Below are 57671 nucleotides of genomic sequence, written 5' to 3'. Positions count from 1 at the left end.
GAAGTTCGCCTCGACCTCGCGGAAGTCCGCGAGCAGGTCTGCGGCCGTGCCCGTGAGCTGCTGATAGCGGTCGCGCTGGGCGGCCGCGTCGAGCAGCGAGAGCTGGCCCGCTCGCACGCGCTCGATCTCCTCGTCGATCCGCGCCCGACGCGCCTCGAGCTCGCGCAGGCGCGCGTCGGCGTCGGACTCGGTGCCGACCGTGAGCTGGCGCAGCAGCTCGAAGACCGTGTTGAGGCGCGACTCGGTGCCCACGAAGCTGCGCTCGCGCAGCACCGAGACCCACCCGACGGCCTTCTCGACGGCCGGGGTCGCGTCGTAGTGCGCCTCCTCCGAGCCCGTCGGGTAGAACTTCCGCAGCCAGCCCTGCTCGGGCGCCGACCAGTGGTCGAGGTAGGCCTTGGGCGAGCGTGGGTAGCGGCGGGCCTCGGCCGGGTGGTCCCCGGGCACCCCGGGTGCGTGGGCATCGCGGACGTGGGCATCGTCCGGCCCGACGGCGTCGCTCGCCGCGGCCGGCTCGTCGCCCTCCGCGACGGGTCGAGGCTGCGCGCGGGCGGGCCGGTCCGGTCCGTCGATCGCGTAGAGCGCGTCGTCGAGGAGCGAGACCAGCTCGGCCTCCCCGATCGAGCGGACGTTCTGCTCGACGAAGACCGTGCCGAGGAAGCTCAGGGCGAGCGGTGCGTTGTCCGAGCGCAGGAGGCGCCAGGCCGGGGTGCGCCGCAAGGCGTCGATGTCGTCGTGCTGCACTCAGGCCCTCTCGCGTGTCTGTGGTTCGTGCTGCGTGCTCGGTCGTGCTGCGGTCGTGCTGTGATAGACCGGCGCCGGTCAGACCCCGTCCGAGCGGTTACCCCCGCGGTCCCGCCGCACGCTCGGCACGTGCCGTGCACCCCACCTGCCGCACCGAGCATCCTAGGCGCCGGGTCCCACGTTCCCGGGATCGGCACGGCCACCCAGCGCCCCCGGTGCTCACCGGCCCCGTCCCTCCCTCGAACGATGTACGCGCGGCGAGCGAAGATCGGCGACGTGGGCGACGCCGTCGGGCAGCGTCCCGACCAGCATGGACACCATGCCCACCCCCCTGGAGACCCCGCTCGTCCTGCTGATCCTCGCGTGCGAGATCGGCTTCTGGGTCGTGCTCGCCGCGGGTCTGATCGCCCGGTACGTGCTGCACCACCGTCGGCTCAGCACGATCCTGCTGGTCAGCGTGCCCCTGATCGACCTGCTGCTCGTGAGCGTGTCGATCGCGGACGTCGCGGGTGGGTCGCCGCCCGAGGCCGTGCACGGGCTCGCAGCCGTCTACCTGGGGTTCACGGTGGCGTTCGGGCACTCGATCGTCCGGTGGGCAGACGCTCGCGCCGCGTACCACCTCGGTGGGGGACCAAAGCCCGTCAAGCCGCCGAAGGACGGCCTCGCCGGGCTCCTCCACGAGACGAAGGAGCTCGGCAAGGCAGCGGTCGCCGCGGCGATCGCGCTCGGCGTGATCGCGACCATGTCGACCGTCGCCGGGACCGGGCTCATGGCTCCCGCCCAGTGGCCGAGCGACCCGCTGTGGGTGTGGGCGCTGCGCGTCGCGGTCGTGCTCGGCGCATGGGTCGTGTTCGGGCCCGTCTGGGTGCTGCTGGGGTTCGGAGGCGGGTCGCGCGAGACGCAGGACGCGCGGCCCGAGCACGACGACCGGGTGGCTCCGGCGGACCCTCCCGTCGGGTCGGCTGCTCCGACGGCTCCCTGGGGCCGCTAGCCGTCGGAGGGTACGAACGGCGCGAACGGCGGGCGCTCGCCGAACCGGTCGAACGCGCCGAGGTAGCGCGACCCCCACGAGACACGGGTGATCTCGCCGAGCCCGAACCACCTCGGAGCCGCCTCCCAGCGCCCGGCCGTGTCGATGAACCGCAGCCCCAGGCCCTCGTCCGTCAGGATCCCCACGGCTCCAGGAAAGTACTCGCCGGGAGACTCTGCCTCGGCGTGCACGGCGAGCAGGCGGCTCGTGCGGGCGACCGACCGCACGACGTCCTCGACGGACGTGAGGTCGACGGCGAGGTCCGGGCGCGGGAGCGGCCAGGACCCGAGCCCCGCGGCAGCGCGCTCGACGAAGCGCTGGTTCGCGCGTCGCAACCGGCGGACCTTCGTGACGTCCTCGGTCCGGATCACCTCGTAGCCGTCGGCGTGAGCCCAGTCCGCCAGCGACCCGACGAGCGTCCACACCCCCGTCGCGAGCACCACGCCGTCCAGCAGGTCGGTGTGGGGGCCCAGACCGCGGCGGTGGATCGTGACGACGGCGCCGGTCGTGCGGGCCTCGTCGAGCGAGAGGGTGCGGGACATGGCGGGAGCGTAACGCCCGAGGACTCCGATCCAGGACCGGATTTCCGTCCTGGTCGTCGAGAGCGGGACGGCTGCGCGATGTGGTCGAGGCGACGCTGGTCGAGCATGCGGTTGACGTCTGCCGAGCATGCGGTTGAGGTCCCTTCCGAGCGGGATCCTGACGACAACCGCATGCTCGGCCGAGAGCCTCGAGCCCGGCGTCAACCGTCCAACCAGTCCTTCGCAGCCGCCAGCAGCTCCGCGTCGTCGAGCGAGGCGTCGAGCCGCAGCCGGGGGCCGGACCAGTCCGCGAGCGCCCGGGCGCGCGCGGCGAGCGAGTCCCAGCCTGGCTCGGGCAGCGCCGGGTAGCGCGAGCCTCGGGCCACGAGGCGCTCGCGGTGCAGCCGCTCGTCCGCGAGGTAGACCTCGACGAACCAGAGACGGGACGCGGTCCGCGCGGCGAGGTCGATCCACTGCTGCCGGGCTGCGGGGTGGTCGTTGACCGCGTCGACGATGACCGCGTTGCCCAGGAGCAGGTTCTCCTGGGCGACCGACTCGACGGCGAGGTACGCACCCAGGCCCGTGACGTCGTCGTGCACCGCCCCTGCGCGCAGGAACGCATCCTCGACGGGGTCGACGCTGAGCATCACCGCGCCCAGGTCGCGCGCGAGCAGGCGCGCAAGTCGGCTCTTACCGGTTCCGGGCAGTCCAGCCATGGCGATCAGCACGATCGTGAGGATAGGCCCGTCATGTTTCGGGACGGGGTCGAACATGCGGTCGCCTCTTGTCGGCCACGCAGCGGTCATCTGTGGGCCTTGCGGACGTCCACCGCCGGCCATGTGGTCCTCCGTCGTCAGCCGGATCCTGACGACGACTGCACGCTCGGCACCGAGCCACGGTCGAGCACGAGGTTCCGCCCGGTCGAGCACGAGGTTGTGGTCGCTGTCACCGGGACAACGACCGCAACCTCGTGCTCGGCGCTGCCAGGTGGCACACCCGCGACGGACCGCGAGGTCTCAGCCGCCCTGGGCCGCGACCTCGGCGTCGCTGCGCAGGATGCAGAACTCGTTGCCCTCGGGGTCGGCGAGCGTGAACCATCCCGAGCCGTCGGGGCGTCGGTGGTCGGCGAGCTGCGTGGCCCCCAGGCCGAGGAGCCTCGTGGTCTCCTCCTCGCGGGTCCCGTCGACGGGGCGGAGGTCGAGGTGGAGCCGGTTCTTGAGCTCCTTTCCCTCGGGGACCTCGATGAAGAGCAGCCGCCCACGGCTCTCCGCGGGGGTGTCCGAGCCCGCCGGCGGGAAGATCATGCACTCCTCGTGGCCGGGCAGGTTCGGGTCGTCGGGGTCCTCGACGTAGCCGAGGACCCCGCACCACCAGACGGACTGGGCGTAGGCGTCGCGGGCGTCGAACGTCGTGTGCTGGATGCGAGAGGTCATGGCCTCAACCTAGGGACGTCGCGTCCCGATCGCAGCAGGTTTTCCGGAGCGCCGTCGCCGAGCACGAGGTTGCGCGCGGTCGACCACGGGGTTGCGATCACCAAGGTCCGGATAACGACCGCAACCTCGTGCTCGGCACCCCACGCCCCCACGGCACCGGGACGGCACCGACCACGCCCCGGACCTCACGGCACCAGGAAGCCGTCCCGCACGAGTCCCCGCACCGCAGGCAGCAGCTCGCCCGCGAGCTCCCCTGCCGGCACCTCGAAAAGCGACGCGATCGCCCCGATCAGCTGCCCCACGGTCAGCTCGCCGTCGCTCGCTCCCACGAGCGCCGCCAGCCCGGTCGACGCCTGGATCCCGCGGCCCAAGCCGTCGCCCTGCCGGACGATCACGACGTTCGGGTCCTCGGCGCCGGGCGTCAGGTAGCGCTCCTCGGTCACGTCGGGCGCCACGGACAGCCGCGACGACGCGAGCGTGGCGTCGTCGTGCGCCTCGAGCCAGTCGTGGGCCGCGAGCGAGGCCGCGAGGTGCCCGCCGAGCGGCTGGCGCACCGACCCCGTGTGCTCCTCGAGGCGGCGCAGGCTCACGCCGTGGCCCGCGGCGGGCTTGCGGAGCGTCACGATCCCGAACCCCACGGCCTCGACGTCGCGCGTCGCGAAGTCGTCGAGCCACGCCTCGTACGACGCGGCCCAGGCCCCGGGCTCGCGCTCGGGGGTCGTGCCGCCGTCGCGGATCCACGTCTCGGCGTACTCGGCCGGGTCGAGGACCTCGCGCTGGATGATCCAGCCGTCGAGCCCGGCCTCCTCGAGCCAGGCCCCGACGCGCTCGGTCCACGGCTCGCCCCGCCGGTGCTCCCAGTTGCCGAGCATCTGCGCGACGCCGCCCGGTGCGAGCACGTCCCCGACGCCCACGATCAGGTCGCGCACCAGGTCGTCGCCCGCGCGGCCGCCGTCGCGGTACTCGTACTCAGGAATGGTGCTGCTCGTCCCGCCCGGCACACCGCGGGGCGTGATGACGAACGGCGGGTTGGAGACCACGAGGTCGAACCCCTCACCCGCGACGGGGTCGAGCATCGAGCCCTCGCGCAGGTCCAGGCGCACGCCGTCGAGGGCCGCGTTGAACTCGGCGAACCGCAGCGCACGCCGGGAGATGTCGGTCGCGACGACCGACTGCGCGTGCCGCGAGGCATGCAGCGCCTGGATGCCGCAGCCCGTCCCGAGGTCGAGCACCCGTCCCACGGGCGTGCGCATGGTCACCTGCGCGAGCGTGATCGAGGCCCCGCCCGCGCCGAGCACGTGGTCGCCCGCGAGGCGTCGCCCGGTCGCGAGCTCGCCCAGGTCCGAGGCCAGCCACCACGTGACCGGGCCCGCCGCGTCGGCCGCGGCGTAGGGGCGCAGGTCCGCCAGGGCGCGCACACCGTCGTCGGGCCCGTTGCCGGCCGCGGCCACGAGGCCGAGGCGAGCGGCGCCGTCGGTCCCCACCCCGGGCAGGGCCGCGTCGAGGTCCGCGCGGCGGACCTCGAGGCCCAGCAGGAAGAGCGCGGCGAGCACGGCCCGCGGGTCCTTCCGGCCCGATGACGTCGCCCCCGTCGCGTGGTCGAGCGCGGCCCGGGCGACACGCAGCGCGGGCACGGCCTGCTCGCGGTGCAGGGCCGCCGCAGCGAGCGGACCGAGGAAGTCCTCGACGCCGTCGACCGTGTAGCCGGCCGCCTCGAGGTCGGTGCGCAGGAGCGGCAGGAGGCGTGGGTCGATAGTGGGTTCACCGAGGGACATGCGCCTATCCTCCCCCGGTGAACCGGCGCGGCGCGCGACCGCACGGGAGGACGACGAAGGGGCGGTCCCGCAGCGCGAGCTGCGGGACCGCCCCTCCGGGACAGCCGGACGTCAGGCCGTGCAGTTCTCGGTCGTCCACTTCTGGACGTTGTCGGCGGCCGCCTGGAAGTCGGTCGACTGGAGCGAGTCGGAGAGCTCGGTGGCCTTCTCCATGTAGTCGTCGGCCGTGGGGTCGAGCTCGGAGAGCTCCGTGAGCGTGTCCCCCATCTTCTCGAAGCCCTCGGTCAGCGTGGTCCAGTCGGCCGCGATGGCCTCGGGGGCCTTGGCGGCCTTGAGCTCGGTGACGAGCTTGTCGAACGCCTCGCCCGCGGCCGCGGGGTCGCTCGCGTCGACGTCGTTCATCGAGTCCTCGAAGCCCTCGCCCGTCTCGCAGAAGGCCTTGACGTCGGCGTCGCCGCTGCAGGCCGCGAGGGAGAAGGTCAGCAGGACGGCGGTCGCAAGGCCGCCGACGGTCTTGGTCACGTTCTTTCGGTTGGTCATGCACACCATCCTGGAGCATTCCTGTGAGGATTGCCGACGAGATGGCGCCTCGCGGGGACTTCTCCCCATCGGATTCACCCGGTGCAGGTCGTGTCCAGGTACGTCGTCACACGTCCCGAGGCCGCCGTCATGGCGTCCGTGTCGAGGTCCTTGCCCGCGTCGTCGAGCGCGCCGACGATGGACTTCGCGGAGTCGATGTCGGCCTTGGACAGCGCCTCGGCCGCGGTCGCGACATAGGACGTGACGGTCTTCCAGTCGCCCGCGATCTCTGCCGGCGGCTCGACGCTCGTGAGCGCGACGCGCGCGTTCTCGAAGCCGGTCACCAGGGTGCGCGGGTGCTCGACGCTCATCGACACCTGGGCCGTGTTGGCGGCGGCCCAGGCCGCCTCGGTCGCGGCGCAGAACGACGTGTCGACGGCCGGGTCCGCCTCTCCGCCCGCGGCTGCGCCGGCCTCCGCGTCGGCGTCTGCTGCCGAGGCGGCATCGGTCGCTGCGTCGACGGCCGCGCTGTCCTCGGCCGCCGAGGACTCGGTCGCAGCGGGCTTCGGCGACTGCTCGGCCGGGTCGGCGTCGCCGCCCCCCGAGCACGCCCCCAGGGCGAGGAGCGCGACGACGGCGAGCGCCGCCGTCGGGCGCAGGAACGAGTTGCTCATGCGTCCATCATCCTTGCTCGGGGCCGTCCTCCGAAACTCCCTGGTCACAGCGGCGACGCCCACGACACGGGTCCCGAGGGCGCGGGCCCGGCGCGGACCCGGCCCCCGAGCGGACGCCCCGTCACCGCGCGCACGGCGCCGCCGCGCCGGAATGTGCCTTTTCTCCCTAGGATGGGCCGGTGAGTGCGACACAGCGAGGACCGGTCGACCGGCCCGACGACGGTCGAGGCAGCGAGGGCCACCCTTCGGGTGCCCCCACGCCCCCGCCCGCCCCCGTGCCACCGCTACGACGGCGCACCGAGGCGCGCACGCCCGTCCAGGACCGGAGCAACCTTCGCCAGCGGGCCATGGTCGAGGCCGCGGCCCGCCTGCTCATCGCCGAGGGGTTCCCCGCGGTGACCCACCGCCGCGTCGCGAAGGCCGCCGGGGTGCCGCAGGGTTCGGCCTCCTACTACTTCCCGTCGAGCTCGTCGCTCGTGACCGCCGCGGTCGCGGCCGCCGAGGAGCTCCGAGGCACCGCGGCCGCCGAGCGGGCCGAGGCCCTCCCCCGGCGCGAACGCTCGACGACCCGCACGGCTCGCCTGCTCATCGAGACGTTCTACGCGCCCTCGGTCGACGACTCGGTCGTCGACGTCCGGCTCGACCCCATGCTGACCGCGATGCGCGACCCCGCGCTCCGACCCATCATGCGCGCCTCGCGCCCGCGCCTCCTGGCCGCCCTGCGGACCGTCCTCGACGCGAGCGGGTACGAGCACGTGACCGACGTGGACCTCCTGGGCCACTTCGTCGACGCGTCGCTCATGTCCGCGGCCTCCGACGGGACCGAGCAGGTCCTGGACCGGGCCACCGCGACCACGGCGAGGCTGCTCGAGCACTGGCGCTGAGGTCGGTCGGGGGCCGGGACCGCTCCCCGGCGGTCCGGCGGTCCGGCGGCCCGGCCGCCCGACCCGAGCCTCAGCTCGTCACAGCCCGCGCAGCAGCGCCCGGTAGAACACGACCCCGCGCCCGAGCGCGTCGATCGTCACGTGCTCGTCGACGCCGTGGATCGACTCGCGCTGCTCGCGCGTCATCGCGAACGGGCTGAACCGGTAGACGTGCTCGGAGATCTCGCAGAAGTGCCGCGAGTCGGAGGCGCCGAGCATGACGTAGGGCGTCACGACCGCGCCCGGGTACGCGGCGCCGATCGACCCGCGGACCAGCGCGAACTGCTCGCCGTCGGTCGGGGACACGGGCGAGGGGTCCTCGCCCGAGACCACGCGCAGCTCGACCGTGGGGTCGTCGATCACGCGGCGGAGGCGCTCGACGACCGACGCGACCGTCTCGCCCGTCGCGATCCGGACGTTCGCGTTGGCCCTCGCGGACGCCGCGAGCACGTTGGCACCGGGGCTGCCCTGGAGCTGGGTGATCGCGACCGTCGTGCGGACCATGGCGTTGGTCTCGGGGCTCACGGTCCCCAGGACCCGCGCGAGCGCGGGGCGGAGCTGGCGGGCGCTCGCGAACAGCAGCCGGAGCCCGAACGGCGAGTGGCGCCCGAGCGTGTCGATCATCTCGAGCGTCGGCTCGGGCAGGTGCGGGGGGAACGGGTGGGCGTCGATGCGCGTGATCGCGCGTGCGAGCCGGGCCGTGGCGCCGCCCCGCACGGGCGTCGAGGCGTGCCCACCGAGCGACTGCGTGCTGATCTCGAGGTCGAGGATGCCCTTCTCCGCGACGCCGACGACGGCCGTGGGCGCGGTCACGCCCGGGAACGCCCCCTCGACCACGGCCCCGCCCTCGTCGACCACGAGCCACGGGCTGATCTTGCGCTCTCGCAGCACGGCCACGGCCGCGCGCGCCGCGTCCCCGGCGGTCTCCTCGTTGTGCCCGAACGACAGGTAGACGTCGCGGTCGGGCGTGAAGCGCTGGCCCAGCAGCGACTCGACCGCCTCCAGGAGCACCACGAGCGACCCCTTGTCGTCGAGCGTGCCGCGCCCCCACACCGCGCCGTCGCGGATCGCGCCGGAGAACGGGTCGCCCGACCAGTCCTCGGCCTCGACGGGCACGACGTCGTAGTGCGCCATGAGCACCGCGGGGGCAGCCGGGGCCGCGCCCTGCCGGCCGCGCCACCTGAAGAGCAGGCCGTGGCCCGCGACGCGCTCGAGCGTGAGCCGCTCGTGCACGCGCGGGTAGAGCTCGGCGAGCCGTTCGACGAACGCCTCGAAGACCGCGGGGTCCTCGTCGCCGGGCACGCGCGAGGACACGGTCGGGATGCGCACGAGCGCGCTCAGGCGCTCCGCCGTCCCGACGGCGTAGCTCGCCGGGTCGTCGCGCGCCCCCTCGTCCTGGGGTCGGGTCGCGCGGGCACCGCTGCCCGCGAACCGGCCCGTGCGCTCGTCCTGGCCTTGCGGGGTGAACCGCGCGGCCCGGGCGACCCCGGCGCCGACCAGGGCGACCACCCCGACGGTGAGGGCGCCCGCGACGGCGCGTGCCGCCGTCGGGCCCTGTCCTGTGCTCCTGCTGCTCACTGCTGCGCCTCCTGGACGACGACGGGTGCTTGCTGGGGGGTGAGGGGCTGGGTGGGGTCGACGGGCTGGGCCTCGGCGTCCGCGAACGCGAGCCGTGGGACGAACGCGAGCACCACGGCCGCCACGACCGCCGTGACCCCGCAGATCGTCCAGACGATCATGTAGCCGCTGAGCGAACCGGCCGTGGCCTCGGACCCGTCGAGGGTCGCGTGCGTGCCCGAGATCAGGGCGAGCGCGAACACGCACGACGCGAACGTGCCGCCGATGGTCTTGGTCGTGTTCGTCAGGCCCGTCGCGACGGCCGTGCGCCCCACCGGGGCCGCGGCCGCGGCAGCCGCCGGCAGGGCCGCCACGAGCGCCCCCGAGCCCAGCCCCGCGACGACCATGTTCGTCAGCAGGTTCGCGGTGGTCTCGTGGAACGGCAGGAAGAGCAGGTAGCCGACCGCGACGAGCGACGCCGCGAGGATCAGCGTGCGCCGGGGCGTGAGCAGACGGGTGATGCGTGAGAACGCGAGCGCCCCCAGCAGGCACGAGACCACGTACCCGCCCGCGAGCAGCGAGACCGTCATGGACGACGCGCCCAGACCGTAGCCGTAGACCGCCGGGTCGGTGCGCGCGAACGTCGACAGCGGGCCCTGAGCACCCAGGATGCTGACGCCGAACAGGGCCGCGGTGACCATGATGGGCCACATGGTCGGGCGGCGCAGGACCCGCAGGTCGACGAGCGGGTCGGCCTGGCGCAGCTCGTAGCGGCCCAGGGGCCACAGCGACGCGACCCCCACCACGACGAGCGCCCACGCCCACCAGGTGCCCAGGCCGTTGGTGCGCATGAACGTGAGCCCCGCGCTGACGAGCAGCAGGGTCAGGCTCAGCAGGACCACGCCGCCGCGGTCGAGCGTGCCCTCGCCCTTCTCGGGCGACTCGGGGATGCGGAACCACACCACGAAGAACACGGCCGTCACGGCCATGGCGGGGAAGCTCAGGGCCAGCCAGAGCCGGTCCTGGGCGAGCGCGCCCGCCTGCCCGCCGGCCAGCGCCCCGACGATCGCGCCCGCCTGGAGCGCGGCCACGATCACGCCGGTCGCCCGGCGGGTCAGCGACGGGCCGTCCGCACGGCCGCGCGAGCGCGCGTAGATGAGCGCGACCTGGAGCGGCAGCCACACGACGTAGAACCCCTGGAGGGACCACGCCACGAGGAACACCCAGAAGGTCGGGGAGAACGCCACGGCCCACGACGCCGCGGCCGTCAGGGCCGTCGTGACGAGCAGCATCCGGCGGTAGCCGTGGATGTCGCCGAGCTTGGCGAAGACCGGCACGACCATGGCCGAGAGCAGGAGCTGGGCCGCCTCGAACCAGTTGACGTCGGCGTCGTGGATGTTCAGGTGGCGGGCGATGTCCGTCAGGAGCGGGGTGTAGAAGCCCTGGAGGATGCCGCTCGTGAACTCGACGAAGAACAGGTAGCCGACGATCCCGCCCGCGATCCCGCCGACCTTGAGCGCCGTGCCGTTGACGGCCCTGTCCACGCGTCCTGGAACGCCTCGCACCATGTTCGCCTCCGCAGGGCCGGGTGGGACCGGCCTGTACCTGGCCCGCCGTTGGACCGCTCGGCAGGATACTAGGTACTTCACGTTTCACGTAGATGTCGAGGTCGGGGCCCCGGCCGGCCGTCCGCTAACCTGGCGAGCCACGTCCGAACCACGTTCACCAAGGGGCCCTCGTGCGACGACCACCTCGACGGGCAGGCGCCCTCGTCACGACCCTGTGCCTCGCGCTCGTCGCCGGCGGCTGCGCGGTCAACGCGGGCAGCGCCAAGGCCGACGCCTTCGAGCGCCACTTCGAGGACGTCCCCGACGTCGCGGCGGCCTCCGCGGGCGGCACCAACGACCTCCCGTTCGTGGGCAGCGCGACGGCCACGGTCGAGATCGCGCCCGGGACCTCGCGCGAGCGCGTCGCCGAGATCGTGCACCTGGTCGGCGAGTACCAGCACGACCACTCGGGCGTCGTGTCGACCGTCGAGTTCGACGGCTCGTCGATCGCCGTGGCGGACAAGGCCGCGACCAACGACGCGGACCTCGCCCTCGTCCACACGCTCGTCGACACACCCGAGGTCGGGACCGTCCGGCTCCTGGCCCGCGAGACCGTGGTCACCGCGGCGCCCGGCGTCTCGTTCACGACGCTCCTCGAGGACCTCCTGCGTGCCGACGGCCCGTACCCGGCGCTGCCGGACGTCGAGCTGTCGATCCTGGACAGCTCCGGCACGCTCGAGGTCGTCTCGGAGGACGGGACGGTCCCCGTCGAGTCCCTCGCCGCGTTCCACGCGATCGCGGCCACGTTCCCTCCGGTCGGAGCCGAGATCTCGGCCGACCGGCTGCGCGTGCGCGTCGCCCACGACGCCGACCGCCTCGCGGCACGCGACCTCGCCCTGGCCGCGGCGCCGTCGGTCGCAGAGGGGCTCCGGGTCGACGGCGGGAACGTCGAGCGGTTCGGTGCGTCCGAGGAGACGGACGCGACGGCCGACCTGATCGTCCTCGCGCTCGACGGCCGACCCGGCATCGAGTGGATCAAGGCCTACGGGGACGAGGTCGTCGTGACCGTCGACTCGCTCGAGACCGCGCAGAGCGTCGCCGGAGGGCTCACCGCGCTCGCGGGGGGCACCACGGTGCGCATCGTCTCGCCCGGCACCTGGGCCGACGAGGGCGGCGAGTCCGGGTACACCGGTCCCTCGTTCGACGTCATGGCCCACCAGGGCGAACCCACGCTCCTCTCGGTCGACCAGGTCGCCACGCTGTTCTCCGAGCACCCCCTGCTGGACGAGGTCGAGTCAGGTGCCGCCCGACTGGTCCTCGACATCGACGAGGCGACCACGAGGGACCGCGCAGCTCTCGCGACCGCCGTCGCCCCCCTCGTCGCGCCCGGTACCGACGTCTCCGTGAGGTCGGGCTCGCTGTGGTTCAGCTTCGTCGCAGGTCAGCCGCTCGCCGACGAGCACCTCGACGACCGCGGTGAACGGCGCGCGGCACAGGACTTCGTCGACGCCTGGGACGCCGCGGCCCGCTGAGTCGCGCGGGCGACGCCTGCCGCCCGGACACGCGCGAGGCCCGGGTGAGGTGCCCCCGGCGGTGCGCGCCGCCGTCGGGCACCTCACGCCAGCGGCGGCCCGACCGTCGACCCGCGCACCACGAGGCGCGGCGCGAGCACCTCGTGCCGGTCCTCGACGCGACCGCCCAGCCGTTCGAGCAGCAGCTCGACCGCGAGCCCCCCCATGCGCCCGCGCGGCTGGTGGACGCTCGTGAGGCGGGGGCGGGCGCGCCGGGCGAGCGCCGAGTCGTCGTACCCGACGACCGCGAGCTCCTCGGGCACGCGCAGGCCCTGGTCGTGCGCGCGGTCCAGGAGGTCGAACGCCTCGACGTCGTTGCGCGCGAACACGCCCCCGTAGCCGTCCGCGACGAGTTCGGCGACCGCCACGTCGGGGCCGACGACGCGGATCTCCTCGGCCAGGCCGTGACGGCGCATGGCCGCCTCGTACCCGACCCGGCGCGCGAGGCCCGCCGGGCGGGCGCTCCCGCTCACGTGCGCGATCCGCGAGCGTCCGAGGCCCACGAGGTGGTCGACCGCGAGCGCCGCGCCCCGGGCGTCGTCGTTGGTCACGGTGTCGACGCCGTCGACCGCGCCGAGCGGGCGTCCGACCATGACGACGGGCGCGCGGCGGGCCGCGGCACGCAGGTGCTCCTCCTCGAGCCAGGAGCTGATGACGACGAGCCCGTCGACGTTGAGGCCCAGCAGGGTGTCGAGGTGGCGCGCGAGGTGCCCGCGGTCGCGCGACCCGTGGACGAGCAGCACCGAGAAGCCCGCGGTGCCGGCAGCCTCCTCGACCCCTGTCACGATCTCGGTGTGGTACGGGTTGTCGAGGCTCGACAGGACGGCCCCGATGAGCATGGTCCGCCCCTGCTTGAGGCTGCGCGCGAGGGCGTTGGAGCGGTAGCCGAGGTCGTCGGCCGCGCGCCGGATGCGTTCGCGCGTGCGTTCGCTGACGCCCGGGTCACCGCGCAGGGCGAGCGAGACGAGCGACTTGGAGACGCCTGCGTGGGCGGCGACGTCGAGGAGGGTCGGGCGGGGGTTCACGGGTCCATTCTCCCCTCTCGCCGCCCGGAACTGGAACGTTCCAGAAGTTCGGGCGTGGTTCGCCTCCCGGACACCGGACGGACGCCGGGCCGTCGCTTCCCGTACCTACCGTCCCACTGTGACCACGACCGACCTCACCCGCCCCGCGCCGCTCCCCGGCGCCACCTCCCGCCTCACGCCGCCCGGCCTGGGCGTGCGCCCCGACGCGCTGCTCCTCGACTTCGGCGGCGTGATCTTCCAGACGGCCAAGCGCCCCGAGGGCTACGGCGAGCTCGCGACCCACCTCAGCGAGGTGCTCGGGCGCGCGGGCCACCGCTTCTCCCCCGAGACGCTCGAACCCGTGCTGCGCGGCGGCGTCAAGGCGCTCAAGGACTGGAAGAACGCGTCGAGCCGACGCCTCGCGCCGCTCGAGCTGGACCACCGGACCATCTGGCACGACTTCCTCGCCTCGCCCTTGCCCCTGGCCGCGCGCGAGGTCCTCGCGGGCAGCGCGGGCACGCTCCTGGCCCGCCTGACCGCGACCCTGAGCGAGCACACCGTGCGCCCCGGAATCCCCGAGCTGCTCGCGACCGCGGACGAGCTCGGCGTCCCGGTCGGGATCGTGTCCAACGCGCACTCGGGCCGCGCGCACCGCTCGCTCCTGGCCGCGCACGGCCTCGACGAGGCGTTCGGCGTGCAGGTCTACTCGGACGAGGTCGGCCTCCGCAAGCCCCACCCCGGCATCATCGCGATGGCGGCCCGCGCGCTCCGCACGACGCCCGAGCGGACCTGGTACGTGGGCGACACGCTCGACCGCGACGTGGTCGCCGGTCGCCGCGCCGGCGTCGGGGCCGTGATCCTCACGCGCCACCACAGCGACGTCCCGCCCTACCCCGTGACCGACACGGCGGACGCCGTGCTCGACACCCCCGAGGGCATCGGGGACCTTCTGCGCGCCGCGGACCGTCCTGCGACGCCTCTCGCAGTCTCCGCGTCAGCGGTGCTCGAGGGCCCCGAGGCGCCCGTGAGCGCGGGACGCCCGTCGGCCCTCCTGCTGGACCACGGGGGCGTCGTCGTGACCTCGGTGCCCGACGACGCAGCGCGCCTCGCGTTCGCCCGTCACCTCTCGCAGCGGCTCGCGGTCGCGGGACACGACCTCTCGCCCGAGGAGGCCGCGGGCGCCGTGGCCGGTGCCCGCGTGCGGCACCGCGCCTGGAAGGACCGGCACGAGGGGGCGCCCGCCGGTCGTGCGGCCAGGCTCGTCGAGGACGTCGAGGAGATCGACGCGACGACGTTCTGGGTCGACCTGGTCGGCCCGGCCCTGGCCCACCTCGGGGACGGGATCGAGGACTGGCTGCGCGCCGAGGCCCACGCGCTCGTGCTCGAGTACGCGCGCTCCAAGAGCGTGGCGACCCTGCGCCCAGGGGTGCGCGAGGTGCTCGAGGCCGCCCGAGCGGGCGGCGTCCCCGTCGCGATCGTGTCCAACACGGTCTGCGGGCGCGCGGTCCGCGAGGAGCTCGAGGCGTTCGGGATCGACCACCTCGTGGGCGTGCACGTCTACTCGGACGAGCTCGGCTACCGCAAGCCCGACCCGGTCACGGCCCGCACGGCCCTGACCGCGCTCGACGCCGACCCCCGGGCCGCCTGGTTCGTCGGGGACAAGCCTCACCGCGACGTCCTGGCCGCGCGCGGCGCGGGCGTCGGGACCGTCGTGCTCGTGCGGGGCGGGTCGAGCAACGACGCGACCCTCGACTCGGCCGACGGCGCCCTCACGCCCGACCACGTGATCGACGAGGTCGGGGACCTCCTGGCTCTCTGGGCACCCGCTTCTCCCGTGGCGCCTGCAGCGCACCTGCCGCACGACCGCTGACCGCCGCACCCCGCGCTCTCTTCTCCCACCGCCACCCGCTCCTCACCACCGACCGCCCCAGGAAGGCACACCATGAACGGCTCCGCGAGCTCGACCGCCCCGGCCCGTCAGTCACCGCCCACCTCGTCCCCCCGGAAGCCGACCACGCCCGTGAGCGCGCTGCGCCGCCGCCTGCACGACCCGGACGGCATCAGCAGCTCCCAGAAGCTCATGATCCTCGTGCTCTCGATGACGCTGTTCGGGGTCTCCGACATCGTCACCGGGATCGTGCCGAGCATCGAGGTCGGCCCGTTCGAGCTCGAGGTCGCGTACTTCGCGTTCATCCCCGTGGTCCTCGCCGCGCTGTTCTGCCCCTTGTGGGTCGCGATCGGTGCACCGCTCGGCGAGATGGTCTTCTCCGACATGCTCCTGGGCGACTTCGGCGGGCTCGGCGAGCTCGAGGGCTTCCTCCAGCTCCTGCTGGGCATCTACGTCGCGGGCTGCATCGTGCGCGACCCGCGCAACCGCCGCCAGCTCTTCGCCGCGGCGCTCGCCCTGGTCTCGATCGACAAGGTCTCCTCGGGCCTCATCGACCTCGCCAAGGTCGGGATCGGGATCGACCCGGAGACGCTCGAGGAGTCGGACGGGCTCTTCCAGGCCGTGCTGGTGTCCGAGTCGATCGAGCTCGTCATGGCGCTGCTCATCACGGGTGTCCTGTTCGGCGCCCTGCCAGCCATGTGGCTCGCGCCGCGCCTGTACGGGAAGATCGAGCCGCTCATGGGCCTGCGTCCGCGCGACCCCCAGAACCCGCCGCGGCTCGTCGGTCCGCGCGGCACCCCGTTCTGGCTCATCGGAGTCCTGGCCCTGCTCGGGGCCGTGGCGATCGGCGTGGTCTCCCAGTGGGAGGAGTTCGTGGGCCGCGAGGGCGGCATCATGACGCTCGGCGCCTTCCAGCCCGACTTCGTCGACGAGTACGGCACCGCCTACCTCTGGGTGGCCCTCACGGTGGCCGCCCTGGCGGTCGCCGGGGCGTGCGTGCTGGTCGCGGTCCTGCGTGCCCGACGGCGCCGCGACGCAGGTGCGCCGCTCACCTCGTCCTCGCAGCAGCAGACGGCGGACCGGGGCGACGCCTGATGCCCGCGCCGGCCATGGCGATCGAGGTCCGCGGGCTCACGTTCCGCTACCCGGGCGCCGACGTGGACACGCTGCGCGGGGTCGACCTGCGGATCGAGGCGGGCGACTTCGTCGCCGTGGTCGGCGGCAACGGGTCTGGCAAGACGACGCTGTGCAAGACGTTCAACGGCCTGGTGCCGCACTTCTGGTCCGGAGACCTCACGGGCTCGGTCCACGTCCTGGGCCAGGACACGGCCGAGGTCGGGGTCGCCGAGCTCTCGCACAGCGTCGGGTACGTCTTCCAGGACTTCGGGAACCAGCTCGTGCGCCCCACGGTGCGCGACGACGTCTCGTTCGCGCCCGTGAACTTCGGTCTGACCGACTGGGAGGAACGCACCACGACCGCGCTCGAGACCCTCGACATCACGTCGCTGGCCGACCGGTTCACCTGGCAGCTCTCGGGTGGCCAGCAGCACCTCACGGCCATCGCGGGGGCGATCGCCCTGACCCCCTCGGTGCTCGTGGTCGACGAGCCCGTGGCCGAGGTCGACCCCCACCGCGCCCAGGAGATCTACGAGCACCTGTCGCGCCTCAACCGGGAGCTCGGCATCACGATCGTCGTGGTCGAGCACCACGCCGAGTTCGTGGCCCGCTACGCCCGGTCCGTGGTCCTCATGGCCGACGGGCTCCCCCGCTGGCACCTGCCCGTGGCCGACGCCCTGGCCCGGACCGAGGACCTCGAGGCCGCGAACATCCCCGTGCCCCAGGTCACCGCGGTCGCGCGGGCCTTCGAGCCGCACGGCCCCGTGCCGTCCACGGTCCCCGCGGCGATCGGATGGCTGCGGGAGCGACGGCTCGCCGAGCCGGCTCCGGGGTCGACCGCCGGATCGGCCGCGGCCCGGGGCGGGACGGCGGACGGCCAGGTCTCCGACGGGACCGCGACCGCTGTTCCGGGCCCGGCCGCCGACATGAGGGCTCCCGCCCTGCCCGGCTCCCGTCGCGGCTCGGTCATCGCCCGCGTCGAGCGGGTCACCCGGGCGTACCGCACGCTCGCCGGACCCCGGTCGGTCGTGATCGACGGGCTCGACCTCGATCTGCACGAGGGCGAGCGCGTAGCCCTGGTCGGATCGAACGGTGCCGGGAAGTCGACCCTCCTCAAGCTCCTGTCGGGGCTGGACGTCCCGGACGCCGGCAGCGTGAGCGTCGACGGGACCGACACCCGGACCGTCTCGGCCGCCGAGCTCGCCGACACGGTCTGCTACCTGTGCCAGCGCCCCGAGGAGATGTTCCTCAAGGACTCCGTCCGGGCCGACGTCGCGATGCACCCGGCCGGACGCCGCGTGCCCGGGACCGCAGCGCTCGTGACCGAGGTCCTCGACCGCGTCGACCTGACCTCGCTCGCCGACCGTGACGGGCGGCTGCTGTCCGGCGGCCAGCAACGGCGGGCGACGCTCGCCGTCGGGCTCGCGATGCGGCCCCGCCTGCTGCTGCTCGACGAACCCACGTCGAGCCTCGACCTGCGCAGCCGTGACGACGTGATCGACATGCTCGCGGCGCTCGCCGAGCACATCCGCTGCACCGTGATCGCGACCCACGACATGCACCTGGTCGCCGAGTGGGCCGACCGGGTGATCGTCCTCGACCAGGGGCAGGTCATCGCCGACACCGACCCCCAGACCCTGTTCTCGCGGCAGGACCTCCTGCGACGGGCCCGGCTCGTGCCGCCGCAGGTCGTCCAGCTCGGCGCTGCCCTCGGCCTGGCCCCCGTGCCGCTCTCGGTGCCCGAGCTCGTGGCCCGGCTGAACCTGCGGCCCACGGCCGCCGACTCGACCGCACGCACCAACGGGAGGCTCTCGTGAGCAGCACCACCAGCGTCTCGACCGCGCTGTCCGCGGACGTTCCCCCGCGCTCGGCCCCGCGCGGCGGCTCCCCCGCACCGGTGGGTGACGGGCACTCGCGGCCCTCGCGACTGCGCCGGGCCGACAGCGAGCGACTGTCGCTCGAGTGGATCAAGCTCGAGCTCATGCGCGTCGCCTACGCGACGCGCGGCGGGTTCCTCGCCCGGCGCGACCCCCGCGCGGTGCTCTTCTGGTACGCGCTGTGCGGGCTCGCGCCGTGGTTCACGTACGACCTGACGGTGCTCGCGATCCTGTTCGTGATCGCGGCGGGCACCGCGCTCGCGGCGAGGATCGGGCCGCTCCTGCTCGGGGTCTTCGCGCTCGGGATCGCGGGACAGTGCCTCTACCTGCTGGCGCTCGTCTGGTTTCTCCAGGGCGACGCGACCGCGATCCAGGGGCTCGCGGTCATCACGCTCAAGCTCGGCACGGTCTCGCTCGTGAGCATGGCCGCGTTCGTCTCGCTCGACCCCGAGAAGCTCTCGGACGCGCTCCTGGCGCTGCGCGCCCCCGCGATGCTGGGGTTCGGGGTCAGCTACGGCTACCGGATGCTGCCGCTGCTGATCGACGAGTTCCACACGATCGTCGACGGGCACCGCCTGCGCGGGCCGCGCGCGACCCGGCACGGCCTGCTCGGCTGGCGCACCGCGCGGCGGGTCTCGCTCATCGTCGTCGAGTCGTTCTACCCGCTCATGCTCAACACGGCCAAGCGGACGCGGACCACGGTCGAAGCCCTCGAGACCAAGGGGTTCACGACCGAGCGGCGCGACGACGCCGGTCGCCGCATCCGCCTCGCGCACCTGACGTTCGGGGCCGGGGACGTCGCGCTGCTCGCGACGTCGCTCGTCGTCGTGGTCGCGGCGTTCGCGGTGGGCACGGCCTGGCCGGTGCTGGGCTGAGCCGGTGAGCCGGTGGTCGCCGGCCTGAGCTGCTGAGCCGAAGGTCGGCGCGAGCCACCGACGGCCCTGCCGGCCCCCTCGGCGCCAGGTACGCGCAGCACGCTCCCCAGACCGGCCTTGTTGTCAGAAGTGGGCCGGGCGACAGCCCGGCCCACTTCTGACAGCTCGTCGGTGAACGAACCTCAGCTCGTCCGTACCGCCTGCGGCTCCTCCGACATCTGCTCGCGGTCGACACGCGCCGCACGCAGCCTCGAGAGGATGACCGCTCCGAACGCGATGCCCGCCGCGACCACCGCGATGCCGATGCGCAGCGTGTGGTTGGCGTCCTCGGGGACGCTCAGGAGCACGACAGCGGGGGCGATGAGCACCGAGACCAGGTTCATGACCTTGAGCAGCGGGTTGATCGCCGGCCCTGCCGTGTCCTTGAACGGGTCGCCCACGGTGTCGCCGACGACGGTCGCCTCGTGCGCCGGGGACCCCTTGCCGCCGTACGCACCGTCCTCGACGATCTTCTTCGCGTTGTCCCACGCCCCGCCGGAGTTCGCCAGGAAGACCGCCATGAGCACGCCCGCGCCGATGGCCCCCGCGAGGAAGCCCGCGAGCGGGCCCACCCCCAGGCCGAAGCCCACGGCGATGGGCGCGAACGCGGCCAGCAGGCCGGGCGTCGCGAGCTCGCGCAACGAGTCACGCGTGCAGATGTCGACGACCTTGCCGTACTCGGGCCGCTCGTCGTACGTCATGATCCCGGGGTGCTCGCGGAACTGGCGACGCACCTCGTAGACGATCGCACCGGCCGCCCGGGTCACGGCGTCGATCGCGAGGCCCGAGAACAGGAACACGGTCGCCGCCCCGAGGATCACGCCGACCAGGGTGATGGGCGAGATGATCGAGTAGTCGAGCATCGAGACCACGAGCCCGCCCGCCGGGTTCGTGATGTCCGCGAGCGCTCCGCCCACCGCGTCCGCGTAGGACCCGAACAGCGCGGTCGCCGCGAGGACCGCGGTCGCGATCGCGATGCCCTTGGTGATGGCCTTGGTCGTGTTGCCCACGGCGTCGAGGTCGGTGAGGATCTGCGCGGCCTCCGGGTCGCCGTCGCCCGCCTCGCCGACGGACATCTCGTAGATCCCCTGCGCGTTGTCGGAGACCGGTCCGAACGTGTCCATCGCGACGATCACGCCCACGGTCGTCAGGAGCCCGCAGCCCGCGAGCGCGATGAGGAACAGCGACAACCAGACCGAGCCGCCCGCGATGAGGAAGACGCCGCAGATCGCGGCAGCGATGATGCCCGCGGTGTACACCGCGGACTCGAACCCGACCCCGATGCCGGACAGGACGACCGTGGCCGCCCCCGTGCGCGAGGTGGCGGCGACGTGGAGAGTGGGCTTCGACGTCGTGCCCGTGAAGTAGCCCGTGACCCACAGGATGATGCCCGCCAGGACCACGCCGATGAGGACCGCGAGCGCCGCGACCACGCGCGGGTCGCTCGTGACGTCGCCCAGGTCCGCGGTGCCCGACAGCTCCGAGAACGACGACGGCAGGTACGCGAACGCCGCGACGCCCGCCAGGACCGCACCGAGCAGCGCCGAGAGGTAGAACCCGCGGTAGATGGCCCGCAGGCCGTTCTCCTCGCCGCGGATTCGCGTGATGAACACGCCCAGCACCGCGACGAACGCGCCGATCGCCGTGACGATCAGCGGGAAGACGAGCCCCTGCTCGCCCATCGCGGCCTTGCCCAGGATGAGGGCCGCGACGAGCATGACGGCGTAGGACTCGAACAGGTCCGCGGCCATGCCCGCGCAGTCCCCCACGTTGTCGCCCACGTTGTCCGCGATGGTCGCCGCGTTGCGCGGGTCATCCTCGGGGATCCCCTGCTCGACCTTGCCCACCAGGTCGGCACCGACGTCCGCCGCCTTGGTGAAGATCCCGCCACCCACGCGCATGAACATCGCGAGCAGAGCAGCCCCGAACCCGAACCCCTCGAGCACAGCCGGCGCGTCCCCTCGGTACAGCAGGACGACCCCTGCCGCACCGAGCAGCCCTAAACCCACGACGGACATCCCCACCACGCCTCCGGTGCGGAAGGCCACGCGGGCCCCCTCAGCACGGCCGCCGGGTCTGGTCGCGGCCGACGCGACGCGCACGTTCGCGCGCACCGCGAGCCACATCCCCAGGTAGCCGATGCACGCCGAGAATCCGGCCCCCACGAGGAACGCGACCGACCGACCGACCTTGATGCCGGCGTCCCCCGGCAGCAGGAACAGGAGACCGAACACGATCACCGCGAACAGGGCGAGCGTGCGGAACTGCCGGTTGAGGTAGGCCGACGCACCTTCCTGGATCGCTTGCGCGATGTCCTGCATCTTCGCGGTCCCCTCAGGTGCCGCGAGGACCTGGCGTCTGAGCACGAAGGCGAAGACCAGCGCGGCGAGCCCGATGGCCCCGATCACCGCGACGATCGTGAGACTGGTGGAGCTGAGCGTGAGCATCCGTCCTCCTTGACGACTGCTGGACCGGGGTCACCGGCTGGCCTCCGGCACCCCCGGAGGATGCGCCCGAGTCTAGCCATGTGTGGCGCACGTCACGCGACGTCGTGCAGGTCTTCACGAGCGAGCACCCCAACGATCCGGCGCGGTCGCCCGTCATGATCAGTGACACCACCCACCACGGGTGGTCCGGTACACGACGAAGGGGGACCGGTGGCCACCTGGGACGACGAGCTCGCCGCGCTGACAGCACAGCGCGGGCAAGCGCTCACGGGGTACGCCTACCTGCTCTGCGGGAACAGGCGCGATGCGGAGGACGTGGTGCAGGACGCACTCGTCAAGGTCTTCTCACGGCTTCGCGGAAGGGGCCCGACGGCGCCTCGACAGACCGCGTCCACGTCACCCGCGGGCGAGACGAGACTCTTCACGCTCGACGACGCATCCGGCAGCGAGGGCGACCGCCCCGTCGCGCACCTCGAGGGGTACGTACGACGAGCGATCCTCACGCTCTACCTCGACGGCTACCGCCGGCGACGGAGCTGGCTCGGGCTGCGGCACCTCGTCGGGCAGCGAGAGACCGTCCCCGGGCCGGAGGCACCTGCGTCCGCCCGCGCGGACACGGCCAAGGCGCTCGCGGGACTGACGCCGCGGCAGCGCGCGTGCGTCGTGCTCCGGTACTACGAGGACCTGACCGTGCCCCGCATCGCCGAGGAGCTCGGGTGCGCCGAGGGGACCGTCAAGCGGCACCTGTCCGACGCGATGGCCGTGATGCAGCAGGCCCTCGGGGCCGTCGCCGCACCGACGCCCGTCACAGGGACACGGGCGCCCGCCGGACCGGCCGGACCGGCCAGGAAGGCGGAGTCGAAGGCGGTTCCGGTCTCGCTGACCGGCGCGAACGCACCCACGGCACCGGCGCAGGCCCTGCCGACCCCAGCAGCGACGAACGGGAGGAACACCCAGTGAGCGCCACCGACCACAGATCCTCGAACCACGACGACGAGCTGAGCCGCGCCCTGCGCGACCTGGTCGACGACGCGTCCCTCCCCGGGCTCGACACCCACCTCGACGTCGTCCGCGGACGGACGCGACGCCGTCGGGCAGCGAAGAAGGTCGCCCTCGGGGCGACGACGCTGTGCGTCGCCGGGGCGCTCGGCGTCGCGGCGATCGCGCTCCCGCAGGATGTACGGCCCGAGCCGATCGCACCGGCGGAGTCCCCGTCGCCGACCCCCTCGGTCTCACCTGAGCCGATCCCCACGTTCCCCGCCGGGATCGACGCCGCGGCGCTCGCGTGCCTGCAGCCCGCCCCGACCTCGACGGGCGACGACCTGCCCGCCCACCTGAGCGTCGGGGTGCCCGACCTCACGGTGCAGACCGCCGGCTCCGTGACCGCACCGGTCCTCCTGCGGTTCGACGGCGACGCGCGCCTCCGGTACGCCGACTCGGCCACGGGCGCCTACGTGATCACTCGGGACGGTGTCATCGTCAGCTCGCCGCTCCCTGCTCCCGAGACCACGGGTGAGGCCACGCCGGCCCCCGGCTCCTCGGCGGCCTGGGAGCTCGACCTCGCGTCGTCCGCGTCGTGCGACCCGACCAGCACGCAGCCGTCGCCGCTCCCGGCGGGTGACTACGAGGTGTTCGCGCTGCACCGGTTCCCGCTCACGGGCTACTCGGCCCTCCAAGCGGACGGGACCTGGGGCGAGGAGACGACCGGGGCGCTGTTCGACGGGTGGCTCGTCGCCGACCCGGTCCCGCTGACCATCGCTCCCGAGCCGGACCCGGTCGTCCCCGCACAGAAGCCGGTCGTCGTCCGGGACGCGATCGAGGCCGACACCTCGGCGGTCTTCGAGGCCTTGCGCAAGGCCGCCACGACGGGTGCCCCGGCAGCCGTCGATCTCTTCTTCGAGAATCGACTGACTGACTCCCCGGGTGGGGGACTGATGCTCACCGTAGACCCGAACCCGGGAGTCAACGGGTCTCCTGGCACGACCAGCGACGCGGGCTGGTCGATGGCGTTCTTCGGAGGCGGGGTCTTCCCGGACCAGGTGGAGTCACACCAGTTCGTGCGCCTGGTCGGGACGTTCGACGTGACGCTCGACGAGTCGGGCGCCACGCCGACCTTCACGCTCGACGTGGTCGCGGGCGGCACGCCGAGCACCGCCCCGGCAGCAACCGACCCACACGTGTGCAGGGCCTTCAACGAGAGCCTCGAAGGTGACGGCGGCGTCTACGACTCGTTCCTCGCGGATGCGCGGACCCTCGTTGCCGACAGGTCACCTGCTGCCACCTCCCAGGTCTACCGAGAGGTCCGCGCACGATGGATCGAGTCACCGCGAGTCTGGTGGGCGCTCCTGGCGCACGAGCTGACCATGCAGACGACTGACGTCGGCGGCGACCAGATCGTCGGTGCGTGCGTGGAGTACTGGCAGTAGGAACCGGGAGCTCGGCCCCGTTCGCACCTGAGACATCGTCTCGGAGTCGAGCGGGGCCGAGCCGCGTTCCACCTCTCGCAACTCCCGCTCCTGCGCTTGAATGGGTGCACCGCCGGCCTCAAGGAGCACGTATGCCCCGCTCGACCTCCCTCTCCCGCACCTCCGCCCCTCCCTGGGCGGAGGCGGTCGCGTCCTGGACGGGCAGGATCGTGCAGGCCGTCGCGTTCTGGCTCGTGCTGGCGCTGATCCTGCTCCTGTTCGCCCCGGGGTTCGTGCGGACCGTGAGCGACTGGCTCGCGGTGCTCAACCTCCCGACGTACCCGAGCGTGTTCTCGGTGGTCCTGGTCGGTGTGATCGCGAGCGGGCTCCTGCGCAGGCAACGGGCGGCCCTGTGGTTCGTGGTCCTCCTGTGGCAGCTCCCGGTCGCGGTGCTGGGGCTCGCGGTCGGGCTGCTGTGGGTGTTCGACGACGACAAGCAGGCCCTGCGCTCCGACGGCCTGGTCCTGTCGCCTCTGGAGATCGCGTCCTGGGTCGTCGCGGTCGTCGCGGTCGTCCTGCTCATCGCGGCCCGCTCGGCGTTCCCCGCCAAGGTCAGCAAGGGAGCCTGGTGGCGCGCGATCCTCGTGCTCGTCGTCGGCGTCGGGCTCTCGGCACTCATCACCCTCCTCCTCCTGGAGGTCGTCCCCAACACCCTGCACGGGATCCGCAACCGGGTGAACTGGAGCCTGTCGGTCGCGACGGGCCTCGCACCCAGCGACTACCCGCTGCACGCGGACGGCACGGGTCCCGCGTGGCTCGCGCTCGTCGCGGGCCTGATCTCGGCCCTGGCGCTCGTCCTCGCGATCGCGGTCTTCATGCGGTCGGCACCCCACGACGCCAAGGTCGAGGCCGCGGACGAGCTCGCGGTGCGCAAGCTGCTGCTCGAGCACCCGAGCGACGACTCGCTCGAGTACTTCGCTACGCGCTGGGACCGCAGCGCGGTCTTCTCGCAGGACCAGCGCGCGGCGATCTCCTACCGGGTCATCTCGGGCGTGTGCCTCGCCGCGGGGGACCCGATCGGCGACAAGGCGAGCTGGCCCGACGCGATCGAGCAGTGGCGCGCGCACGCCCGCCGGTTCGGCTGGGTCCCCGCGGTGCTCTCGACGAGCGAGCTCGGCGCCAAGGCCTTCCAGGCCGTGGACCTGCACCCGATCGCGCTGGGCGACGAGGCCATCATCAACACGCGCACGTTCAACCTCGACGGCCCGGCCATGCGGTCCGTCCGGCACGCGGTCGCGCGCCCCGAGCGCGAGGGCTACCGCGTCCTGGTCCGCCGCCAGGCGGAGATCGCCCCCGACGAGCTCGCGAAGCTGGTCGCCGTGGCCGACGAGTGGCGGCACGGCGAGGAGCGCGGCTTCTCCATGTCGTTGAGCCGCCTCGGGGACCCTGCGGACCCGCGCGAGATGATCGTCTCGGCCCATGACGCCGACGGGAACCCGCGCGGCCTCCTGTCGTTCGTGCCGTGGGGGCGCCGCGGCCTGTCGCTCGACGTCATGCGCCGCCACCCGCAGGCCGTCAGCGGCGTCACCGAGTTCATGGTCACCGAGCTCGTGGCCGCGGGCCGCGGCATGGGGATCGACCGCATCTCGATGAACTTCGCGATGTTCCGCGGGTCGTTCGAGCAGGGTGCCCGCATCGGGGCGACCCCGGTCCAGCGCTTCAACCGCCGGGTGCTGCTGATCGCGTCACGGTTCTGGCAGCTCGACTCGCTCTACAAGTCGAACGAGAAGTACCTGCCGGACTGGAAGCCCCGCCTGCTCTGCTACCAGAACGCGGGCCAGCTCACACAGGTGATCTTCGCGGTCGGGCAGGCCGAGGGCTTCCTGCCGAACACCCCGAACCTCCTCCACCGCCGCGACCGCTCCCCGGACCTGCACCGGCCCGAGATCTCCGCGGCCTTCGCCGATGCCGTGCGCGCCCAGGAGACCGCGCTGCTCACGGTCTCGGCACCCACGCGCCGCCTGACCGAGCAGCAGGCCACGCGCCACGCCAAGCTCGGCGTCCTGCGGGCCGCGGGCATGGAGCCCTACCCGGTCTCGGTCCCCCGGACCGTCTCGATCGGCGAGGCCGTGCGCCGGGGCGCCCACGTGCCCGACGGCGGCGCACCGGCCGGGGCGAGCACCTCACCGGGCGACGTGGCCCCCGGGGGCGACCTGTCCGTCGTCGGGCGCGTGGTGCGGCTGCGCGACCACGGCGGCGTGATCTTCGCCGACCTGCGCGAGGGCACAGACGAGATCCAGGTGATGTTCACCGCGGACCGACCGGGCCCGGACCTCGCGCTGTGGCGCCGGGCCGTCGACCTGGGCGACCAGGTGAGCGTCACGGGCGACCTCACCCGCAGCCGGCGCGGCGAGCTCTCGCTGCACGGCACCGCCTGGTGCATGGCCTCCAAGGCCCTGACCTCCCCTCCCGACAAGCACCGCGGGCTCGCCGACGCCGAGGCCAAGGTCCGGCTCAAGCACATGGAGCTCGCCCTCGACACCCGCACGGCCCAGGTCCTGCGCGGACGCAGCGCGGCCGTGAAGTCGCTCCGCGACTCGCTCGCCGCGCGCGAGTTCATCGAGGTCGAGACCCCGATCCTGCAGCGCGTGCACGGCGGGGCCAACGCCCGCCCCTTCACGACGCACATCAACGCGTACGACGTGGACCTGTACCTGCGCATCGCCCCCGAGCTGTTCCTCAAGCGGCTCGCGATCGGCGGGGTCGGCAAGGTCTTCGAGCTGGGCCGCAACTTCCGCAACGAGGGCGCCGACGCGACCCACAACCCCGAGTTCACGTCGCTCGAGGCCTACCAGGCGTACGGCGACTACACCTCGATGCGCGTCCTCACGCGCGACCTCATCATCGAGGCAGCGGTCGCGGTGCACGGCGAGCCGATCTCGCGCCGGGCCGACGGGACAGTCGTCCGGCTCGACGGCGAGTGGCCCGTCCACACCGTGCACGGGGCCGTGTCCCGGGCCGTGGGCCAGGAGGTCACGCCGGACACCCCGCTCCAGACGCTCCAGGCCATCTGCGAGGAGAAGGGCGTCCACTGGACCCCGACCATGACCCACGGCGCGATCGTCACCGAGCTCTACGACGCGTTCGTCGAGGGGCAGACCGTCGAGCCCACGTTCTACACGGACTTCCCGCTCGAGACCTCGCCGTTGACGCGCACGCACCGCCGCGACCCGCGGCTCGCGGAACGGTGGGACCTCGTGGCGTTCGGCGCCGAGCTGGGCACCGCGTACTCCGAGCTCATCGACCCCGTGGACCAGCGCGAGCGCCTCACGCAGCAGTCCCTGCTGGCCGCCGCGGGCGACCCGGAGGCCATGGAGGTCGACGAGGAGTTCCTGTCCGCCCTGGAGTTCGCGATGCCCCCCACGGGCGGGCTCGGGATCGGGGTGGACCGCGTCTACATGATGCTCATCGGGGCGAGCATCCGCGAGACGCTCGCGTTCCCGTTCGTCCGGCCGTCGGGTCGCGGCTGAGCCGGACCTCGGCAACGTCCCCGAGGCGGTCGGGCAGATCGAGCTGCCCGACCGCCTCGGCTTCAGCGGCCCTGGGGCGACTCACGCACCACGTCGGAGTCTCGTACCGATCACCATGCCGAGCGGCAGCGAGACCAGTGCCACCCCGACGACGAAGGGCGCCCCGGACCCTGCCGCGGCGAACGCACCGCCCCCAGCACCGAAGGCCAGCACGAGGGCCGCCATCGGTGCGGCAGTGCGGGCTCCGGACGCGCGCTGCCGCTTGAGATGGTCGAGGAGCACCCCGGCCCCCGCTCCGAACACCACGGCGAACAGGTACAGCATCGTCGTCCTCGCTCCCGAGCCGTCCGTCGGCTTCGGGCCAACCTTCACGTATCGGACGCGGTCGGGCCAGCCCAGCGTCCCGACGAGCAATCCTCCGCACGAGTTTTCCGCACCACCGTGCGGAGAGTTCGGCATGGGGTGTGGATGGCGTCACACGGAGCGATAACGAACGGGTAACGTAGGCGGCGATCGGGCGCAGCACGGACGGCAACGGCCACTGGCTCCCGCACCACGGCAGTCAGCAGAGTCCTCCCCCGGGAGGTCGTCCAGAGCACAGGAGTCACGTCAGGTGGAAACGTCCGCACCGGTCCAGCAGCGCCCGCACGGCGCAGCGCCGACCCCCACGCGGCGTCAACGTCAGGCCGAGCTCCGCGCGCGAGAGCTCGCCGCGGCCGGGGTCGACGGACGCGCCCACGCAGACACCCTGCACGTCGAGCACCGCCACACCGCACCCCGCCCAGCGACGTTCGCGGTTCCTCAGGTCGCCGTCGCACCTCACGTGCCGGCCCGCGTCGAGGCCCCGTTCTCCGCGCCCGCACCGTTGACGAGCACGCACGCTGCTCCCGCACCGGCACGCCGGGCCACCGCCCTCCAGGCGCTCCCCCCGGTCGCCGCCACGACTCCTGCCGCCGCGGCCCGCGCCAAGGCTCCCGTCGAGGCCCCTGTCGCAGCCCAGCCCGCGACCCCTCGCGTCTCCCCCTTCCCGCCCACGGGCATCCAGCGTGCCGCCGAGCCCGTCGCGCCGCTGCAGACCCCCTCGGGCGAGATCCCGGTCGTCCTGGTCCCGGCGCCGACCCCCCTGCGCTCTGCCCCCACGCCCGTCGTCGCCACCCCGCCCGCACCGTTCGTCGCCACCGGCTTCAGCGCGGCCACGACGGACGAGCACCCGTTCGCCCCCCTCACGCGGCGCGAGCGCAAGGCCGGCGGACCGGCCACGGGTCCCACCCCGGTCGTCGCCTCGGCGATGCCCACGCGCGGCCCCCTGTTCGGCTCCAAGTTCGTGGCCCGCGCCGCGACGGGCGCTGCCTTCGTGGGCGCTCTGGCGTGCGTCCCCCTGGTCCTCCCCGGCACCGCCTCGGGAGACTTCGCCCCGGGCGGTCTACGGACGGACCTCGCGGACGACGAGGCCGGCGACGCGACGACCGGGCTCGCCCAGCAGGAGGCCGACGTCGAGGAGCAGCTCCTCAGCCAGGCACAGGACCTGCTCACCCGCGCCGACGGCCCGGCGGCTGAGCGCGCCACGAGCCCGCAGGACCTCGCGGACGCGAAGGCCGAGCTGGCCGCGCTCACCGAGTCCCTGATCGCCGAGCGTGCTCAGGGCACGGACCGCGCCTCACGGTCGAGCGAGCGCACGGCCCTGACGACGGAGACCGCGGCAGAGGTCGGCACCGAGGCAGTCGCTCCCGCGACCAGCGAGGACGTCGCCCGCGCGGCGAACCGTGTCGCGGTCCTGCTCCAGGACTTCGGCGAGACCGGCGCGTCGGGCGTCACGCCGGCACCGGCGACTCCCGCCGAGCTCGCTGCCGAGCGCCGCGTGCGCGCCGCGACCCTGCTCGCCCAGTGCGGGTCCACGAACTACGCGAACGGCAAGATCCCGGCCTCGGCACTGACGACGCTCTCGTTCGCGCGGAGCCACATGCTGCGCTGCGACGCAGCGGCGATGCTCGAGGAGCTGTCCGCGGCCTACCAGCAGCGTTTCGGTGAGCCGATCGGCCTCACCGACTCGTACCGCTCGTACGCCAGCCAGGTCTCGACCCGCGCCGCCAAGCCCGGCCTCGCTGCGGTCCCCGGCACGTCGAACCACGGATGGGGCCTGGCGATCGACCTGACCTCGCCCGCCTCGAACCCGGGCTCGGCCCAGTACAAGTGGCTGCGCGCCAACGCGCCGCTCTACGGCTGGGACAACCCGCCGTGGGCCCGCAGCAACGGGTCCAAGCCCGAGCCGTGGCACTTCGAGTACGCGTCCGGCTGGTAGCGCACGCTCAGCGGAACTCTGCCTCCACGACGGGAGCCACCGCCCCGTCGGGTACCTCCCCACGCAGCACCTGCGCGACGACGTCGGGACGGGTGAGCGGGAACATGTGCCCCTCGCCCCGCAGCCCGTAGACCTCCGCGCCCAGGCGCGCGCCGAGCTCACGCTCGTCCCTCAGGAACGCGCCCTGCCCACGCCGCCCCCAGCCGACGAGCTGGACGGGGCGTACCGCGAGCCGTCGCAGGGCCCCCGCGTCGCGCGCGAAGAGCGCGGTGACCCGTTCTGCCTGCGCCCAGCTCTGCTCGTACTGCCCGGTGAGCAGGCGCCACGCCTCGGGCGTGCCGTAGCGGCGGACGGCCTCGTCGTCGGGCAAGGGGTCGGGGCGGTGCGTCGCGTCGTACCAGGCCCGACGGCGCAGCGCGGGTCCCCGCCTCGTGACCGCCCCGCAGCGCGAGAGCAGGAGCCCGCTCGTGTGGACGACACGCTCGGCGAGGAGCGTGAGCCCCACGGGCGCGGGCCGCTCGGGACGGCGCGGGAGGAACGGGGTCGTGGGGTCGAGCAGCAGCACGGCCCCGAGCTCCTCGGGGTGGGTCAGCGCCCACTCGATCGCGGCCAGACCGCCCACGCTGTGCCCCACGAGCCCGACGCTGCCCGGCGCCTGGTCGTCCGCCAGCCCGAGCTCGGCACGGATCGCCGCGACGGGGGCCGTGACGGCGGTGTCCCAGGAGTCGAGCACCCGGACCGTCGCGTCCGGGAACTGCTCGCGCACCACCCGGGCGACGGGTTCCATGTCCGAGGGAGCGAGCAGGAGACCGGGGAGGACGACCCAGGTCGTGGGTGCCGGTGTGGTGATCGCCGAAGCCATGCGCCACAGTCCATCACGGCTCGCTGTGCGACGCCGGTGAGCGCGCTGTGCGGTCCTGGGGAACGTCTGTCTCCGGTGCACCGCGGTGTGGCTGGCGCAGCGTCAGGACCTGCACGGCCAGCACGAGCACCACGGAGAACGCGACGATCTGGACGCGCTGCACGATCCCGGTCCCCACGGGGAGCGGGCTGCCGAACAGGCCGATCGTGCCGGTCACGACCCCCAGGAGCGGTCCCAGCGCGCCCGCGAGGCGCGCAGAGACGCCGAGGAGGGTGCGCCGTCGGGCGCGAGCGAGCCACACGACCCCCGCGCTCGCGACGAACGAGCTGACGCCCGAGGCCACGCTCGAGAAGGTGTGGGCCTGATGAGCGAGGCTGAGCTCACCGGCCTCCTCACGTGCGGCGCAGTCGCCCACCGAGAGCGCGCAGTCGAGCGGCAGCAGCGCGTCCGCCACGGTCGCGAGGCCGAACACGACGAAGGCCCAGAACGTCACCTTCTGCACGAGCGTCGCGGCCGGGGCGCCCGCTCGGCGGGCGAGCCGGTACGCCGTCCCCAGGAGGGCGAGGCCGCCGACCACGAGGGCGCCCGCGGCCACGTCGGTGGACCGGAACAGGGGCGAGGTGGCTTGGTCGAGCGCCGCGAGCTCGGACAGGTACGACCGCGCGGGGTCGAGGGGCCAGCCCGCGGCCGCCTCGACGACGACCCCCAGGTAGAGGACCCCCGCGAGGGTCAGCAGGACCTGCGCTGCCGTGACGAGCCGGGCGCCGGGGCGGCGCGGGTCGGACCCGCCGGCGGAAGGCTCCGAGCTCATGCGACGAGTGCCTCGACGCCCGCGACGATGCGCTCGATCCCGAAGTCGAGCTCGGCCTCGGGCGAGTACGCCGACTGCTGCGCCTCGCCGACAGTCGCCCCGACGCGTCCCGCGACCGTGAACGTGCTCATCGCGCTGATGCGTTCGAGCAGCGGGGCGTTCGCGGCCCACCACTCGTCGTCGGTCTGGCCGCTCGCCTCGTGCGCGGCGCGGGCCGCACGAGCGCGCCGGGCCGCGGTCGTCGCCTGTCCCACGACGAGCGTCACGGTCGCGTCCATCGCGACGTCGTCGAGGCCGACGCCCTCGATCGCGCGGAGCTCGACGTCGTACTTGCGCGTCTCCCCCGGCCCCAGGACGGGGCGCGCGAGGTCGATGTCGAGCAGCCACGGGTGGGCCGCGAAGAGGTCCCAGTTGGCTCGCGCCACGGAGCGCAGCCGGTCCTGCCAGGTCGCTCCCGGCGCGTGCCCCTGGGGGTAGAGCTCGCCGTAGGCGCGGTCGACCACGAGGTCGACGAGGTCGTCCTTGTTCTGCACGTAGGTGTAGAGCGACATGGTCCCGATGCCCAGCGCGGCCGCGACCTTGCGCATCGAGAGCCCCGTGAGCGCCCCGTCCTCGTCCGCGAGCCCGACGGCGGCGCGCGCCACCTCGTCGGGCGTCCGGGACTGCTGGGGCCCCCGTGCGCCGCGGTCGGCGTGCAGGCCCCAGAGCAGGGCGAGGGTCCGCGCGGGGTCGCGCGGCGTCGCGGCGGGTGCGGGGCTGGGCGTCGGGGTCGGCACGGGCTGCCTCCTCGGTCGGGGTCGGGGATCATCGAGGAGTGCCCGACGTTCACCCGAACTGTCGGGAATGATCTGCGTACATCGTACGTTGATCGGCTCGGGAAACGTCGACGGACGGCGTACCAGGAAGGCCTCGTGACCCTCGCAGCACGCACCTCGGCCGGAGCCGGACCTGGCGAGTCCGGCGAGCACGGCACCGGCAGTGCTGGTAGCCCTGCCGCCTGGGCGCGCTGGGACACGGAGACCGTCGACGGGCTGATCGACGCGTGGGCCTCGGGCGACGCGTCGCCCTCCGAGGTGTTCTGGGGCGCGGTGTGCGCCGAGGCCCTGAGCCACGTCGCGGCAGGGCACCTGGTGCCCGCGGTCGGGGCGGCCTCCCCCGAGTCGGCGGGTACCGGGAGGCCGGAAAGCACCGAGGGGTCGGCGAGCACCGCCGGGTCGGCGGGCTCTGCCGGGACCGCCGACGCACCACCCTCGGCCCGGTGGCGGCTCGGGCCGCTCGACGGCCCCTCGCTCGACCGTGTGCACACGCTCGCCGACGCCATACCGCTCGACGAACGAGGGGCGGGCCCGAGGAGTGGCGCGGACGCACGGACCGCCCTGGTCCGGGCCGCCATGGATGCCGTGGCGGACGCCCTCGTCCGGGAGGCCGGAGCGAGCATCGAAGTGCCTCGCGGGGTGGCCCGCGGCCTGGTCGCGGCGCCGGGAGCCGGCGCGCCCCCGGTTCCCGACCACCTCACGGACTGGGCGCACGACGCCGCGGCGCTCCTCGACCCACGGGTGGCCGTGAGCCTGCGGCTCGAGCCGCTCGTGCGCCGCGCGACCGATGCAGGTGCTGCCGAGGGCGACGGGTCTCCGGCCGACGGCGACCGCCACGAGGACCTGGCCACGTGCGACTGGCTCGCGACCGTGATCGTCCGCGGACCCACCGGGACCCGCCCCGCCGCGGACCTGTGGGCGTCGGCCCGGACCGGCGAGGGAGCACGCGAGGCCCAGGAGGCGATCGGTGACGTCCTGGTCCGGCTGCGCGCGGGAGCGGTGGCCTGGCCCCCGCTCGACGGGCTGCTCGACCAGGCCGTCCCGGGCTCGCTCGTGCTCGCCCCGGCCGACGTCCGCGAGCTTCTCGCCGAGGGCTCCGCGTCGCTGGCGACGACCGGGATCGCGGTCGAGTGGCCCGCCCACCTCGCGGGTCAGGTGCGGTCCGTCGCGGTCTTCTCCCCGACCGAGGTCCCCGGTGACGCCCCGGACGAGGAGCGCCGAGCCCTTCCCGCACTGCTCGGCTCCCCCGGCCACGGTCGTCCGCGGTCCGGCTCGCCGTCACCCATGACGCTCACGCACGAGCTGACGCTCGACGGCGTGCGGCTCACCGCGGACGAGCGCGAGCACCTGGCGCGCGTCCACGCGGAGGGGCGCTCCGCCGTCGTGCACCTGCGTGGGCGCTGGGTCCTCGCGGATCCCGCCGCGGCCACGGCCGCGACGCGGCGCTCGCCCCAGCCCGTCTCCGCGCTCGACGCCGTCGCGGCCGCGCTCACCGGCGTCGCCCGCGTGGGCGACCACGAGCTCGCCGTGACCCCGACGCCCTGGCTCGACCGGCTGCGCGCCGAGCTCGAGGACCCGTCGCCGGCGCGTGACGTCGTCGCGCCCGAGGGGCTCCACGCGTCGCTGCGCGACTACCAGCTCGACGGCCTGCGCTGGCTCGCACGCCTGACGGGGCTGGGCCTGGGCGCGTGCCTCGCGGACGACATGGGCCTGGGCAAGACCGTCACGCTCATCGCGCTGCACCTGCACCGCGCTCGCCCCCGGCCCGACGACGCCGCCGCTCCCACCGGGGAGGCGGCGGGCGCCGGGCCCACCCTGGTGGTGTGCCCGGCCTCGCTCCTGGGCAACTGGGAGCAGGAGATCCGCCGGTTCGCGCCCGGCGTCGCGGTGCGGCGCTTCCACGGCGCGTCGCGCGACCTGCGCGGGGTCACCGACGGGTTCGTGCTCACGACGTACGGGACGGTCCTGTCGGACTCCTCGCAGGCCGACCCGGTGCTCGCGGCGCACCGCTGGGGGCTCGTCGTCGCGGACGAGGCCCAGCACGTCAAGAACCCGGGCTCGGGCACCGCGAAGGCGCTGCGGACGGTCCCCGCGGAAGCGCGCGTGGCCCTGTCCGGGACGCCCGTCGAGAACAACCTCACCGAGCTGTGGGCCGTCATGGACTGGCTCGTCCCCGGCCTGCTGGGTTCGCGCGGGCAGTTCCGGCGCCGGTGGGCCGACCCGATCGAGCAGACCCGCGACCCCGTGCTGGCCGAGAGGCTGTCCCGGCTGGTCCGACCGTTCCTGCTGCGGCGACGCAAGTCCGACCCCGGGATCGCGCCCGAGCTGCCGCCCAAGACCGTGACCGACCAGGTCGTGCCGCTCACGGCCGAGCAGGTGGGGCTCTACGAGGGCGCCGTGCGGTCGGCGCTCGAGGAGATCGACCGGGCCGAGGGCATGGGGCGGCGCGCCATGATCGGTGGGCTGCTCACGCACCTCAAGCAGATCTGCAACCACCCCGCCCAGTACCTGCACGAGGACGAACCGCGGCTGTCCGGGCGATCCGGCAAGCTCGACGCGTTCACCGAGCTCGTCGCGACCGTCCGGGCCGAGGAGGGCGCGATCCTCGTGTTCACGCAGTACGTCGCGATGGCCCGGCTCCTCGAGTCCTACCTCGCGCGTCGTGGCGTCCCGACCATGCTGCTGCACGGAGGCACGCCCGTGGCCCAGCGCGAGCAGATGGTCGCCCGGTTCCAGGCCACCGAGGAGATGCCGCCCGTGTTCCTGCTCTCGCTCAAGGCCGCGGGCACCGGGCTCAACCTCACGCGGGCCGACCACGTGATCCACTACGACCGCTGGTGGAACCCGGCCGTCGAGGAGCAGGCCACCGACCGGGCGTACCGGATCGGCCAGACCCGGCCCGTCCAGGTGCACCGCCTGACCAGCGAGGGAACCATCGAGGAGCACATCGCCCGCATGATCGAGTCCAAGCGCGAGCTCGCCGACGCGGTCCTGGCGCCGGGCGGTGTCGAGGGCGCGATCTCCGAGCTCAGCACGGCCGACCTGGCCGAGCTGGTGTCGTGGCGGGGAGCCGACGGCGGCGAGCGATCGTCCGCCGCCGGCGAGAGGGGGCGCTCATGAGCGCCGTGGGCTTCCCCGCCTTCCCTCCGACCGGTACCGCGACCCAGGGCGCCGTCCGCCGGGGGCAGTCCTGGTGGGCGCGCTCCTGGGTGCGCGCCATGGAGGAGTTCGCGCTCGACGCAGGCCCGCTCAAGAAGGGACGCGCCTACGCGCGCACCGGTCGGGTCGGGCCGATCACAGTCAGCCCCGGCGCGGTCCAGGCGCGCGTACAAGATGATGACGGGGAGATGTACCACACGGTCGTCTCGCTCGAACCGTTGTCCGACGACGAGTGGGACAGGTTCCTCGAAGCCCTCGCCTCGCGGTCCGGGCGGCTCGCTGCCCTGCTCGCCGGGGAGATGCCGCGCGACGTCGTCGCTGCGGCCTTCGACGCCGACGTCACGCTGCTCCCCGGGATCGGCGACCTCGAACCCGCGTGCGACTGCCCCACCTGGGACCTGCCCTGCCTGCACGCGGCGGCGCTCAGCTATCAGGCGGGCTGGCTGCTCGACGCCGACCCGTTCGTGCTCTTCCTGCTGCGCGGACGCTCGCGCGAGCAGGTGCTCGACGCGCTGCGGGGGATGTCGACACCGGGCGACCTCACGTCACGCACCGCCACGAGCGGCCCCACCGGAACCGGCGGCGAGGGCACGGCCGACCACCCGTCGCCCGACCCGGGCGACGACCCGGCGAGCGACGCGGGGACGGGAGCGACGCCGTCGGGCCCCCGTGTCCTGGGCGAGCTGCCCCCGCCGCCCGGCGTCCCCGAACCGCCCGCGGCAGCCGACCTGCTCCCCGGCGTCCCGGACCGGACCCCCGACGGGACCCCTGTCGACGTCGCGGGACTGCGAGCCGTGCTCGCCGCGGCGGCCCTCGCCGCCGCCGAGCGGCTCACGGCTCTGGACCGCTGACGGCCCGGGGCTCAGGCGCGCTCGAGCAGGACCATGACCTCGTAGTGCGAGGTCTGCGGGAACATGTCGAGCACCCGCCCTCGCACGGGGCGCAGCGACGGCATGGCCGCGAGGTCGCGGGCCAGCGACTCGGCGTTGCAGCTGGAGTAGACGACCTGCTGCACGGTCGAGGACTCGAGCCAGCCCGCGAGCTCCGCGCCGATCCCCCGCCGCGGCGGGTTCACGATCACCAGGTCGGGGACCCGCTCGGCCGCGAGGGCGAACGCCGTGGCGTCACCAGCCCGGAACGTCACGTCGTCGAACCCGGCCTGCGCGGCGCTGCGCTCGGCGCTCACGATCGCCTCACGGCTCGACTCGATCCCGACCACCTCACGCCCCGGTGCCGCACAGTGCAGCGCGAACCCGCCGACGCCGCAGTACAGGTCCCAGACGCTCGACGGCGCGGCCTCGTCGACCCACTCGCGCCCCTGCCGGTACAGCGCCGCGGCGACCTCGGTGTTGGTCTGGAAGAAGCTCTGCTGGCGCAGGTGCATCTCGATGCCGTTGACCCGCATGGTCAGGGTGTCGGCCTCGGTGAGCAGGATCTCCTGGTCGCCCTCGAGCGCCGCCTTGTGCTCGGGCAGGATGTTGGCCGACACCACGCGCGCCTGCGGCAGCGCGTCGAGCAGGCTCGGCAGGTGCTTGCGCAGGCGCGACACCGGCTCCTGCGAGCGGAGGACGAAGCGGACCATGAGCTCGCGGTCTGGCGACTGCGTGACCAGCACGTTCTTGAGCTCGCCGCGCCGCGTCGTCACGTCGTACGGCGTGAGGGCCGCGCGCGTGACGAACGCCGCGAGGACGGGGAAGACGGCCTGGAGGTCGGCCGGGTACAGGCCGCAGTCCTGGAGGTCGACGCCACGCCCGCCCGCGTCGAGGATGCCGAGCGTCGGGTGCTCGACCGTGCCGCCCACGACCATCTTGGCCTTGTTGCGGAAGCCGGACTCCTGGCTCGGGAACGGGCGGTCCCACCGCAGCCCCTCGTGCGCCGCGAGGAGGTCGCCCGCGTGCCGCTGCTTGTCGGCAAGCTGCGCGGCGTAGCCCTGCCCCATGAGGGTGCACGAACGGCACTCGTGGGCGTCGAAGTGGGGGCACTGCATTCCCCCGAGTCTACGGGGCGGGCCTCACGGACAGGCCCAGCGTGCGGGCCGGGAACGTGCGGGCCGGGGACGTCCGTGGTCCGGGAACGCGCCGGCCCTGGGGGACGTGCGGGCCGGGCGACCGCTACCGGCGGCTCGTGCCGATCACCACGGTCGCGCCGAGGTCGTCGTCGGTCACGGTCCGGGCGACGAGCCCGGCCCGCTCGATGAGCCCGACGGCGACAGGAGCCTGGCGCGCACTGGTCTCGATCAGGAGGTGACCGCCCAGGGCGAGCCAGGCCGCGGCGTCGGCGGCGACCCGTCGGTGCACGTCGAGCCCGTCGGCGCCCCCGTCGAGCGCGACCCGGGCCTCGTGCAGCCGGGCCTCGGGGGGCATGGTCCCGATCGCTTCGGTCGGGACGTACGGGGCGTTGACGACGAGCACGTCGACCCGTCCTCGCAGCTGGTCGGGGAGGGCGTCGTACAAGTCGCCCTCATGGACCTGTCCATGAAGGTTCCGGCGCGCGCAGCGCACGGCCGCGGGGTCGATGTCAGCGGCGTGCAGGTCGATGCCGGGACGGGCTGCGCGCAGCACCGCCCCGAGAGCACCCGTGCCGCAGCACAGGTCCACGACCGTCGCGTCCTCCCCCGTGACCTCCACGGCGGAGGACGCGAGGAGCTCCGAACGCCTGCGGGGCACGAACACCGTGGGCTCGACGAGGATGCGCAGGCCGCAGAACTCGGCCCAGCCGAGGACCTGCTCGAGCGGGAGCCCCGAGACCCGGCGCGAGACCATGTCGTCGAGCTCGGCGGGGGAGGTCGCGGCGGCGACGATCAGGTCTGCCTCGTCCTCGGCGAACACGCAGCCTGCGGCGCGGAGGGTGAGCACGATGTCCGACGGGGTCATGGGGAGACACACGCTACTACCCGGTGGGCAGGGCGCGCGGGCGGATAATGGACCCGTGCCCGACGCCGCAGCTCCCGTCCCCGCCCGCCCCGCCTCTCCCGTGGTCGCCACCCCGCGAGGTCCGTCCCCGCAGGCCCGCACCCATGCCGAGGACCTCGCCCGGTTCGTCGAGGCCTCGCCCTCGTCGTTCCACGCGGCCCACGAGGTCGCCCGGCGCGCGGTCGAGGCGGGCTTCACGCTGCTCGACGAGGCCGACGCCTGGCCGCTCGCGAGCGCGGAGGGGCGCTACGTCGTCGTGCGTGACGGTGCCGTCATCGCGTGGGCGACGCCCGCGGGGGCGAGCGCCACGACGCCCTTCGCGATCCTCGGCGCGCACACCGACTCCCCCGGCTTCAAGCTCAAGCCCAAGCCGACCACGGGACGCGAGGGCTGGTGGCAGGCGGGCGTCGAGGTGTACGGCGGGCCCCTGCTCAACTCGTGGCTCGACCGCGAGCTCGAGCTCGCCGGGCGCCTCGTGACGCTCGACGGCCGCAGCCACCTGGTCCGCACCGGTCCCCTGCTGCGCATCCCCCAGCTCGCGATCCACCTCGACCGGAGCGCGAACGAGGGTCTGACGCTCGACAAGCAGCGCCACACCCAGCCCGTGTGGGGTCTCGGCGCGCTCGGAGCCCCCGACGCGGACCTGCTCGCGCTGCTCGCCGAGCACGCGGGCGTGCGAGCCGCGGACGTCGGCGGGTACGACCTCGTCGTGGCCGACACCCAGGCCCCGCGGATCTTCGGGGCGCACGAGGAGCTGCTCGCCTCGGGACGGCTCGACAACCTGCTGTCGGTGCATGCCGGGCTCACGGCGCTGCTCGAGGTGGCGGCGGAGGCGCCTGGGGCGTCCACGGGGGCCGGTCGTCGTGGGCGGCACGAGGCGCCCGTCGCCGTGCTCGCGGCGTTCGACCACGAGGAGATCGGCAGCGAGACCCGATCGGGGGCCAGTGGCCCGTTCCTCGCCGACGTGCTCTCGCGCATCAGCGCCGGCTTCGGCGCGAGCGAGGAGGACCGGCACCGTGCGCTCGCGGGGTCGCTGTGCGTGTCGAGCGACGTCGGCCACTCGGTCCACCCCAACTACCCCGAGCGCCACGACCCGGCCAACCGACCGCTGGCCGGCGGCGGTCCCATCCTCAAGATCAACGCCAACCAGCGGTACGCGACCGACGCCCACGGCGCGGCAGCCTGGGCCGCGGCCTGCGCGGCAGCCGGCGTGCCGAGCCAGGAGTTCGTCTCGGAGAACACCGTGCCCTGCGGGTCGACGATCGGTCCGCTCACCGCGACCCGGCTCGGGATCCGGACGGTCGACGTGGGCGCGCCCATCCTCTCGATGCACTCGGCGCGCGAGCTGACGGCCGTCGCGGACCCGTACTACCTGTCGCGGGCGATCGGGCAGGTGTTCGCGGGCTGAGGGCGGAGGACGCGCGCCGCGGCACTGCCTGAGTCGCCGAGGTAGAACGTTCTGCGCGAGGTAGAACCCCTCGCGTACTACGTCGCGCAGGTCGTTCTACCTCGCGGTCCTGGGCAGCAGCGCCCGCGCGACGGTTCGGCCCGGCACGCCCCAGGTGGGAGACTCGGAGACGTGCCCAGCCCGTCGCGAACCCCGGAACCGGACGCCGCGTCGGCCAGCCCGTCGAACGGCTCCTCGAGGCCCGGCGCCCCGGACGCTCGCGACAGCACCAGCACCGGTCTGCCGACCGTGTCCGACCGCCCCGGCGCCCTGCTCGACGTCCTGCTCGCGGGCGGCCGCCGCGCCGACCGGCTGACGCACGTCGAGCACCTGCCAGGACGCCCCGGGCAGCACGCCGACTGGCCCGGCTGGGCCGACGCCTCGCTCGTGGCGGGCTACCGCTCGATGGGCGTGGAGCGACCGTGGGCACACCAGGTCGAGGCGGCCGAGGCCGCCTGGTCCGGACGGCACGTCGCGCTCGCGACCTCGACCGGCTCGGGCAAGTCGCTCGCGTTCTGGTTGCCCGCGCTCACCGCGGTGCGCGCGGACCGCGCGGCCGAGACCCTGGCCCCCGGCCGGATCGAGAGCGCCCGGACGCGCGGCACGGTCCTCTACCTGAGCCCCACCAAGGCTCTCGCGGCCGACCAGGTCGGCGGCCTCCAGCGCCTCCTCGACGCGTCGCGCGCGAACGACGTCAAGGTCTCGACGTGCGACGGCGACACCTCGTTCGAGGAGCGCAAGTGGGTCCAGGAGTACGCCGACGTCGTACTGACCAATCCCGACTTCCTGCACTTCGCGCTCATGCCCAACCACCGGCGCTGGACCCGGTTCCTGCGCAACCTGCGCTACGTCGTCGTCGACGAGGGGCACTCGTACCGGGGGGTGTTCGGGGCGCACGTGGCGCTCGTGCTGCGACGCCTCGCCCGGCTCTCGGCGCACTACGCGCCCGCGCCACCGGCGGGGTCGTCAGAACCACGCCGGGGTATGGACCGGCCCGCTTCTGACACCGGGTCCGCGCGGGGCCTCACGTTCGTCGTCGCCTCGGCCACCACGGCCGACCCTGCGGCGAGCGCCGGCCGGCTCATCGGGGTCCCGTCCGAGCAGATCGTCACGGTCGACACCGACACGAGCCCCGCGGGCCGCAAGACGTTCGCGCTCTGGCAGCCCCCCGAGGTCCTGGGCTACGAGGCCGCGCAGGCCCGCGCCGCGGCAGCGAACGACCCGGCGGCAGATGCGGCCCTCGCGGAGTCCTTGCTGATCGACCCCACGGCCCACGACGAGCTGGGCCTGACGAGCGACCCCGACGAGCCCGCGACGCCCGGCGACTCGCCCGAGCGCCCACGCCGGTCGGCCACGGCCGAGGCAGCGGACCTCCTGGCCGACCTCACGGCAGCAGGCGCCCGGACCCTCGCGTTCACGCGCTCGCGCCGTGGGGCCGAGGCCGTCGCGACCCAGACCCAGGACCACCTGCGCGTCGTCTCGCCGCAGCTCGCACGCCGGGTCGCGGCCTACCGCGGCGGCTACCTGCCCGAGGAGCGCCGGGCGCTCGAGCAGGCCCTGCGCAGCGGCGCGATCCGGGGCCTCGCGACGACCAACGCGCTCGAGCTGGGCGTCGACATCTCGGGCCTCGACGCGGTCCTCATCGCGGGCTGGCCGGGCACGCGCATGTCGGTCTGGCAGCAGGCGGGGCGGGCGGGGCGCGCGGGAGCCGACGGCCTGGTCGCGTTCGTCGCGCGCGAGGACCCGCTCGACACCTACCTCGTGCACCACCCCGAGGCGATCTTCGCGGCCCCGCTCGAGGCCACGGTGTTCGACCCCGCCAACCCGTACGTCCTCGCGCCGCACCTGTGCGCGGCGGCCGCCGAGGTCCCGCTCAGGCTGTCCGACCTCGCCGTGTTCGGCGACCCCGCCGCGGTGACCGAGCTCCTGGGTGTGCTGGTCGCGCGAGGTGCGCTGCGCCGTCGGGCGTCCGGGTGGTACTGGACCCATGCCCAGTCCGCCGCCGCCATGACCGACCTGCGCGGCTCGGGCGGCTCGCCCGTGCGCGTGGTCGAGGCCGGCACGGGGCGCCTCCTCGGCACGGTCGACGCGGCCTCGGCCGACGGCTCGGTGCACGACGGCGCGGTCTACGTGCACCAGGGCGTGAGCTACGTCGTGGAGACGCTCGACCTGCGCGACGGCGTCGCGCTCGTCGCGCGCCGGGACGTCGACTTCGGGACGTGGTCGCGCTCGGTCACGGAGATCGCGATCCACGGGATCCGCGACGAGGAGGAGAGCGAGGCCCCGGCCCCGGTCGGGTCCGCCCCGTCCGGCGACGGCCCGACGGGCGACGGCCCGACGGCGGAGCCCGCCCCGGGCGACGAGCCGTCCGTCCCGCGGGGCTCGGCCCCGAACGACGCCGCGCACCCCGCGATCCAGCGCTGGTGGGGGCCGATCGGCTGGGGGTTCGGGCCGGTCGAGGTCACGAGCCAGGTCGTGAGCTTCCAGCGCCGGCGCCTGCCGGACCTGCAGATCCTGGGCACCGAACCGCTCGACCTGCCCGAGCACACGCTCCCGACGACCGCCGTGTGGTGGACGGTCCCGGCCGAGGTCCTCGAGGCCGCGGGCATCGACGCCGAGACGGCACCGGGTGCGCTGCACGCGGCCGAGCACGCGTCGATCGGTCTCCTGCCGTTGCTCGCGACGTGCGACCGCTGGGACCTGGGCGGGGTCTCGACCGCGATGCACGTCGACACCGAGCAGGCGACGGTGTTCGTGTACGACGCGTACCCCGGCGGCGCGGGCTTCGCCGAGCGCGGCTTCCACCTGGGTGCGACGTGGCTGCGCGCGACCCGGGCCGCGATCTCGCGCTGCCCGTGCACGGACGGCTGCCCCGCGTGCGTGCAGTCGCCCAAGTGCGGCAACTTCAACAACCCGCTCGACAAAGCTGCGGCGGTCCGGCTGCTCGACGCGGTGCTCGCGTACGCGCCTGCGTGACCGGGGCCTGGGCCTGGGCCTGGGCCTGGGCCTGGGCCCGAGCCGTGCGACGAGTGCGTGATCCGGCTGCGACTCGGCGGGCGTGCCGCGGCCGAATCATGCACTCGACGTCACCGATCGTCGGCGCCTCTCACCGCGCCGACGCCGGTCCCGCCCGTGCGGCGGCCCGCGCAGTCCCTAGCGCCCCGGCCCATCCCGTCGCCTCGCGGGTGACGTCGACCCTGACCACGCCGTCGCCCTGCTCGACGCACGCCGCGACCACGGCGCCGTTGCGCTCCGCGGTCTCGTGCGCCGTCGGGCACGCGTCCCAGCCTCCCTGGAGGGCTGTCGCCCCGGCGACGGCCGCGAGGTCCGCTGCCGTCTGAGCCTGCCCTCGCGCGCCCTGCGCGGACGACAGGGCCGCGAGCGCGAGACCCAGGACGAGCGAGACCGCGATCAGGCCGAGCGCGAGCACGGTCCCCGACCCCTGGTCGGCGGGCCTCACGGTTCGTCCCACGCGACCGCAGCCCCGCGCGCCTGGAGCGGCGAGCTCGACAGCCAACCGCCGACCACGGGCTTGGCGACCCGCACCTCGACCCACGGGTGGCCGCGGGAGACGGTCACCGTGGCGTCTGCCCCGGCCACCTGCCCGACGACGGCGCGCACCACCGCGTCGTCCTCACCGATCGCGACGGCCCGGGCAGCGGCGCGAGCGGCGTCGGCGGCCTGAAGCTGTGCGTTCGCCGCCGCGGCGAGCGTGAGGACGGCCACCAGGACGAGGACGACCGCGGGCAGCGCCAGGGCGAGCTCGGCGGTCACGGTGCCGCCCTCACGGTCCGGGGACCTCCACCCGGGCCGACGCCACGACCGCCCCCGCGTCCCCCGCTGCGACGTCGCCGCCCGCGACGCCCCCGCCCTGCCGGCCGCCACGCTCACCCGATCGACAGGGCGCGCTGGATGATGCCGAGCAGCATCTCGCGCACCTCGCCGCTCTTGAGGATCGCGATGAGCAGGCCCGCGAAACCGACGGCCGCGATGGTCGCCACCGCGTACTCGGCGGTCGCGAGACCGGCCTCCGGGTCCTCGCCGCGGACGCGGACGAGCAGCCCCGCTCCGGTCGCTCTCGCCCGATACATGGTCTTCATGGGTGCCTCCTGGCTCTCGTGACCCACCTGTCGTGGGCCGTGCCGCCCACTGTGGCGAGCCCGCGCCCCGCCCCGCTCGCACAGCAGGCGACGTTGTGGAACACGCCCCCACGAGGCGTCCTGTGCATACCCCGCATCGCCGGGGGGCGCCGTCATGGCCTCGCGTGGCTCGGCGGCGCCCCCTCGACGCTAGGCCCCCTGCTGCTCCAGCCAGGTGAGGATCACTCGGTTGGTCTCGTCCGGCAGCTCTTGCTGGATCCAGTGACCGCAGTCCAGGGTGACCACCTCGACCTGGGGGACGAACTCGGCCAGCCGCTCGGACCTCGCGACCGGGTCACGGTCGCCGTAGATCATGAGCACGGGCTGCTGGATGATCGGGTCCACGTCCGCCAGCAGGCGCCAGTTGCGGTCCAGGTTCCGGTACCAGTTGATGCTGCCCGTGAAACCGGTCGACTCGAAGGCGGACACGAAGACGGCCAACTCGTTGTCGCTCATGACGGGCTCACCGAGCGGCGTCTGCGCTCTGGCGAGGTTCGCCATCGCCATGCCGGGCTGAGGTTCGCTGGGGGGCTCGTTCTTCCGGTACAGGTTGCGAAGGAACCGGGAGGTGTTCGCGTCGAGCACGGCGTCCGCGACGCCTGGCTGTCGGTTGAAGTGGACGAAGTAGAAGTCACCGCCCAGCACCTCTTCCATGACCTCGATCCAGGGCCGCTCGCCGCGCTCCTGATACGGCAGGCTCAGGTTGATCACTCCGTTGACCCGGTGCGGATGCAGCAGCGTCAGTCCCCAGACGACGAAGGCACCCCAGTCGTGACCGATGAAGGTGGCGTCGTCGTATCCGTAGTGGTCGAGCAGCGCCACCAGGTCGCCTGACAGGTGTTCGACGTCGTACGCCGTCACCTCGGCCGGACGGGACGAGCCGCCGTAGCCTCGCTGGTTCGGGACGATGACGTGGTAGCCCGCCTCGACGAGGGCGGGCACCTGGTGACGCCAGGAGTAGGCGTGCTCCGGCCAGCCGTGGCACAGCACGACGGGTCGTCCTGCGTTGTGCCGGCCGGCTTCGAAGACCTCGAGCTCCACACCGTTGACTTGGACGAGAGTCGACTCGGGGAAGTCGCTGGGGTCGGGCATCGTGGTTTCTCTCCATCGGGCACCGGGACTTGTCGATGAGTTCATGTCGCCATCGTGCGACCCGTACCGGTCAACCCGTGTCCTGTTCTCCGCGCGCCTCCCGCGGCCACCGGCGAAACTGGTCGCGAGCGGCTGTCGATTCCGTCGGTGGTCACGCGTCATCGAGATGAAGGACCAACCACCCACTCACCTGGAGGAATCATGAGCACCGAGTACGCAGTCCTCATCCACGCCCCGGAAGACGGCACGCCCGCCATGCGCCCGGACCTGGCCGAGGAGATCATGGCCCAGCACGAGGAGTTCACGCGCCGCGTCGAGGTGGAGGGCCACCGGATCTCGGGCGGTGTCGAGCTCGAGGCCGCCGGGACGGCAACCCTGGTGCGCCCGGGGGTCGGGACGACCGAGGGCCCGTTCACCGAGCTCGCCGAGCAGATCGGCGGCATCTACCTGGTCGTGAGCGACGACCTGCCGGGGCTCGTGACGATCATCGACGAGGTCTTCGCGGGCGACGGCTGCACGTACGAGATCCGCCCCACGGTGGATCACGGCGGGGCAGACGCCGCCGCCGTGACCACGCCCGCAGGGGCGGAGGCCTGAGCCGTGAAGGTCATGTTCCTGCTGTACGGGGACGAGCAGGTCTGGGCTGCTGCCTCCGCGGAGGAACGTTCGCGGTTCATGGCGCAGCACGACGAGTTCGCCGCGTTCCTCAGGAACCGCGGGAGCATCGTGGCCGCGGAGGCGCTCAGCACGGTCGCCGCGGCCACGACGGTCCGCAGCCGGGAGGGCACGGTGACCGTGACCGAGGGTCCGTTCGCCGAGCTCGCCGAGCAGCTCGGCGGCTTCTACGTCGCGGTGCTGCCGAGCATCGACACCGCGATCGAGGCCGTCGCTCTCCTGCCGCAGTACACGGTCGAGCTGCGTCCGGTCGTGGACGTGGACGACCTGTGACCTCGTCGCCGGTCGCGCGCCCGTGACGCTCGTCGACGACGCGCTCACCTCGGCGTGGCGCGAGCACTGGGCGCGGTTGCTCGCGATGCTCGTCGCGCGCTACCGCCGTCCGGACCTCGCGGAGGACGCGCTCGCGGACGCGTTCGCGGCTGCGGCGAGGACGTGGCCCGTCGACGGCGTGCCGGACTCCCCCGCCGCCTGGCTGCGCACCGCGGCCGGGCGGCGCGTGCTCGACCGCTTGCGTGCCGAGGCGGTCGCTGTCCAGAAGGAGCCGCTCATGATCGTGGAGGCGCGGTCCGCGGCGGAGGCGACGGACGGTACGCCGGGGGTGGGCGACGACGGCGCTCACCTGCCCGACGACCGGCTACGCCTCGTCTTCTCGTGCTGCCACCCGGCGTTGTCGGTCGAGTCGCGCGCGGCGTTGACCCTGCGGTTCGTCGCGGGCCTGCCCGTGCCGGACATCGCGCGGCTCTTCCTGGTCCAGGACACGACCATGGCGGCGCGCCTGACACGGGCGAAGAAGCGCCTGGTCGCCGCGGGCATCCCGTTCGAGGTGCCGCCGCCCGAGCGCCTGGACGACCGCCTCGACGACGTCGCCTCTGTCGTCTACCTGACCTTCACCGCGGGGTACGCGCCGGGCACGGGGCCCGACGTGCTGCGGGTGGCCCTGGCCGGCGAGGCGATCCGCTTGGCGCGCCTGCTCGACGAGCTCCTGCCGGGGCGTCCCGTGGTGCGGTCGCTGCTCGCCCTCCTGGTGCTCCAGCACTCGCGTCGTGACGCGCGCGTGGCTGCGGACGGGTCGCTCGTGCTGCTGACGGACCAGGACAGGTCGCGGTGGCACGGCGAGGAGATCGCGTCGGGTCTCGCGCTGCTCGCCTCCGTGCCCGACGGCGTCACTGGCCTCGCGCACGAGTACCGCCTCCAGGCGTCGATCGCCGCCGCGCACGCTGTCGCGGGACGCGCAACCGACACGGACTGGGGCGGGATCGCCGACCTGTACGCCGAGCTGGAGACGGCCACGGGCTCGCCCATGGTCCGGCTCGCCCGGTCGGTCGCGGTCGCGGAGTCCGAGGGGCCGACCGCCGGGCTCGCACTGATCGACGGCTTCGAGGGGATCGACGAGTCCCTCCGGACCAGCCATCGGCTGCCCGCGACCCGGGCCGAGCTGCTGGCGCGGGCGGGCCGGCCCGCCGAGGCCGTGGCGTCGTTCGAGGAGGCGATCGGCCGGTGCGGGAACGCGGCCGAGCGAGAGCATCTGACGCGGCGGCTCGCGGAGGTCCGTGAGGACTTGCTCGGCTAGCTCGTGCGGACTGGCCCTGTGGCCCTGTGGCCCGGTGGCCCTGTGGCCCTGTGGCCCTGTGGAAAGTCTGAGCCATGGCCTGCTGACCGGCCACCATGGATCAGTGGCGTCCGATCAGCAGCATCGCTGAACCTCGTCCATGCGGCAGGCTGCCTCAGAGACTCCGCGAGTGCAGGACATCGCGACGTGCCGTCCAGGGCGATGCACGAGCGCTCCCAGATGTTGCGACGAGCGCTGTTCGCCCAGCGAAACCACGGCCCGCTCATCGAACACCGCTCCCGATTCCCACACACCACTGCGAGGCACACATGCTCCCCCAGCCGACCGGCCCCGCGCGTCCGACGAGCCCGCCGAGCCCGCCGCCTACGGGGTACCACTCAGCCGGGTCGCTGCCGGTGCGGTCCGGCTCGAGTCCGCAAGGCGCGACATCAGTCAAGAGGACCTCGCCGAGCTGCTCGGCCGGTCACGGAGCCCGATCTCGCAGCGTTTCACGGGCAAGGTCGCGTGGTCGCTCGACGACCTCGGCACCATCGCCGCGTCATTCGGCTGTCCCGTCGACGACCTCCTCGCCGACGGCTCGCAGCGTGGGCGCCGCTGACTCCCACGGCGTCGACTCACCGCGCTACCAGCCCCTGCCCTCTGCCCCCAACCGCCACCGCCCGGCCAGACCCGCCCCGACCTGCCCCACCCCGCGCCGCCAGCCCTCACCCTCCACCGAGCACCCCAGCGCCCAACGACAGCAGCACGGGCAGCAGCCCGATGAGCACGAACGCCGGCAGGAAGCACACGCCCAGCGGCAGGACCAGGTGCACCGCGAGCCTCGCAGCGGCCTGCCGTGCAGCCGCCTGCTGGTCACGCCGGAGCTGCTCGCCCGCCACGCGCAGCGACTCCCCCGGCGCGGCCCCCTGCTCCCAGGCCGGGGCCAGCGCCGCGCGCACCACGTCCAGCCGCGCCGGTGACCCGGACCAGGCCTCGGCCCATCCTGCCCCGAGCACGACCGCAGCCCCGGCACGGTGGAGGGCGACGCCGTCGGGCCCTCCGACCGCCTGCCCCACAGCCTCGAGCGCGCGCGGGACGCTCGTCCCCGCGCGGACCGCCGCCCCGAGCAGCTCGAGCAGGACACCGATCTCGACCGGTCCGCCCGTCGCCGGCTCTCGCCCCGGAGCCGTCGCGACCGCCAGGTCGCCGAGCCGAGCCCGGACCCCTGCCCGCGCGACGCACCACGGGCTCGCGGCGACCAGGAACCCGCACGACAACGCCGCCACGAGCGCCCAGTCGACGCTCACGGAGGCGACCCCGCCACCCTGGCCCGCGCGACCAGTCGACCCGACCACCGGCGCCCCACCAGGAGCAGCACCCCGCCGGCCAGCAGACCCGCCGATCCCACCCCGCCACCGAGCGCGGTCGCCACCGGATCGACCCCGAGGACCGCGCCGAGCAGCACCCCGACGGCGGGCAGCCACAGCAGCACGCGCGCCGTCGCCTGCGGGCCCGCGAGCGACGCCTCCCGGTCGGCTCGCGCCTCGGACTCCGCGGACAGCGCCTGCGCGATCGACTCGAGGACTGCGCCCAGAGGCGCCCCCACGTCGGCCGCCAACCGGCTCGCCGCGACGACCGCCGCGACCTGCCCCGGCGCCTCGCCCGAGCCACGAGCACCCACGACTGCGAGCAGGTCGGCCGCATCGGGGACGCCCCGGGAGTCCACCCGCACGCCGGCGGCCGTCGCCCACGCGGCCCCGGGCGCGCTCCCCGAGCGCACGAGCGACGCGACGTGGGACACGAGCAGACGCACCGAGCGTCCAGCGACCGTCCGTCGCCCGAGAGCCCGCGCGACCACCCCCGATCCCTTCCCGCCCGCCGAGGGCCCCACCCCCAGACCGTCCGTCACGTCCGCGGCGCGACGCCCCGCAGGAACGACCGCCACCCAGACCACGCCGGCGACCGTGAGCGCGACCGCGAGGTCGCCGGTCACGCCCCGCCCCACCGGTCGGCGAACGCGTCCCAGCCCTCGGTGGCGACCGGTTCCCGCACGCCGTCCCACGTCGCGACGGGCTCGACCACCAGCTCGCCCCGCGCGTCGCGCCGCACGACCCCGATCTCGGCCAGGTACCGCACCCGCCCGGACCGCCGCAGGTGCAGCACCACGTCGAGCGCCCCCGCGGCCTGCGCGGCCACGGCCTCGCGCGTCATCCCTGCCAGCGCGGCGAGAGCCTCGAGCCGCGCGGGGACGACCGACGCGGAGTTGGCGTGGATCGTGGCCAGGCCGCCGTCGTGCCCCGTGTTGAGGGCCATGAGGACCTCGCGGACCTCGGCGCCGCGGCACTCGCCCAGGACGATCCGGTCGGGGCGCATGCGCAGCGCGTTGCGGACCAGGTCCGCCAGGTCGACCGCCCCCGCGCCCTCGACGTTGGGGCGCCGCGCGGTCAGGGGGACGACGTGCGGGTGGTCGGGCACGAGCTCGCGCGCCTCCTCGACGCACACGACACGCTCGTGCCCCGGCACGAGGGACAGCAGCGCGGCGAGCAGCGTCGTCTTACCGGTCCCCGTGCCTCCCGAGACCAGCATGTTGGCGCGCGCGGACACGAGGCGCCGGAGCACCGGGGCCCACGGTGCGGGCAGCGCACCCGAGCCCACGAGCTCGTCGAGCGTGAAGGCCCGCGAGCGCAGGACGCGCAGCGAGATCACGGCTCCGGACTCGCACACGGGAGCGATCGCGGCGTGCAGCCGGGTGCCGTCGGGCAGGCGCGCGTCCACGAGCGGGCTCGCGTCGTCGAGCCGCTGACCGCCCGCGGCCGCGAGCCGGACCGCGAGCGCCCGCACCTGGGCCGCGCTCCCCAGGTGCACGGGCGCACGTTCGAGGCCCACCCCTCGGTCGACCCAGACCTCGGCAGGCGAGTTGACCAGGACGTCGGTGACCTCGGGGTCCTCGAGCAAGGGCTGGAGGGGTCCGGCCCCGTACAGCTCGGCGCGTGCGCGCCGGGTCAGGTCGCTCAGCGCGTCGCTGCCGAGCACGCGCCCCGAGCCTCGCAGCGCCGCCCGGAGCTCGGTGTCGTCGGCAGGGGCCCCGCCGACGACCCGACCACGCACCTCGGCCAGCAGGCCGTCGTCGATCGGGCTCATGCCACGGCCGGGGTCCTGGCGAGCGTCCCGGCGGTGACGAGCGCGCCGAGCTCACGTCCTGCGCGCCCCAGGGGGCGCCGCGCACCGACGGGTGGGCCCTGCCCGCGGTCGACGCGCGCCGCGAGGGTCCGGTCCCACCCCACGACGCACGCGAGCGGCAGCCCGACGACGTCGCTCACCTCCCACGGGTCGAGCCGCCCGGGAGCGGGTCGCCGCGCGACGAGGCGCATCGACCGGTCGGCTCCTGAGCGGCGCGCGAGCGCGACGGCCGCGACGGCGCCCGCGACCGCCGGCAGCTCGAGCGGGGTCACGAGGAAGAGCGCGTCGCACGCCCCGACGAGCGCCGCGTGCTCGGCGTCCGCTCCCGCTCCGGCCGCCGCTCCCGTGCTCAGGTCGGCACCTCCGCCCGCACCCGCGGCCAGCGCCGCGCGCGGCAGGTCGAGGACCAGCACGTCGCACGCGTCCGCGAGGGCAGAGCACACGTCGACGACCACGCCCTGGTCGAGGGCGGCCGGGTCGGCGCGGTGCGCGCTGAGCACCGGCACCGCGCACCAGGTCGGCAGCAGACCCACGAGCGCCCGGCCGTCCACCTCGCCCCGGGCATCACGGAGGTCCGCCCAGCGCGGACCCTCCCGGTGGTCGATCCCGAGGAGCACGTCGATCCCTCCGCCCCGCGTCGCGAGGTCCACCAGGACCGGTCGCCGCCCGGCTCGCCGGAGCCCGTCCGCGAGCGCCGCGGCCAGGGTGCTCGCCCCGGCTCCACCGCACGCCCCGATGACTCCCACCACGACCGCTTCTTCCCGTCCCATGGCTCCCCCTCCCGTCGACGCGGGCGCGGAGGCGGTCGTCAGCCCGCCGGGCGGGCCGCGGCCCTCTCCGCGCCGGCCCGTCCGCACGGGCCGACCACCATCCTGGGGCGAGACGAGCGGGCGTGGGGGCTGCGCCCTCGGGCCTGTGGACAACCACGCCCGCCGCGCCCCTGTGGACGAGCCTGCCGTCAGTGCGCCAGCGCGAGGTACTGGTGCGCGTATGCGATCGCCATCCCGCCCTCGCCCACCCCCGCCGCGACGCGCTTGACCGATCCCGAGCGCACGTCGCCGATCGCGAAGACCCCCGGGGCGCTCGTCTCCAGGGCGAACGGCCGACGCTCGGCGGTCCACTGCGGCGCGGCCGCAGCCTCGGCCCCTGTGAGGACGTACCCGTGCGAGTCGCGCGCGACCTCCAGGGGCAGCCAGCCCGTGACGGCGTCCGCGCCGATCATCACGAACACGACCGAGAGCGCGCGGCGGGCGCTCTCCCCCGTCCGCGCGTCGAGCACGTCGAGGGACTCGAGGCCCTCGACGCCGTGCAGGTCGACGATCTGCGCGCGGGTCTCGACCCGGATACCGGGGTTGGCCGCGATCTGGTCGATCAGGTAGCGCGACATGCTCGCGCCGAGCGACTCCCCGCGCACGAGCATCGTGACGGACCGGGCGTGCCGCGAGAAGAAGATCGCCGCCTGCCCCGCCGAGTTCCCCGCGCCGACGATGCAGACGTCCTGCCCCTGGGCGAGCGCGGCGTCGCTGCGCGCGGCCCCGTAGTACAGCCCGTTGCCCAGGAAGCGGTCAACGGCCGGCAGGGCGAGCGTGCGCCACTCGACCCCCGTCGCGACGATCACGACCTGCGCCCCGAGCGCGTCGCCGCCGTCGAGCACGACCCGGTGCGAGCCCGGGTCGATCGACTCGACCGTGCGCGTCACGACGATCTCGGCGCCCAGCCGCTGCGCCTGGGTCAGCGCCCGGCTCGCGAGGTCGTCCCCCGAGATGCCGTAGGGGAACCCCGTGTAGTTCTCGATCCGGGTCGAGGTCCCCGCCTGCCCGCCCGGGGCCAGGCTCTCGACGACGAGCGTGCGCAGGCCCTCGGCCGCAGCGTTGACCGCCGCGGTCAGCCCCGCGGGCCCGCCGCCGAGGATCACGACGTCGTAGTCCGTCTCGGTGGGCTCCACGGCCAGGCCGACCGCGTGCGCGACCTCGCGCATCACCGGCGCGACGAGCCGCGAACCGTCGCGCAGCTCGAGGACCGGGTGGGCAGGCTCGGCCCCCGCCGGGTGCTCGGCGGGCGCCTCCACCACGACCCGGTCGAACGGCACGTGGTTGCGCGTCAGGAACGTCGCCAGGTCCCGAACCCCCGCGTCGAGCCGGGGCCCGATCACGTGCGCCTCGGCCACGGGCTTCTCCGACGCGTGCGCCTGGAGCGCGTCGAGGTAGCTGCGCGCGAGCGTCGCGACGTGCGCGGGGACGGCCGGGGCCATGGCCGCGAGTCCGTAGAAGACGGTCGCGTCGAGCTTCATGATGCGCGTGGCCTCGGTCGCGCGGCCGCTCGCCGGGAAGCTCGTGCTGAGCGTCATGGGCACCTCGCCGAAGAACATGCCGGGGGTCCGCACCCCGATCACGCGCTCGTCCCCGTTGATCATCTTGGTGATCTCCGCACGTCCCTCGATCACGACGAAGAACGCGCGCTCGTCGCCCTCGTGCGCGAAGTACTCGCCCGGCAGGAGCCGGATGTCCTCGACCGCACCGACGAGGAACTCGAGCGGCTCCGGGGGGAGGGGCTCGAAGATCGAGATGGCGCGGAGCTCGTCGAGCGTGATCATGCGTGCCTCCCACGGGGCTGGGCCACGGTCCGTCCGGGCCGAACGTACCGCGCGGGCGGCACGTCGACATCCCGTCGGGCGGCGCACCCCCGGCACGCCGCGCGGAGCCGCAGCACGACGACGATGCCGAACCGGGACATCTCGTGCGCTCGCCGGATAGGCTCACCGGGTGACCCAGCCCCAGGACTCACCGCAGACCGGTCCGCGCAGCGCGCCTCAGGCGCCTCCCCGTCCAGGTGCCCGCGAGACCCGCCCGCGCAAGGTCGCCGCGTTCTTCGACCTGGACAAGACGATCATCGCGACCTCGTCGACCGCCGCGTTCTCCAAGCCCTTCTACGCGGGCGGGCTCATCAGCCGTGGCGACGTGCTGCGCAGCGCGTACGCGCACTTCCTCTACATGGTCGGCGGCGCGGACGCGGACCAGACCGAGCGCATGCGCGCGCACCTCAGCTCGCTCGTGACGGGGTGGGACGTGCGCACGGTCTCGCAGATCGTCGAGGAGACGCTGCACGAGTACATCGACCCGGTCGTCTACGCCGAGGCCGTCGAGCTCATCGTGAGCCACCACGACCGGGGGCACGACGTCGTGATCGTCTCGGCCTCGGGCTCCGAGGTCGTCGAGCCCATCGCCGCGGTGCTCGGCGCGGACCACTACGTCGCGACGCGCATGGAGATCGTCGACGGCCGCTACACGGGCGAGATCGACTTCTACGCGTACGGCGAGAACAAGGCCCTCGCGATCCGCGAGCTGGCCGAGGCCAACGGCTACGACCTCGACGCGTCCTACGCCTACTCGGACTCGATCACGGACGCGCCTATGCTCGCGGAGGTCGGCCACGGGTTCGCGGTCAACCCCGACCGGACGCTGCGCCGCCTCGCGGGCGAGAGCGGCTGGGGCACGCTCACCTTCGTGCGCCCCGTCACGCTGCGCACCCAGCTCGCGCCGCCTCGGAGCGCGGTCGTGGTCGGCGGGGCCGTAGCGGTCGCGGTCGTGGGCTGGCTCGTGTGGCGCGCGGTGCGCAAGCGCTCGGGGCGCTCCGGGTAGCGAGGCCCCGGACCTCCGGACGGCCCGCACGGACGGCCCCGCACGCGGCCTGTTCGAACCCGCGGGGTCCCCGTTGTCCGGCTCCTCCCGGCTCGGGATCGAACACCCCGTGGAGGTTCCCCCGTTCTCCCTGCCACCCCTTGCGCGGCGCCCCGGAGCGGCGTATCACTGAGGGACAACAGCATCAGGGACGGGCGGAACCCACGCGCGAGAAGTCCACGCATAGGACTGGCTGACCGGGCTCGCCCCGTTGCAGCACCTACCCTCGCAGCACGCTTGTTAACCCCCGTCCCGCTGGCGAGCACGGCGTCCCTCCGGGGGCGCCGTTCCCGTGTCCGGGCCACCATCCACACCGCGACCGGTCCGAAGGCAGACACCGAAGCGACGAGTCTCCACCCCTCCATGACCAATACAGCGCTCATTGCGCTGTATAGTGGGCACTTCACTGGCCATAAGGAGAACGCGCATGGCTCGCGCCTCACGCCGCACCGAACGAGACCTTCGGGCCTTCGGGGAGAACGTGCGCGGGTGGCGCAAGGTGCTCGGCCTCACCGCCGAGGCCGTCGCCGAACGGGCAGGCATCACGCGGACGACGCTTCGCAGCATCGAGACGGGAGAAGGCAGCGTCCGCCTCGAGAACGCCTTCGCCGTCCTCCGGATCCTCGGCCAAGCGGAGTCGGTCATCCTGGCGACCGACCCGCACACGTCCGAGCTCGGGCGCCTTCGGGCCACGCAAGGGCTCCCCCAGCGCGTCCGATCCCGCGGGCCGGCGACTCCATGAGCACCGCGGTCTTCGTCGCCGTTCCCGACGGCCGGACGGTCCACGCGGGAGAGCTCGACCTCACTTTCAACTCTGCGGGTGTCCTGCTCTCCTCGCGGTTCACCTACGCGGCCGCCTACCTCGCAGATCCCACCTCCTACGACCTGTGCCCGGAGATGCCTCGCGGCACGCGTGCCGTGGTCTCGGGCCCCCATCGACCTCTCCTCGGCGCGTTCGCCGACAGCCAGCCGGACACCTGGGGCCGTCGCCTGATATATGCCGCTGAGGCTCGTGAAGCCACCGAGGCGGGGCGGTCGGCACGCACCATGACCGAGCTCGACTTCCTGCTCAGCGTCCCCGACTCCTCTCGACTGGGCGCGCTCCGTCTGTCGACCGATCCCGGGCGGACGTTCGTGGCCACGTCACGGACGGGCCTGCCCACGTTGGTCGACCTCGACGCCCTCACCAGTGCCGCTGCGAACGTCGAGCGACACCAGGCGAGCAGGAGCGACCTCGACCTGTTGCTGGCCGCGGGCACGTCGATGGGCGGAGCACGGCCCAAGGCGACGGTGCGCGACGAGACCGGCGAGCTCTGGATGGCCAAGCTTCCCGAGCGGGACGACCGGTGGGACGTCCTCGGCTGGGAGTACGTGACCCTCCAGCTCGCGAACGCCGCGGGGATCAACACGCCGACCGCTGCCCTCAGGCGACTCTCCGCCGACCGGAGCATCATGCTGACGCGCCGGTTCGACCGGACGGAGGCCGGTCGCAGGATCGGCTATCTCAGCGCCGACAGCATCACAGAAAAAGGCCCGCACGAGACGATCGACTACACGTGGCTCGCTGAGAGCATCGCCGACCACAGCGACCGCCCTCGCCGAGACCTGGCCGAGCTGTTCCGCCGAGTCGCCTTCACTCTGCTGGTGCGCAATGTCGACGACCACATGAAGAATCATGGCGTGCTTCGCACAGCCGGTGGATGGACGCTCTCACCGCTGTTCGATGTCAACCCCCACCCCGTGCGCCAGGCGATCCAGTCCACACCGCTGACGAGTTCCGACAGCGGCGTCGAGCGCGACATCCGCATGCTGGTCGACAGTGCGGACTCGTACGACCTGAGCACCGCGGACGCACGACGGATCGTCGGCGAGGTCGAACACGCGACGTCGATGTGGCGCTCCTTCGCCGCCCTGGCAGACCTCGACCTCGAAGCCGTCGAGTTCATGGCGGGCGCTTTCGAGGGCCCGAACCGTGAGCACGCACGCGCACTCGCGGACGGTGGATCAGCTCAGTCACCGCACCAACGCCCACGCGCAGGGGGGAGAGACGAGCAGGGCCGGTTCTCCCCTGCATCCAGTTCCTGACCATCTCGTCACCGGTTCGCCCGCTCGCGCGCACCAGCACCGTGCGCCCGCCGAATACGCTGACCACATGACCTCAGCGCCGAGCGTTTCCTCGTCCATCACCGTCCGCCTCCAGGTCGAGGCCAGGCCCACCGCGGTCAGCGAGCTCACGACGGCGATCGAGCAGTCGGGCGGGATCGTCTCGGCCCTGGACGTCACGGCCTCGGGCCACGAGCGCATCACGGTCGACGTCACGGTCGCGACGCGCGGCGAGTCGCACGCCGAGGAGATCGTCGCGGCGCTGCGCGCCCTGCATGGCGTGACGGTGGACCGGGTCTCGGACCGCACGTTCCTGCTGCACCTGGGCGGCAAGCTCCAGATCGAGTCCAAGGTCCCCATCCGCAACCGCGACGACCTGTCGATGATCTACACCCCGGGCGTCGCGCGGGTCTGCGAGGCCATCGCCGCGCACCCCGAGGACGCCCGACGCCTGACCATCAAGCGCAACACGATCGCGGTCGTCACGGACGGGTCGGCCGTCCTGGGCCTCGGCGACATCGGGCCGCTCGCGTCGCTGCCCGTCATGGAGGGCAAGGCCGCCCTCTTCAAGCGGTTCGCGGACATCGACGCGTTCCCCATCGCCCTGGACACGCAGGACGTCGACGAGATCGTGCGCACGGTCAAGGCCATCGCGCCGGTGTTCGCGGGCATCAACCTCGAGGACATCTCGGCGCCGCGCTGCTTCGAGATCGAGCGCCGCCTGCGCGCCGAGCTGAGCATCCCGGTGTTCCACGACGACCAGCACGGCACCGCGATCGTCGCGCTCGCGGCCCTGACGAACGCGCTCAAGGTCGTGGGCAAGGACCTGGCCGAGGTGCGGATCGTGCTGTCGGGGGCGGGGGCCGCGGGGACGGCGGTCCTCAAGCTGCTCCTGGCCGCGGGCGCGCACGACGTCGTGGTCGCCGACGTCGACGGCGTGATCCACCCCGACCGCCCGGGCCTGTCCCCCGCGCTCGCCTGGACGGCGATCAGCACCAACCCGCGCCGCGTGAGCGGCACGCTCGTCGAGGCCCTCGCCGGGGCCGACGTCTTCATCGGGGTCTCGGCCCCCGACATCCTCACGGGCGACGACATCGCGACCATGGCACCCGACTCGATCGTGTTCGCCATGGCCAACCCCACGCCCGAGGTGGACCCGGTCGACGCCGCGCAGCACGCCGCGATCGTCGGCACGGGCCGCAGCGACTTCGCCAACCAGATCAACAACGTGCTCGCGTTCCCCGGGGTGTTCCGCGGGCTGCTCGACGCGCAGTCGCACAAGATCACCGACACCATGCTGCTCGCGGCGGCACGGGCCCTCGCCTCGACGATCCACGAGGACCAGCTCAACGCGACCTACATCGTGCCGAGCGTGTTCAACCCCGAGGTCACGACGGTCGTGGCCGCCGCCGTCGAGGCCGCGGCCCGCGCGGAGGAGGCCGCCGCGTCCGCCGTCTGAGCGACGCCCGGCCC

49 protein-coding genes (1 of these 49 cut by a window edge) are annotated in these 57671 nt (G+C 73.9%); 23 read left to right on the top strand and 26 right to left on the bottom strand.

Annotation, left to right across the window (positions count from 1 at the left end; translation table 11 throughout):
- Nucleotides 1–744 carry the start of a DUF3375 domain-containing protein gene (locus ASE15_RS09270; RefSeq protein WP_056762958.1) on the bottom strand. Its footprint begins 1164 nt before the window's first position, so the window shows 744 of its 1908 coding nt (coding positions 1–744); the start codon lies at nucleotides 742–744; its stop codon lies beyond the left edge, outside the window.
- A 319-nt stretch (nucleotides 745–1063) separates the two neighbouring features.
- Here ASE15_RS09270 and ASE15_RS09265 point away from each other — a divergent pair, with 319 nt between their 5' ends.
- Nucleotides 1064–1735, top strand: coding sequence for a hypothetical protein (locus ASE15_RS09265; protein ID WP_200960536.1), 672 nt, complete (start codon nucleotides 1064–1066; stop codon nucleotides 1733–1735).
- On the opposite strand, the gene ASE15_RS09260 is transcribed toward ASE15_RS09265, so the two are convergent.
- The 6 genes from ASE15_RS09260 to ASE15_RS09235 all read right to left on the bottom strand — a co-directional run bounded on the left by ASE15_RS09260 (nucleotide 1732) and on the right by ASE15_RS09235 (nucleotide 6696).
- Nucleotides 1732–2316, bottom strand: coding sequence for a hypothetical protein (locus tag ASE15_RS09260; protein ID WP_056762954.1), 585 nt, complete (start codon nucleotides 2314–2316; stop codon nucleotides 1732–1734). The two genes, ASE15_RS09265 and ASE15_RS09260, sit on opposite strands and share 4 nt — an antisense overlap.
- Nucleotides 2317–2516: 200 nt before the next feature.
- Nucleotides 2517–3023 carry an AAA family ATPase gene (locus ASE15_RS09255; RefSeq protein ID WP_056649928.1) on the bottom strand — a complete coding sequence of 169 codons (507 nt, stop codon included), beginning with the start codon at nucleotides 3021–3023 and terminating at the stop codon, nucleotides 2517–2519.
- Between the two features lie 288 nt (nucleotides 3024–3311).
- A complete protein-coding gene (locus ASE15_RS09250; protein ID WP_056762951.1) occupies nucleotides 3312–3728 on the bottom strand; it encodes a VOC family protein in 417 nt (138 codons plus the stop codon).
- Nucleotides 3729–3913: 185 nt separating this feature from the next.
- Entirely contained in the window at nucleotides 3914–5503 is a 1590-nt protein-coding gene (locus tag ASE15_RS09245) for a methyltransferase (RefSeq protein WP_056762948.1), read from the bottom strand.
- Between the two features lie 111 nt (nucleotides 5504–5614).
- Entirely contained in the window at nucleotides 5615–6043 is a 429-nt protein-coding gene (locus ASE15_RS09240) for a hypothetical protein (RefSeq protein ID WP_056649316.1), read from the bottom strand.
- Between the two features lie 74 nt (nucleotides 6044–6117).
- Nucleotides 6118–6696, bottom strand: coding sequence for a hypothetical protein (locus ASE15_RS09235; protein ID WP_056762945.1), 579 nt, complete (start codon nucleotides 6694–6696; stop codon nucleotides 6118–6120).
- Nucleotides 6697–6875: 179 nt separating this feature from the next.
- Between ASE15_RS09235 and ASE15_RS09230 the strand changes: the two genes are divergently transcribed.
- Nucleotides 6876–7580: a TetR/AcrR family transcriptional regulator gene (locus ASE15_RS09230; protein ID WP_157257520.1), complete on the top strand. Its 705-nt coding sequence runs from the start codon at nucleotides 6876–6878 to the stop codon at nucleotides 7578–7580.
- Nucleotides 7581–7658: 78 nt separating this feature from the next.
- Here ASE15_RS09230 and ASE15_RS09225 read toward each other — a convergent pair whose 3' ends face one another.
- Nucleotides 7659–9197 (bottom strand): M20/M25/M40 family metallo-hydrolase, encoded by a 1539-nt coding sequence (locus ASE15_RS09225; protein ID WP_235534308.1) that lies wholly within the window; start codon nucleotides 9195–9197, stop codon nucleotides 7659–7661.
- Complete coding sequence (locus ASE15_RS09220; RefSeq protein WP_235534306.1) at nucleotides 9194–10720, bottom strand: MFS transporter; 1527 nt, start codon at nucleotides 10718–10720, stop codon at nucleotides 9194–9196. The genes ASE15_RS09225 and ASE15_RS09220 overlap by 4 nt, the downstream gene beginning before the upstream one ends.
- 194 nt (nucleotides 10721–10914) lie before the next feature.
- On the opposite strand from ASE15_RS09220, the gene ASE15_RS09215 reads away from it, so the two are divergent.
- On the top strand, nucleotides 10915–12255 hold the full coding sequence (locus ASE15_RS09215) for a hypothetical protein (RefSeq protein ID WP_056762937.1): 1341 nt from the start codon (nucleotides 10915–10917) through the stop codon (nucleotides 12253–12255).
- A gap of 83 nt (nucleotides 12256–12338) precedes the next feature.
- Here the strand turns inward: ASE15_RS09215 and ASE15_RS09210 are convergent, their stop codons facing one another.
- Nucleotides 12339–13319, bottom strand: coding sequence for a LacI family DNA-binding transcriptional regulator (locus ASE15_RS09210; protein WP_056649303.1), 981 nt, complete (start codon nucleotides 13317–13319; stop codon nucleotides 12339–12341).
- Between the two features lie 118 nt (nucleotides 13320–13437).
- Between ASE15_RS09210 and ASE15_RS09205 the strand changes: the two genes are divergently transcribed.
- From ASE15_RS09205 to ASE15_RS09190, 4 genes are all read left to right on the top strand, one after another.
- Nucleotides 13438–15168 (top strand): HAD family hydrolase, encoded by a 1731-nt coding sequence (locus ASE15_RS09205; protein WP_200960535.1) that lies wholly within the window; start codon nucleotides 13438–13440, stop codon nucleotides 15166–15168.
- Nucleotides 15169–15240: 72 nt separating this feature from the next.
- On the top strand, nucleotides 15241–16281 hold the full coding sequence (locus ASE15_RS09200) for a cell division protein FtsQ (protein ID WP_200960534.1): 1041 nt from the start codon (nucleotides 15241–15243) through the stop codon (nucleotides 16279–16281).
- A complete protein-coding gene (locus ASE15_RS09195) occupies nucleotides 16281–18119 on the top strand; it encodes an ABC transporter ATP-binding protein (RefSeq protein ID WP_056762934.1) in 1839 nt (612 codons plus the stop codon). The genes ASE15_RS09200 and ASE15_RS09195 overlap by 1 nt, the downstream gene beginning before the upstream one ends.
- Nucleotides 18116–19054: an energy-coupling factor transporter transmembrane protein EcfT gene (locus tag ASE15_RS09190; protein ID WP_235534304.1), complete on the top strand. Its 939-nt coding sequence runs from the start codon at nucleotides 18116–18118 to the stop codon at nucleotides 19052–19054. The genes ASE15_RS09195 and ASE15_RS09190 overlap by 4 nt, the downstream gene beginning before the upstream one ends.
- Before the next feature lie 182 nt (nucleotides 19055–19236).
- Here the strand turns inward: ASE15_RS09190 and ASE15_RS09185 are convergent, their stop codons facing one another.
- Nucleotides 19237–21540, bottom strand: a complete 2304-nt coding sequence (locus tag ASE15_RS09185; RefSeq protein WP_056649293.1) for a sodium-translocating pyrophosphatase — start codon at nucleotides 21538–21540, stop codon at nucleotides 19237–19239.
- A 210-nt stretch (nucleotides 21541–21750) separates the two neighbouring features.
- Here ASE15_RS09185 and ASE15_RS09180 point away from each other — a divergent pair, with 210 nt between their 5' ends.
- From ASE15_RS09180 to lysX, 3 genes are all read left to right on the top strand, one after another.
- Nucleotides 21751–22500, top strand: coding sequence for an RNA polymerase sigma factor (locus tag ASE15_RS09180; RefSeq protein WP_082618335.1), 750 nt, complete (start codon nucleotides 21751–21753; stop codon nucleotides 22498–22500).
- Nucleotides 22497–23966, top strand: coding sequence for a hypothetical protein (locus ASE15_RS09175; protein WP_056762931.1), 1470 nt, complete (start codon nucleotides 22497–22499; stop codon nucleotides 23964–23966). Before ASE15_RS09180 ends, ASE15_RS09175 begins: the two co-directional genes overlap by 4 nt.
- A gap of 131 nt (nucleotides 23967–24097) precedes the next feature.
- Complete coding sequence (gene lysX, locus ASE15_RS09170; protein ID WP_056649283.1) at nucleotides 24098–27475, top strand: bifunctional lysylphosphatidylglycerol synthetase/lysine--tRNA ligase LysX; 3378 nt, start codon at nucleotides 24098–24100, stop codon at nucleotides 27473–27475.
- An 81-nt stretch (nucleotides 27476–27556) separates the two neighbouring features.
- Here the strand turns inward: lysX and ASE15_RS09165 are convergent, their stop codons facing one another.
- Nucleotides 27557–27799, bottom strand: a complete 243-nt coding sequence (locus tag ASE15_RS09165) for a hypothetical protein (protein WP_157257516.1) — start codon at nucleotides 27797–27799, stop codon at nucleotides 27557–27559.
- A 289-nt stretch (nucleotides 27800–28088) separates the two neighbouring features.
- On the opposite strand from ASE15_RS09165, the gene ASE15_RS21480 reads away from it, so the two are divergent.
- Nucleotides 28089–29774, top strand: coding sequence for a D-alanyl-D-alanine carboxypeptidase family protein (locus ASE15_RS21480; protein WP_056762927.1), 1686 nt, complete (start codon nucleotides 28089–28091; stop codon nucleotides 29772–29774).
- A 7-nt stretch (nucleotides 29775–29781) separates the two neighbouring features.
- Here ASE15_RS21480 and ASE15_RS09155 read toward each other — a convergent pair whose 3' ends face one another.
- From ASE15_RS09155 to ASE15_RS09145, 3 genes are read right to left on the bottom strand one after another with little or no spacing between them, the layout of a single operon-like run.
- Nucleotides 29782–30636 carry an alpha/beta fold hydrolase gene (locus tag ASE15_RS09155; protein WP_056762925.1) on the bottom strand — a complete coding sequence of 285 codons (855 nt, stop codon included), beginning with the start codon at nucleotides 30634–30636 and terminating at the stop codon, nucleotides 29782–29784.
- A gap of 13 nt (nucleotides 30637–30649) precedes the next feature.
- Nucleotides 30650–31447 carry a DUF998 domain-containing protein gene (locus ASE15_RS09150; protein ID WP_056762922.1) on the bottom strand — a complete coding sequence of 266 codons (798 nt, stop codon included), beginning with the start codon at nucleotides 31445–31447 and terminating at the stop codon, nucleotides 30650–30652.
- Nucleotides 31444–32223, bottom strand: a complete 780-nt coding sequence (locus ASE15_RS09145; protein ID WP_056762917.1) for a TetR/AcrR family transcriptional regulator — start codon at nucleotides 32221–32223, stop codon at nucleotides 31444–31446. The genes ASE15_RS09150 and ASE15_RS09145 overlap by 4 nt, the downstream gene beginning before the upstream one ends.
- Before the next feature lie 135 nt (nucleotides 32224–32358).
- Here ASE15_RS09145 and ASE15_RS09140 point away from each other — a divergent pair, with 135 nt between their 5' ends.
- Both ASE15_RS09140 and ASE15_RS09135 read left to right on the top strand, forming a co-directional pair.
- A complete protein-coding gene (locus tag ASE15_RS09140; RefSeq protein WP_056762914.1) occupies nucleotides 32359–35382 on the top strand; it encodes a DEAD/DEAH box helicase in 3024 nt (1007 codons plus the stop codon).
- Complete coding sequence (locus ASE15_RS09135; protein WP_157277189.1) at nucleotides 35379–36272, top strand: SWIM zinc finger family protein; 894 nt, start codon at nucleotides 35379–35381, stop codon at nucleotides 36270–36272. Before ASE15_RS09140 ends, ASE15_RS09135 begins: the two co-directional genes overlap by 4 nt.
- Before the next feature lie 11 nt (nucleotides 36273–36283).
- Here ASE15_RS09135 and rlmC read toward each other — a convergent pair whose 3' ends face one another.
- Both rlmC and ASE15_RS09125 read right to left on the bottom strand, forming a co-directional pair.
- Nucleotides 36284–37408 carry a 23S rRNA (uracil(747)-C(5))-methyltransferase RlmC gene (gene rlmC, locus ASE15_RS09130; RefSeq protein WP_056762908.1) on the bottom strand — a complete coding sequence of 375 codons (1125 nt, stop codon included), beginning with the start codon at nucleotides 37406–37408 and terminating at the stop codon, nucleotides 36284–36286.
- 124 nt (nucleotides 37409–37532) lie between these two features.
- Entirely contained in the window at nucleotides 37533–38294 is a 762-nt protein-coding gene (locus ASE15_RS09125) for a putative protein N(5)-glutamine methyltransferase (RefSeq protein ID WP_056762905.1), read from the bottom strand.
- 55 nt (nucleotides 38295–38349) lie between these two features.
- Between ASE15_RS09125 and ASE15_RS09120 the strand changes: the two genes are divergently transcribed.
- The gene (locus ASE15_RS09120) at nucleotides 38350–39741 is read left to right on the top strand and encodes a M18 family aminopeptidase (protein ID WP_369800577.1); all 1392 of its coding nucleotides are present in this window, start codon (nucleotides 38350–38352) and stop codon (nucleotides 39739–39741) included.
- 288 nt (nucleotides 39742–40029) lie between these two features.
- Nucleotides 40030–42756, top strand: coding sequence for a DEAD/DEAH box helicase (locus tag ASE15_RS09115; protein WP_082618334.1), 2727 nt, complete (start codon nucleotides 40030–40032; stop codon nucleotides 42754–42756).
- 130 nt (nucleotides 42757–42886) lie between these two features.
- Here the strand turns inward: ASE15_RS09115 and ASE15_RS09110 are convergent, their stop codons facing one another.
- From ASE15_RS09110 to ASE15_RS09095, 4 genes are all read right to left on the bottom strand, one after another.
- Nucleotides 42887–43240 carry an Rv3654c family TadE-like protein gene (locus ASE15_RS09110; protein WP_056649255.1) on the bottom strand — a complete coding sequence of 118 codons (354 nt, stop codon included), beginning with the start codon at nucleotides 43238–43240 and terminating at the stop codon, nucleotides 42887–42889.
- Nucleotides 43237–43554, bottom strand: a complete 318-nt coding sequence (locus ASE15_RS09105) for a TadE family type IV pilus minor pilin (protein WP_056649252.1) — start codon at nucleotides 43552–43554, stop codon at nucleotides 43237–43239. The genes ASE15_RS09110 and ASE15_RS09105 overlap by 4 nt, the downstream gene beginning before the upstream one ends.
- A gap of 113 nt (nucleotides 43555–43667) precedes the next feature.
- Nucleotides 43668–43880: a DUF4244 domain-containing protein gene (locus ASE15_RS21475; RefSeq protein ID WP_082608766.1), complete on the bottom strand. Its 213-nt coding sequence runs from the start codon at nucleotides 43878–43880 to the stop codon at nucleotides 43668–43670.
- A gap of 189 nt (nucleotides 43881–44069) precedes the next feature.
- Nucleotides 44070–44960 (bottom strand): alpha/beta fold hydrolase, encoded by an 891-nt coding sequence (locus tag ASE15_RS09095; RefSeq protein ID WP_235534302.1) that lies wholly within the window; start codon nucleotides 44958–44960, stop codon nucleotides 44070–44072.
- A 252-nt stretch (nucleotides 44961–45212) separates the two neighbouring features.
- Here ASE15_RS09095 and ASE15_RS09090 point away from each other — a divergent pair, with 252 nt between their 5' ends.
- From ASE15_RS09090 to ASE15_RS21845, 4 genes are all read left to right on the top strand, one after another.
- Nucleotides 45213–45608: a YciI family protein gene (locus tag ASE15_RS09090; protein ID WP_056649246.1), complete on the top strand. Its 396-nt coding sequence runs from the start codon at nucleotides 45213–45215 to the stop codon at nucleotides 45606–45608.
- Nucleotides 45609–45620: 12 nt separating this feature from the next.
- Nucleotides 45621–45959, top strand: a complete 339-nt coding sequence (locus ASE15_RS09085) for a YciI family protein (protein WP_056763193.1) — start codon at nucleotides 45621–45623, stop codon at nucleotides 45957–45959.
- A gap of 22 nt (nucleotides 45960–45981) precedes the next feature.
- The gene (locus ASE15_RS09080) at nucleotides 45982–47259 is read left to right on the top strand and encodes an RNA polymerase sigma factor (protein ID WP_200960533.1); all 1278 of its coding nucleotides are present in this window, start codon (nucleotides 45982–45984) and stop codon (nucleotides 47257–47259) included.
- 139 nt (nucleotides 47260–47398) lie between these two features.
- Nucleotides 47399–47857: a helix-turn-helix transcriptional regulator gene (locus ASE15_RS21845; RefSeq protein ID WP_082618332.1), complete on the top strand. Its 459-nt coding sequence runs from the start codon at nucleotides 47399–47401 to the stop codon at nucleotides 47855–47857.
- Nucleotides 47858–47963: 106 nt separating this feature from the next.
- Here the strand turns inward: ASE15_RS21845 and ASE15_RS09075 are convergent, their stop codons facing one another.
- From ASE15_RS09075 to ASE15_RS09055, 5 genes are all read right to left on the bottom strand, one after another.
- Nucleotides 47964–48545, bottom strand: a complete 582-nt coding sequence (locus ASE15_RS09075) for a type II secretion system F family protein (RefSeq protein ID WP_235534301.1) — start codon at nucleotides 48543–48545, stop codon at nucleotides 47964–47966.
- A complete protein-coding gene (locus ASE15_RS09070; RefSeq protein ID WP_235534298.1) occupies nucleotides 48542–49231 on the bottom strand; it encodes a hypothetical protein in 690 nt (229 codons plus the stop codon). Before ASE15_RS09070 ends, ASE15_RS09075 begins: the two co-directional genes overlap by 4 nt.
- Nucleotides 49228–50379: a TadA family conjugal transfer-associated ATPase gene (locus ASE15_RS09065; protein ID WP_056762892.1), complete on the bottom strand. Its 1152-nt coding sequence runs from the start codon at nucleotides 50377–50379 to the stop codon at nucleotides 49228–49230. Before ASE15_RS09065 ends, ASE15_RS09070 begins: the two co-directional genes overlap by 4 nt.
- The gene (gene ssd / locus ASE15_RS09060) at nucleotides 50376–51188 is read right to left on the bottom strand and encodes a septum site-determining protein Ssd (RefSeq protein WP_056762890.1); all 813 of its coding nucleotides are present in this window, start codon (nucleotides 51186–51188) and stop codon (nucleotides 50376–50378) included. Before ssd ends, ASE15_RS09065 begins: the two co-directional genes overlap by 4 nt.
- Nucleotides 51189–51376: 188 nt before the next feature.
- Nucleotides 51377–53011, bottom strand: a complete 1635-nt coding sequence (locus ASE15_RS09055; protein ID WP_056762886.1) for a cyclic nucleotide-binding domain-containing thioredoxin-disulfide reductase — start codon at nucleotides 53009–53011, stop codon at nucleotides 51377–51379.
- A 169-nt stretch (nucleotides 53012–53180) separates the two neighbouring features.
- On the opposite strand from ASE15_RS09055, the gene ASE15_RS09050 reads away from it, so the two are divergent.
- The 4 genes from ASE15_RS09050 to ASE15_RS09035 all read left to right on the top strand — a co-directional run bounded on the left by ASE15_RS09050 (nucleotide 53181) and on the right by ASE15_RS09035 (nucleotide 57657).
- On the top strand, nucleotides 53181–54056 hold the full coding sequence (locus ASE15_RS09050; RefSeq protein ID WP_082618331.1) for an HAD family phosphatase: 876 nt from the start codon (nucleotides 53181–53183) through the stop codon (nucleotides 54054–54056).
- Nucleotides 54057–54522: 466 nt separating this feature from the next.
- A complete protein-coding gene (locus tag ASE15_RS09045) occupies nucleotides 54523–54837 on the top strand; it encodes a helix-turn-helix transcriptional regulator (protein WP_056649225.1) in 315 nt (104 codons plus the stop codon).
- Nucleotides 54834–56180 carry a type II toxin-antitoxin system HipA family toxin gene (locus ASE15_RS09040; RefSeq protein WP_056762881.1) on the top strand — a complete coding sequence of 449 codons (1347 nt, stop codon included), beginning with the start codon at nucleotides 54834–54836 and terminating at the stop codon, nucleotides 56178–56180. Before ASE15_RS09045 ends, ASE15_RS09040 begins: the two co-directional genes overlap by 4 nt.
- A 67-nt stretch (nucleotides 56181–56247) precedes the next feature.
- Nucleotides 56248–57657 carry an NAD-dependent malic enzyme gene (locus ASE15_RS09035; RefSeq protein ID WP_056649219.1) on the top strand — a complete coding sequence of 470 codons (1410 nt, stop codon included), beginning with the start codon at nucleotides 56248–56250 and terminating at the stop codon, nucleotides 57655–57657.
- Nucleotides 57658–57671: the final 14 nt, after the last annotated feature.

Origin of the sequence: Oerskovia sp. Root22 (assembly GCF_001429135.1) — a bacterium.
Classification (GTDB): Bacteria; Actinomycetota; Actinomycetes; order Actinomycetales; family Cellulomonadaceae; genus Oerskovia; species Oerskovia enterophila.
This window is presented reverse-complemented; position numbering and strand designations above follow the sequence as displayed.

Coding starts and splice junctions, on each gene's coding strand:
- ASE15_RS09035 (WP_056649219.1), top strand. CDS start 56,248: ATGACCTCAGCGCCGAGCGTTTCCTCGTCCATCACCGTCCGCCTCCAG.
- ASE15_RS09260 (WP_056762954.1), bottom strand. CDS start 2,316: ATGTCCCGCACCCTCTCGCTCGACGAGGCCCGCACGACCGGCGCCGTC.
- rlmC (WP_056762908.1), bottom strand. CDS start 37,408: ATGCAGTGCCCCCACTTCGACGCCCACGAGTGCCGTTCGTGCACCCTC.
- ASE15_RS09245 (WP_056762948.1), bottom strand. CDS start 5,503: ATGTCCCTCGGTGAACCCACTATCGACCCACGCCTCCTGCCGCTCCTG.
- ASE15_RS09185 (WP_056649293.1), bottom strand. CDS start 21,540: ATGCTCACGCTCAGCTCCACCAGTCTCACGATCGTCGCGGTGATCGGG.
- ASE15_RS09235 (WP_056762945.1), bottom strand. CDS start 6,696: ATGAGCAACTCGTTCCTGCGCCCGACGGCGGCGCTCGCCGTCGTCGCG.
- ASE15_RS09250 (WP_056762951.1), bottom strand. CDS start 3,728: ATGACCTCTCGCATCCAGCACACGACGTTCGACGCCCGCGACGCCTAC.
- ASE15_RS09165 (WP_157257516.1), bottom strand. CDS start 27,799: ATGCTGTACCTGTTCGCCGTGGTGTTCGGAGCGGGGGCCGGGGTGCTC.
- ASE15_RS09085 (WP_056763193.1), top strand. CDS start 45,621: ATGTTCCTGCTGTACGGGGACGAGCAGGTCTGGGCTGCTGCCTCCGCG.
- ASE15_RS09200 (WP_200960534.1), top strand. CDS start 15,241: ATGAACGGCTCCGCGAGCTCGACCGCCCCGGCCCGTCAGTCACCGCCC.
- ASE15_RS09090 (WP_056649246.1), top strand. CDS start 45,213: ATGAGCACCGAGTACGCAGTCCTCATCCACGCCCCGGAAGACGGCACG.
- ASE15_RS09155 (WP_056762925.1), bottom strand. CDS start 30,636: ATGGCTTCGGCGATCACCACACCGGCACCCACGACCTGGGTCGTCCTC.
- ASE15_RS09240 (WP_056649316.1), bottom strand. CDS start 6,043: ATGACCAACCGAAAGAACGTGACCAAGACCGTCGGCGGCCTTGCGACC.
- lysX (WP_056649283.1), top strand. CDS start 24,098: ATGCCCCGCTCGACCTCCCTCTCCCGCACCTCCGCCCCTCCCTGGGCG.
- ASE15_RS21845 (WP_082618332.1), top strand. CDS start 47,399: ATGCGGCAGGCTGCCTCAGAGACTCCGCGAGTGCAGGACATCGCGACG.
- ssd (WP_056762890.1), bottom strand. CDS start 51,188: ATGGGACGGGAAGAAGCGGTCGTGGTGGGAGTCATCGGGGCGTGCGGT.
- ASE15_RS09040 (WP_056762881.1), top strand. CDS start 54,834: ATGAGCACCGCGGTCTTCGTCGCCGTTCCCGACGGCCGGACGGTCCAC.
- ASE15_RS09195 (WP_056762934.1), top strand. CDS start 16,281: ATGCCCGCGCCGGCCATGGCGATCGAGGTCCGCGGGCTCACGTTCCGC.
- ASE15_RS09135 (WP_157277189.1), top strand. CDS start 35,379: ATGAGCGCCGTGGGCTTCCCCGCCTTCCCTCCGACCGGTACCGCGACC.
- ASE15_RS09125 (WP_056762905.1), bottom strand. CDS start 38,294: ATGACCCCGTCGGACATCGTGCTCACCCTCCGCGCCGCAGGCTGCGTG.
- ASE15_RS09045 (WP_056649225.1), top strand. CDS start 54,523: ATGGCTCGCGCCTCACGCCGCACCGAACGAGACCTTCGGGCCTTCGGG.
- ASE15_RS09055 (WP_056762886.1), bottom strand. CDS start 53,011: ATGATCACGCTCGACGAGCTCCGCGCCATCTCGATCTTCGAGCCCCTC.
- ASE15_RS09065 (WP_056762892.1), bottom strand. CDS start 50,379: ATGAGCCCGATCGACGACGGCCTGCTGGCCGAGGTGCGTGGTCGGGTC.
- ASE15_RS09265 (WP_200960536.1), top strand. CDS start 1,064: ATGCCCACCCCCCTGGAGACCCCGCTCGTCCTGCTGATCCTCGCGTGC.
- ASE15_RS21475 (WP_082608766.1), bottom strand. CDS start 43,880: ATGAAGACCATGTATCGGGCGAGAGCGACCGGAGCGGGGCTGCTCGTC.
- ASE15_RS09150 (WP_056762922.1), bottom strand. CDS start 31,447: ATGAGCTCGGAGCCTTCCGCCGGCGGGTCCGACCCGCGCCGCCCCGGC.